Below are 48612 nucleotides of genomic sequence, written 5' to 3' on the forward strand. Positions count from 1 at the left end.
AGCGGTATTCAGGCGAGCTATTTTCGATTTCTCTTGGGCGTTGCTGATTCTGGGGCAAACGATGGAACAAATTCGAAATGCAGGGCGACCCCCGCGGAATCCTCCAACACCGAGTACTCGTATCCAGTTGGATAGCCGAGTACCACTACGCTCCGACCACTGGGGCGAACGCTAACTTTGCATTGCAGCAACAAACTCCATACCCCACGCGCAGCCAATCGTACCGGTTTTGCCACTGTTCGGTTTGCTGCATCATCGTGTTCCATGCGGAATCACTGGAATACAAATTGCACCCCTAAAGGGTGCGGACATCGTAAGGCAATCATCAGCTTAGCTATGGAGCCGGCTATCAGGCCTTGAATCGGTTGAATATTGCCACGTGGCCAACGCGCATGTGAATGCCGACTTCGTGAGGCGGAGATATCTCTGCAAGGGCGTCAGCGATGGGAAGCGGTGGGAGGGATTTCCCGTCAATCTCGATGCGTGTTATGTGTATAGGCCAATCCGATGTCGGTTGAATAGTGTCGAAGGTGATCCGTTCCGATGAATTCTGGCAGTACGCGGGAGTGGAGATCGCCCATAAACAAAGGACGGGAACGATAAGTACGAGACTGATCTTTAAGACTCGAACCAACGTTCTGCTTCGTATGAGAAACATCTTCCCCCCTTGCCTCGGATCTACCAGTAGATCTTCTTGCTGCGCGCCCAGAAGCCAACGAATGCGATGATGCCGAACACGACGACTCCGGTGATGATGTGCGACATGTTCACCTCTCCGGCGGAAGTATACTCCTGAGCACAAAGAACAGCAGTTTGTGCTGATATGCTCATCCCGGAGGATCACGTGGACTCGTCCAACCGTGTGGCTTCATCGAATACGTCCAATCGCGTGATTTGGTCCGAGAATCTCGCCCGCTATCATCTGACGCGGCCGGAGGAAGGCAAGCTGGTCAAAAGATACGTTTGGGTTGGACTAACCGGAGAGGAGTATTGGCTCTGCGATACGACTGTCATTTATGAACCATCGCCCTTTGAGTCGCCACCCGGACAATCTGTGCAGCCTACCTATGTTTCAGAAGATTCGATTCGCTTCCGAGAAGAGTCTTTAGCCAACCATGCTTGTGACCACTTGTACGCGAGGTTGATTTCGGAGGGGTGGGAAATCTACGGCGAGTCACCATCGACGCACAAACAACAGTAGTTTGTGCTTCAGATCAGCTTACTTGGAATTGTCGTTCTGTGGCTTCTTACTGGCCCTTCAGCGTGGCTATCGTATATTCCAAACCTTCGATCCAAGTCATCCGTTTCGATTTTGCCCGCCCCATGCACCGCTCGAGGGCTGAGTTGTCTCCCGAGCTCTGAATAGAAAGCTTGATGGCTCGATCAAGAAGGGAATTGGCGGGAAGTGAACTCTCCTGGGGTCTCGCTCAGGATTGCCAATTTTAGAGTGAATAGAGGCTTCCTACATACCACTTAAGTTCAACGCGTTAGACCGGGTTTCCAGGCTGGCGCTCTGTTTCCCCTGTTGCGAAGTTGTGATGAGAAAAGCGTCAAGGAGGACCAATCGCCCGTCAATGATTGCATTGCCCTGTTGTCACGAGTTGAGAATTTTTGAGCGGTGACCGCGTTGATAGAAATCCGAACGTCATTTGTCGACGTCCTGAGGTCCACCAGGATTGCGAGTTGGTCTGACGACTGCCAGACGCGGCTACGAATCTCCTATGCGAGCATCGCAGTGCAAAAGAAGGTTATGAACTCAGTTCCAAAGGAGAGCTGTAGGAGATGAGGAACCCAAACCTCGAAAGCCAGACACTTTTGCGGGTTATTCCGTGAGCTTTGCGGCTACGGCTTCGACCCAGAAGATGGGGTCGATGCGGTACTCGATCTTGCCGATGTCGGCGTTGGATCTGGCGTCGGGGTTGGTGAGGAAGATATAGCTGTAGTAGTCGGGGGTGACGCGTAGCTCGCCTTGCGCGACGCTGAGGATGAGACCGCAGAGGATGCCGATGGCAGGTGTCTTACCTGCGACGAGATCGATGTGGCCATTGACGGCGGTGTATCCCGAGAGAAGCGGTGGGACCTCGCTGGTGGGCAGGTCTTCGGCGATGGCGAAGGTGGAGCTGGCGGGCTGGGAGAAGTCGATGGGATGGCCTGCGAGGTCGTTGGTTATTGCGACCGTGGCGTAGACGTGTGCGGAGCCGGAGAGGAAGTTCTGCCGATAGAACTCGAGACCGGCCTGGACGTAGAAGCGATAGGCGAGCCTGCCGGGACCCGTTGGTGTGATGGGAAGAGGGATGACGTACTGCCAGGTGTTGACCCACCACTGCTCCTGCGAGCCGCTGTTGGAGATGGCGGCATAAGGAATGATGTAACCGGGGGAGAGCACGCCTCCGGCGTCGCCGCTGGTCTTGGAACTGTTCGGCTTTTCGACGAGGCCGACGTCGGCGGTTGGCACGGCGACGGTCTGCCACGGGCCGAAGATGTCGGCGAGGCGATCGAGCGTAAGGGCGACGCGCGGGGAGATGTCCTTGACGACGGGGGCAGAGGGACGGGGTCGGGAGGCGAGCGCGGCGTATTGCTTGGTGAGTTCGGCGGAGTAGGCCTTCGGATCTTCTCCGTAGGCGTGGAGGAGAGGCTCGGTCGCGGAGAGGGTCTTGAGGCGATTGCCGACGGTCGCGAACTGCGCCTCGGCGCGTGCGATGCGGGCTGCTTCGGTGGCGGAGCTGTTGTTCTTGGATGATTTTGACTTGCTCACGTAGATGCCTCCTGAGACGGACCGACGATGACCTGCGCGTGCTGGAGGATGAGCCCGGGAACGCGGGTAGGCTAGCAGAGTTCCGGGAAGCCTTGCAATGAGTGGTGTGATGGGCGATGTGTAGCTGGGGCCCAAGCCTAGGTGGCGGCGATGGCAAGGAGTTGTTCTATCTCGCCAATGATGAAGCATGATGGCGGCGATGATGGCCGTCACTAACTACATAGACGTCTCGGTACATCGACTCCAATCCGTCTCGCTGATAAATGTAGGCAAGGTGTGAGCCATCCGACGAAAGCACAGGGAATGAAGCGAGCTTCGTGTGCGTCGTAATCGGCTCCGATTTTCCTGTCGTCATATCGAGCGCCTGCGGCGAGGAGTTGCCGCGATCACCCGAGTACGTATTCTCCAGGCGAACATAGATCAGCTTCGCGCCATTGGCCGTAAAGGCAATGGGAGAAGCTGGGGGTCCGGGTGGAAACGCGACGGGTAGGGGCCAGGACCCTGAGGTGAGCCGCTTCGCTTCGCCGCCGTCCGCAGGGATGAGCCAGAGATGGGAGGGGAGCGCCTCTTCTCGATCAAGATAGCTGCCGTTGCCGACTTCGAAGGCATCATCAAACTTGTCGGCGCCCTTCTTCTTCTCCGCTTCATCGGCAGCGACAAAGGCAAACGCGCCACCATCCGGCTTCCAGGCGAATTGCTGGATGGACGTAGGACTCCTGGTCACTTGCCTTGCTTCGCCGCCGGCCATCTCCAGAACAAAGATCTGGTTGTGCTTCTCACTATCATTGGCTAGAAACGCGAGGCGGTCTCCATTGGGCGACCAACGTGGGAACGAAGCTGTCTTGCGTCCATGAGTAAGAGACCGGGCCTTGCACGTGGCCGCGTCAACCACCGCCAGCTCCGACTCATTCAGATCTTCCTCATAATTTGGCCGGATCACAACAACCGCGATGGCTTTGCCATCAGACTTGATCTGCGGGTCGGCGACCTGAGTGATTTTTCCAACCCAGGCCAAATCGAACCTCTTCCCAGGAGCGGCAGGGATCGGCAAGCGCGTTGCAGCCGGAGCGGCGGCTGGGGTTTGAGCAGGGAGACACGGAGAGAGCGGCCGTCACAACGAGAACCACGGGCAACAGAGGCTTCATACGATGCACCTTTGGCTTTGAATTTGGGGGCCGAGAGCCTGGATTCCGAACATCCGATCTCAGAGGCAGCGATCCGAACTGACCGGGATAGACCTCGCTGATCGAAAGCGTTAAGGCGAGGCCCCAACCGAAAGGGAAGAGGCAAGCAACACTACACCCGTTACTTTGAATCAGCAAGGCCGCGTTTCGCGCGGCCCGCGCCCCTCTGCGCCTAGATAGTCGTTTGCGGTAATGAAAGGAATTGAGGTGTGCGCCCCCGGCGAGGCCAAGCTCGAAGCACCTCTCCGGGTCGCGCATGAGGTCGCCGTAGTGAGCCACGGAGATTGCAGCGAGTCCCATCGGGCCGGACTCGTCCATCGCCTCGATGACCAACTCCATGGAAGGACAGCATGGTCGCGGTGAAGTTGTCGGACAGCCCATCTGTTCGATCACCGGAATGAATTGCTGGGGTGAGATCGTTCCTAGTGTCGGGTGTTCCCACCGGACGAGTGCTTCGAATCCGACGATTCTCTCGGTTCGAAGGTCGAGTTCCCTACGCTGCTCGTCCATCAAGCAGTGGTTCGCTGCTCAAATTTGAAAGTCACTTCCGAATGACGGGCTAAACGGAAAACATGGACCGGCGACCATTCCGTTTCGCCATCGTTTGCAGCTCGCATTTCTCAATTATCGCGTACAGCGCAATGCCTTCCCTGGTGCCAGAAACACAAAGTGGCGGTGGTAGGATATAGTCCACTGGGTGATGGAGCATTCCCGGCGCAACACTCGCCGGGCGGGCGAGTCTTGCACGAAATAGCGGAACTGTAGCATGCCCCCCCGCCAGGTGGCGCTCCAGTACCTCATGCATTCCCCCCGGACTCTTTGCCATTCCCAAGGCTTCCACTCCGAGCACGCCGCTGAGAATGCAGGTGCAGGAGATTTCCAGTTGTTTGCAGCAGAAATTGCTCGCATCGACAAGGCATTACCCCTGGTTCCTCGTCCTGCCAGGCTCCCGTTGTTGTAGATCTTGTGAGGCAATTGAAATGAGCGCGTCCAATACACAACATTCGTTTGGGTTGAGGCTTTTTGGCACTCACGGCTCGTCCCCCGCTTACGCCTTGCGTGATTTTCTATATCGCAGCAATGTTCCTTTCGAATGGATCGAGCTGACCACTGATGAGCAGGCGCGGGAGTTGGCCCAGGTCAACGATCTGCACGACTACCGCCTGCCGGTTTGCCTCTTTCCCGATGGCGTTAGGTTGGAGAATCCTACCATTCGCCAGATTGCGGAGAAGTTAGGTTGGTTCCAAAGGCCATCCAGCGCAGAATACGATCTGGCCATCCTGGGCGGGGGCCCTGCCGGCCTCAGTGCTGCAGTCTACGGCGCGTCCGAGGGCCTCAAAACCCTACTCATCGAGCGCTACGCCGTAGGCGGGCAGGCGGGTACCAGTTCCAGGATTGAGAATTACCTGGGATTCCCGGAGGGTATCAGCGGCTCTGACCTCGCGAAACGTGCCCGTGACCAGGCCAACCGCTTTGGAGCGGAGATTCTTCTGCTCCATGAGGGGGTGCGTGCCGAGCTCGTGCCCGGAAAGTCGATCGGCCACCTAGCGGATGGCACCAGCTTTGTGATGCACGCCGCGATCTGTGCCTCCGGTGTGGAGTACCGCCGCCTCAACCTCTGGAACGAAGAACGTCTGCGCGGCGCAGGTGTCTTTTACGGCGCCGGCACCAGCGAGGCGGAGCTTTGCACCAGCCAGGACGTCTATGTGGTCGGAGGCGGCAACTCCGCCGGGCAGGCGGCCATACACTTCTCCCGCTATGCGCGGAGGGTCTACATCCTGATTCGTGGAGATGGCCTGAAGGAAACGCTTTCCCAGTATTTGGTTGATCGCATATCGACTTCGCCTAAGATCGAGGTAAGACCGCATACTGAAGTCGTCGAGTTGCATGGCGACAACCAGTTGGAAGCCATTACTCTCGTTAATAATTTGACCGGCCGGCAGGAAACGGTCCAGACGTGCTGGCTCTTCCTATGCCTCGGCGGCGTTCCCAACACCAACTGGGCTGCAGAAGCGGGCTTGGTGCGCGACGAACAATCTTATCTCGTTACTGGTCCGGATTTACGACAGCACAGGAACTTTGCGGGTACATGGCCGCTCGATCGCGAACCCTACTATCTTGAAACCAGTTTTCCCGGAATGTTCGCCGCCGGCGATGTTCGCCATGGGTCCGTGAAGCGATGCGCCTCGGCCGTTGGGGAAGGCGCAATGGCTGTTACATTTGTTCACCGTTATTTAGCCAGCCACTGAGGGGAGGAAAACCATGTCAGCCTGTTCCCGTGCGCGGGCAAGTCTATAAGTCGACGTGCAGGACGATCTTGCCCACAACGTGTCCTTGTTCGATCCTGTGATGGGCTGCAGCGACGTCTTCAAATGGAAAAACCTGGGTCCTCAGGGGCAGGGTCCGTGCACCGATCGCTGCATTCAGCTTTTCGAAAGCCTCATGCGACATCGCACCATCGAATGCTGATGCCGGATGGCCGTTGAAATGTGGTTCGGGTTCAACGCCATTCGGAAAGGCGATCGGCGCTCTCGGCTTCAGATGCGAAAAGAAGGAAGGCAACGCATCGCTGCTGGCCGTAACCAACGCAGCGTCAAACCCGTCTTTGGCCGCACGCTTGATTACGCTCTCGCGTTCCGGCGAATTTGGATCGATGGTGTGCGCAGCCCCCAGCGAGCGAACATACTCTTGCGCGTCGGGCCGCGCTGTGCCGACAACCGTTGCCCCCTTTTCGCCTCCCAGCCAGACCGCGCAGGAACCGACGCCGCCGCTCGCACCGAACACCAATACGGTTTGACCGTGAGTCACTTTCAGCGTTTGCAAGCCGGATTGAGCTGTCAATGCAATGCACGGCATCCCCCCCGCGATCTTCATCTCCAGGTGTGCGGGAACAGGAGCTACCCTGTCCACCGGAACGCTGACATATTGCGCGTAAAATCCGCCGCTACGGTTGCCGTAGCTGTAAGAGTAAACGCGATCGCCCACGTGGAACGTTGTCACATGGCTTCCAACGGCAGCAATCGTTCCGCTGCCATCCGCACCCAGGATTGTTCCCGGCTTGACCGATCCCCAGGATCCTGCTCGCTCCTCAGCGTCCCATATGCCCACACCCGCATACGCAAGCGCGATCAGTACGTGGTTCGACGCCAGTGCAGGTACAGGCACCTCTTTGATGTGAATGGCTTCGGGAGGCCCCGCCGCATCCACGACCGCAGCTTTCATGACCTTTGGAAGGGTTGATAAGGTGATCATTGCTTAACTCCATTACTGAGTGCCAGGTAGATAGCGCTAAGGTCGTCTGCTCCGAAGCCGGGTTCGGCTTCTGCCCAGATAGCGTCGATCCTGTTGAGGATGGGAAGCATGGCACGCTCTTCTGCTGCCGCTGCGAGTGCAAGCTGAACATCTTTGTGTGCCCAGCGAAGCGGAAATTCCGTCTCCGCGGTGCGCCCTTCTTTTATCTTCTGCAATTTAGCCAGTGCCCACGCCGGAACCAGTGGACCGCCTAAGACTAGTGACGTGAAACGGCCCAGGTCGATGCCGAGTGCATCCCCAAGTATGGACACTTCCGCGACCCCTTCCATGAGGATCGCTATCCAGGCGTTGAACAGGAGTTTCATGCGCGTTCCCTGTCCCACATCGCCGAGCCAATGAGTCTGCGCCCCGATCGCATCGAAGAATGGCTGTGCTGTCGCGCCCGCGCGATCTTGGTCGCCCGATGCAAGGATGACGAGCTTCCCTTGTTCTGCCGCAGCTTTGCTGCCCGAAACCGGCGCATCCAGGAACCTGATCTCGGGTCGCGTGCCGGCCAGGCGCCAGGCGCGTTCCGTGCCTTCGATCCCGATGGTCGACATCTGTATCCAGACCGCGCCCGGCTTCATGGCCGCCAGTACCTCTCGTTCCTTCATGATGCTCAGTACCGCATCGGCGTCCGACACCATGGTGACGACGATGTCCGCATCCTGAACCGCATCCCGAGCGGCATGTGCAATCTGGACCTTGTCCGAAGCAAAACCGGAGGCGCGTTCGGGCGATCGATCCCACGCCGTGGTATTCAAGCCGCCATGAGCGGCGCTACGGGCGATCGCCGCGCCCATAATCCCCAATCCCAAAATAGAAGCCTTTGCGCTCATGTCTATATGGATGCCGATGCTAGCGTCCGGAGCAGCCGAGCACAATTGCTCACAGCGGATAGAGATATCTCCTACTGGGGTACGACCCGCTGGTACGACCTTAGATTTAGAAGAGCCACCGCAGATCCCTTGTATGTGGGCATTCCAAACGCCAAGAACCACAAATGAGGTCGAGTTGTCACCACTTAGTGGGCCGGCGTAAAGGGTCCGAGGCAACGACCGACTCATCTTTCGAGTGGAAGGGAGTCGATTCGTCCATTCTCAGCTGCGCACAGAAGTTGAAGCGCTCCTCCCGCGAGGATGAGCAGTGCGTGCTCTGAGCCGCAGCAGCATCCCGTACCCGGTCTACCTACCTTCGCAATCGATGTGTCTCCACCCGCGGTCCTATCGGTCTCACCCATGGATGCACATAAGGGTGAATGTATCCTGTTCGATTGATCCAGGTTCGGCCCCAGGGACGGTGATCGATGAGGATTGTGTGTGAAGGCCACAGAAATCCTGAGCCAAACCACCATCCCCATCCGGCGAACGCCGAACCAATGGTGATCCCAGGACCGAAGTGGATCGCGCCCGCAATCGCCAAGCCACGCCGCGGTGACGCGAAGACCACGAGAGGATCGTAATAAGGTACGTAAACCACATTTGGATTGACGGGAAGAATCTGGATATACCCTCCGGTTGCGACGACATTGATGTAGCTATTCGGTGCCAGATAGCCGTAGCTCATCGCCTGCTGGCGCATCCGCTGCACTGCATCCATCACTTCGGTTTCCTGCGTCAGAACCGCATTACCGAGTTGCTCTGTCCACGCAGGATCCCGCGCCATCATATCCAGTACCGAAGGGAAGGGCAACAAAGCCAGAATGCTGGGATCCCACTGTAAGTGATCCGCTTGTATGGCCTGTGCCAGCGCGTCCCCTTTCAAATAGCTATGCTGATCTGCCCAGGCCGCAGCTTGAGGAATCTCGCTCCAGTAGGTCGAAGCGGTGAGTATATTTGCCAGCAGTGGGTCGGGATACAGCGCGATGCGCGCCACCAGTTGATCTAGTTGAGTCGGAGTCAGCAGCCCCGGCTGTGCAAATGATACAGGCTGCCCCGCAACCATCTGCATGAGACATGCCACAAGTAGCACGAGTGTGGACCCCGATTTTCTGCGGAGAAGCATGCTGACGAGAGTACCTCTTTCAAGAGCGTTGTTCATCATCACTCCTGCAACGCATCTCCCTCCGGGGGTGCGTAATTACCGACCAGCCAAAATACAACTCCAAGTGCCAAAGAAGCACCGGCCAGGGCTGCTACTACACTCGGAGTGGTTTGATAGAGATCGAGAATGATAAATCTGCGAACCAGCGCAAGCAGCGCGATCAAGACTACGGCTCGTACCTGGACGATGGCGCGGCGATGATGCCTGACCACCAGTAGCGTGTGTTTGAACTCAAGCGCGATCAGCACCGTGAGCACCATGCCAAAGAGCCCCTGAAACGTCTGGGAATCAGCAGGATCTATCATATGGCTTCGGACCATCCTGAGGGTGTGCAGGACTAATTGCCAGGCGGCTAGCGCTATGATGACGGCGATCACCAACGTAAGCGCCGAGACGACCGTCTGCTCGAACCTCTCATAGAGCGACAAGGTTTGCCATTTGACGCGCAGTTCTTTGATTTCGGATTTCAGAGTAAGCATGTTGTTATTCGTCATGCTAGCTTCTGGGAGTTCCAAGGCTGCTTCTTAACCTTTCGATCTCCGTCATGCTCTTCTCGTAATCAACAAGGGAAGAAATCATGGAAGAGAGCTGATGAGCCGTCTCCGCATTCTTCTTCAGATATTGCACATATGCGGGAGAGGTCGGCCTGGTCTTATTCTGATTCAAATAGTTGATCGCCGCCGTGGTATTGGCTGATAACTGCTTCACCAGGGGCAGCATCTGGTCGACTGCCTGTTTCTGCAAATCAGAGCCTGACTTTTCCATATCACTTAACTTCTGGATGATGAGGGCAAGGTTATCCACATGGCCTTTCACCTTGGCAAGCATCAACGCGTGGTTCACCCAATTTTCGTCGCTTCGGATCAGCTCTTGGGTGTCAGCGGCGTCGTTCGCCAATTCAAGTGCTTCATCCTCGGCGTCCGAGAGAAGCAGCGTCAACTGCGGGCTATCCGCTTTGGTTATGTATCCACGGAGGGGTAATGTGCATGTGAATGTCGGCATCACTATGAGAACCGCTATTAGGCCCTGCTTCCAGGCCAGGCCTCTCATTTTCATGTAAGACTCCTTCCATTCCGTTCCAGCCTCATACCGTCGGCCGCAGACGCAGACTCAGCGGCACGGTAATTCTTGCGATGCCGCTCAACAGCAGGCTGATCCCCACCAACGTGCCGACAAACCACAGCGAGCTCCACGGCCAATGAAAGAAGATGAGACCCCCAAGCAGTAACGAAACCAGGCCATCGACCAAAAACCAGACCGTTCCCCGCAACCGTCGCAAGCGAGCGAAAACGGCAAGTTCAAAGATGCCGGAAACCGCGACGTAAAATGCGAGCACCAATGTGAGCGTGACTAGTCCCGCTACCGGCAACACCAGCATGTAAAGAGCGGCAATCACATAGACGACACCGATCAGAATCTGCCAGAGTACGGCTCCGGTTCCGCGCTCCGACCACGCATAGACTAGATGAGCGACACCACCGATCAGAAGCAGCCAACCAAAAAAGATACTGGCGGCAATGCCGGCAATGGGCGGCAATACGATCGCCATCAGTCCTGCAAGAAGGAGCAAGGCGCCCACGAACATGGACCAGAACGTGGAGCGAGAAAAAGAGGCGAGCATATGACGACTCCTCCGTGGAAATGACACTTGCGGTTACATCGACACGGGAGTGAGGCGCCAAACACTTCCAGGCGACGTTCCCGGCAGCACGATGGCTGGCCCGTGGCGATTTGCTCACTACGTGGCTTGTGGCGGAAACTTAGCAAACATCTTATCCACAGCTTTCTCGAGTTTTTTTGTATCCTTATCCGGCTTATCTGAAAGCTGATCGTGTGCCTCACCACGCCAGACCAGGTTCTTGGTGGAGGAGTCGTAGATGTCGAGGACTAACGTTCCTACAGGGATCTTGTCCACCGTTGTCGTCGCCATGCCTGTGCCCCACCCGTGCCATCTCCAGCCCCCACCCAATCCGTCGTAGAAGGTTGTATATTCGGTCTGGTTTCCCTTGATAGCGACAGCCGTCAGCATGACATCGCTCTCGGCCGGCACTAATTGCCATCCCTTAGCCTGAAGGACATGGTCCACTGCCTCGCGAATACGGCTCTCGAATAGAGGATCGGTGGCTTGAACATGCCCCCACGAATAAGTGTGATATCGCGAGAAGTTGACTGAGTGGTCATAGTCGGTCACCACTTTCTGGGCCAACGCTGGAATCGAGAACAAGGCGGCGACTAACGCCGCTGTCACTGAGATTCGTCGAAGAGCATTCACGGTGAAACCTCCATGATCTGAGTTGTGTCGAACGGAAATCCGCTTATTGTTCTCTGATCTCGAGCTTGTTCTTTAATTCCCCCATCTTGTTCATCGTCTTCTCGTATTCAAAAAGCGACGAAACTGCAGACGCGAGTTGGTGAGCAGTATCGGCGTTGTCCTTCAAATATTGGGTATATGGTTCGCCGATCGGGCGAGTCTTGTTCTGGTTCAGGTAATTGATTGCGGCGGTCGTGTTGGCGGCCAGTTCTTTGAGCAGAGGCAGTATGCGGTCGACCGCCTGTTCCTGCAATTCAGAACCGGAAACGCGTGTTGCAGTCAGTTTGTCGACAATGCGACCCATCTTGTTCACATGCTCTTTGACCACGTCGAGCATCTCCGCATGCGTTTGCCAGCTCACATCGCTCCGAATGAGCGCTTCTGTTTCGTCGGCGTCTTTCGCCAGTTCAGCGGCCTCGGCTCGCGCCTCTCCCAGAAGTTGAGTTAGCTGGTTGCTTTCGGGCCGCAACGCAAAAGCACGTGTCGCCAGCGAAAACGAGAGGAGCGTGACGAGAACCCCTACGACTAAATGACTCTTTTCCATGGAAGCGATTCGCATACAGGACCCTTTCTTCGTGAAGCGCTGCCGCAACGACCGGCCGGCTGCATGTCGATCGTCGCTATCATGGTTGTTGTTGTGCATCTTCGGCGCGAAGAACTCCACCGTCGAGAAGCGCTAAAAGAGGGTGATCTGGTTATCGACAGCGGTGATCCCCGGAGCCAGCCACGCTGTTCTTTCCGCTTCTTGCCGCTCGGCCCAGGAACGCACCTTGCCCTTGAGAACTGCTTTGCTTCCCAGCACTTCAACCGTGATCTGTTTTGCGTCGACCTGAGCGCTCCGAACCAGGGCATCCTCGATCTTCTTCTTCAGGTCGTCGGGGGAGGCGAGCGGCTTCACGGTGGTCAGGTTGCTTACGCCCTTTACGCCCCAGAGTCCCCGTACAGCGCGTTCGGCTTCCTGCCTTTGGTATTGCCATTCCACTTCGCCCTTGAGTGTTACCCAGCCTTTGTCGACGGTTACATGAATCTTCTCGGACGGGATAATCGAATTCCACTTAAGCGCGTGCACTGCGGCGGCCGCAATGTCGCTATCCGTGCGCTCCCCGATGGTGCGTACGGTTATGTCGTTGGCTACTGCATAAACGCCGCTCACCCGATGGGAAGCCTGCTCCGCTTTCCACTTATTCAAGTAGCTGTCCACTGTTCCTGTAAGAGTGACGACACCGTCTTTGACTGCTACGCCAATATCTTTTGCTTGGGCGCTGAGCTCCCAGCGTAGTTCGGCGAGTACATCTGTTTGAACCTCTTGATCCGTACGAGCAAGCGTGTTTGTTGTCATGTGAACTGTTCTCCTGGTGATTTGCACCTTTGATTCGCACGCTCCAAAGAGACATGCGGCTTTACGTTTCCGAAGCAGATTAGAGCGCCGCGCTGCTCGAAACAATTCGTCAGAGGAAGGAGGGAAGCATCCCGTTTGATGGCTAGAGCGGCTATCGCCTTTAGCAACACGTCGATGTACGCCAATAGGATTAGATCGAGATCAACGGAGCTCCATATGGCTTCCGCGGGAAGCACTGCAATGTTGTGTTAGGCACCACACAGGCTTGAAAGGTCTACGCTCTCTTAGCGAGCGTAGATACTTAGATATTTATGGGAAATACGACGTTGTGACACTGACCGGGCTTGGCCCTGTAATCAAGGGGGTCACTAGGGCGTGACGTAAACGCCTACCAACAGAGTTGAGCCGCCGCTCTTTCCGGCCAGATAGTTGTCTCTGTAGGTACTGCTGACGAGAATCGACCAATCCTGCAGACCTGAATCTAACACTGGCTTTAGCCTTGAACTTGATCATTTACGCGCCAGTGACAACTGTCTTACCAGCGGATAAGCACACACGAGATCATCCGCGATGTTCTTCTTCCTTTGCTCGCTTAAGGACGCCGGTAATTCTGTCCCGGAGCTGGGCGAACACCGAGCTCGTGTCACTCTTGCCCTTCACCGCTGTTTCCACGCTAGCGATTTCCTGATCCAGAGCTTTGTATTCCGACTCATCGCCCAGGTATCCAAGATGCCGTGACCGATCGGCCTCAGTCTTTGCTGTTTGCAACAGCGTCAGCGCCATTTCCTTATCCTGGCGGTGGGAGTTGGCCGCGTCGATTGCAGCCTGGGCAAGAAGTAACGGCAGTGGTATCACATGATCCACCGTCACCAGGGTGTTGACTGCGGTGAGCAGCACATCTCCTGCATCCTGGTTCTTACCTTGATCCAAAAGACGAGCTGCCTGTTGCAAAGCTGCGGGGTACGTGCCCAAAGGAAGAGATGTGGTACGAATGCGTAGCTCGCTGACAACCGAGGCGAGTAATATGCGAGCAGCTGGCAAATTTCTTTGTTTCACGGCATCCGTGGCCCGTTGAACGATTTGATCGATCGCTTTGACATCGGCCGGTGCTGCGTCGATGACCACGACCTCTGCATGGACCGGAATAAGCGCCGTGGCCGGGTTCCTCGCTAGCAGAATGTTGATCTTCCCCGTGGCACGCTCGATAGAGGCCATGGCGTCGGCCTTGTTGTTTTTCGCAATCGATTTGATTGCGTCGTCGGTCTGCTCGACCGCGACAATCGCGTCCTGGTCGAGTGTCTGCTCCGCCTCCTTCTGATTTTTTTGCCGTTCCGCCTCGACTTGAGGGCGGAGCTGCCCTTCGGCTTGCTCATGCTGCTTCTGGAAGTCGGGAGCCGGAGGCGACGAGGTCTTCGGAGTTTCGGTTGCAGTATTTACACCATTCGGCTTATTGGAACTGCAGCCGCCTGAGACCAGCAGGCATAACACGATGAAAACAATGAACTCCACCTTAGTAGGTGATAGGTTGGAACCCGTCTCGTTGTTCATGGTGATGCTCCTTCATAATGAACTCGCGGTTTTCAGGACCAAACAGAAACTGCACGGGTGCCCACGTTCGCCCCTTCGTACGTGGGGCCGAAAAGCAGGGGCGAAGCTCCTCCGATGATTTTTGCTATACATCCAGGAAATTCTGTCCGGGATACGGAAAACATTAGAAACACGTATCGGTGAAATTAGGGCACCCGTCCATCCAATCTGGTGCTACATGTCATGCGGCGGCCGTTTCAGGCCGCCTGCTTGCTTTGGTCAGAAGCGGACTTGCTGTCGCCCTCTACCGGGATCTGCTTTCGTTCCACCTTAGGGCTCGGAGCCGGCATAATGATTTCGAGCACCCCATCCTGAAACTTCGCCTTTGCCTGTTCCGGATCCACTCCTTGTGGCAGCGGAATGCGTCGGAAAAAGTATCCAAATTGTCTTTCACTCCTGCGAACTCCTCCTTCGGTTGCATCCTGCTCAACCTTCCGTTCCCCCTGGATAACGAGTGCACCGTCGTCTGCTTCCACGCGCACATCCTTCGGCGACAGCCCTGGAAGTTCGGCTAGGACGTGGTACTTTCCGTCGCGTTCGAAGATCTCAACTCTCGGCAGCCAGGCAATCGCGGGGCTTGCCTCGTCCTCTGAAAATGGCTGCAGGACACCTTCCGTCATTCTTCGAAAAAAAGAAAACGGATTCATGAGAAGCATTTCGTACGGAGTGAGCGCCAGGCCAGACCCTGGACGTCTCGCGACGCCGCCGTCCTGAGAATTCCGGATCAAACCGGGCTTTTGCGAAGAACGGTCCTCTTCTTTGCCAGTGGGTTGCGTACTCTGTTCATTTTCGGTTGCCATGGAAACTCCTTTCTCGGGTTATTGCCTGTTGGCGGGCGACGTTGAAGAATCGGCCATCGCCTGATCGGCAGGGGTGGTTTGGAGCGCACGATTTCCGGAAGACTGGTTTCCAATGATTTCTTCAATCTGGGAGAGTAGGGTCTCGAAATCGCAGTCGCCTAAATACCGGCTATCGTTGATGAAGAAGGATGGGGTAGTGCTGACTCCACTTTGGTTGGCGCTCAGAACGTCCTCGCGCACATGAAGAGCAAAGGTCTGCAACGTCATGTCGCGATTGAAGCGCTCCATGTCGAGGCGAACCTGGGTGCCGTATCCCTTGAGATGTTTGTCGGAAAGCGTGCCCTGGCGGTCATAGAGAAGTTCGTGCATCTCCCAGAACTTGTTTTGCGCCCCCGCCGCCTCTGCCGCTTCGGACGCACGATGGGTGTTTGGGTGCAAGCTGGGTATCGGGAAGTGGCGAAACGCATACCGCAGTCGATCCCCCAGGGCCGTCTGAAGCCGCTTCACGACTGAACGGGCTTCCTTGCAACGGGGACACGCGTAGTCTCCATATTCAACCAGGGTCACCACTGCGCTGCCCGATCCCTGAATGTGATCCCGGCCGGTTACAGGAAGAGTGAGCTGAGTCGAGGCAGCAGTTGTCATCGGGAGCTCCTAAATCTCATCGCCGCATGCTAGCGAAACGCCTGCGCAAAAACAATCAAACGTGAGGATAAAGCCACGATCTGCGCTGTGGGCTACCTGGGACTTGGCTCGAGTTCCTACAACGCTCTACTACCTTCGGAGTAGCCGGGAGTCCTGGGTCTGGCGTTCCAAGAAGAGAATCTCTAAGGCTTTTGTGTTTGTATTTTGTATGAGTCGTTTCGCCACTGGCTAAAAACTCGGGCTAAAGAGTGCTGCGTGATTCAGGTCATGTAGCCTTTACGCAGCTGCGAGTGAATCCATATGCACCAGACCACGTCTCACCGCCACGTTAATCGCTTCCGTGCGTCCGGCAACCTTGAGCTTTTCCAAGATATGCGTGATGTGTACCTTGACTGTAGCTTCGCTGATGTCAAGCAGGCTACCGATCTCTTTGTTGCTTTTGCCGCTGCTCAATGCGTGAATCACTTCCAGTTCTCTTGCTGTCAACCCCCTGTCAGCGATTCGCTTTCCCAACTTGGCCGCCACCGCGGGTGAAATCCATCTCCCACCCTCCGCCACCGCACGAATACACTCGACAACTTCGCTCAGCGCTGTGTCCTTTAGCAGGTATCCATAAGCACCGGCTCTCATGGCGCGATAGATGTCCTCCTCTCCCTGGCATGTGGTGAAGATGACAAGGCGCGCAGACGGCACTTGCTTGCAGATGGAAGCAACTGCCTCGACTCCATCCATGAGAGGCAATCTCAGTTCGAGCAGAGCGATGTCAGGGGAATGCGCAATAAATTTGTCCACCGCTTCCTTCCCATTCGACGCCTCAGCGACGACTCGCATGTCCACTCTGCGGTTAATCATCGTTGCCAATCCCGCGCGCACGATGGGAAGGTCATCGGCAATCAACACTGTATACAACTTGAGGAGAGGCTCCGCGCCTCTCAGTTGGTCATTGACGAATATGTTCGTAGTCTGCACGTCATCCTCCGAGGGGATATTGCCGCAACCGCACTCAGCGGCTATGTCGGTGGGACACCCAGCAAAGTGGTGAACGACACTGGAGAAGCAAGAGCCACTGCATCTGCACCGATGCAGATGCGGGCACGACACGTCATGATGTCTTACCTGTTATTGGAGCGCTGAAGAAATTGCATTGAGCAAAGAGTTATCGTCCAACGGCTTGCCCAGGAAAGCGATAGCTCCTGCAAGCGTTGCCCCGTCCCGTACCTCAGGTTCGTCGTGCGCCGAAACAAACACTATCGGCCGCCGGATACAATCTGCTGTCAGGCGGCGCTCCAGCTCAAACCCGCTCATGCCAGGCAACCCTATATCCAAAATGATGCAGCCGGTTCCCTCGTGATTGCCAGCTGCCAGATAGTCCTCCGCCGAAACGAAGGTCTCCGCCCGAAATCCAGCGGATTTGAGGAGCCTTTCGAGTGACCTTCGCATCCAGCGGTCATCCTCCACAATCGCTATCAAAGGTAGTTCATTCATGCTCGTTTTCAGGCTTCGAGCAGCGCGGCACATGTGGTCTGATCAAGTTCAGCGGCCGCCGAGCTAGTGGCCTTCTTTGGGTAACAAAGAATAGGTAACAAAGAATAGTAGAGTCGATTGCTTAACAATGCCTTGCATGAATGAACAATAACTCCGGCACTTCGGGCTGCATATTGGACCTTGGTCCCATAGGACGGGGATCAATTGGAAGATAGCCGCAGTTTTTCGGCCATTTGGATTAGATGAGCCAGCGATTCCGCCTTCATCTTCTGCATCACCTGGCCGCGGTGCACCTTGATCGTTTTCTCGCTGGCTCCAAGCTGTGCGGCAATCTGCTTGTTGAGCAAACCGCCGGTTACGCGAGGAAAGATCTCCCGCTCCCGCGGCGTCAGCGATGCATAGCGCCGTTGCAGTGTGCGTATTTCAGCGTTGTTCTGTCTTGTGATGCGGCTCAGCTCGATCCCACGCTGGATTGCTTCCAGCAGGTCTTGTTCGCGGAAGGGCTTGGTCAGGAATTCAACCGCGCCCGCCTTCATGGCTCGAACCGACATCGGGATGTCGCCATGCCCAGTAACGAAAATGACAGGAAGATTAATTTTCGCCGCCCTAAGTTCTTGCTGAAGATCAAGCCCGCTCAATCCGGGAAGTCGAACATCCAGCACCAGGCATCCCGGCGCGTCCGGGCGCTCGCTGCGCAAAAACTCCTGCGCTGAAGGGTAGGTCTGGGCCTCCAGGCCTACAGATCGTAAGAGCCTCTTAAGCGAGATACACACTGCCGCCTCATCGTCCACGACAAACACGACCGGCGGAATTTCGTTCATGGCTGTGACTACGCGATAGCTGGCAAGGAAAAGTGGAAGGCTGCGCCTTGAATGGCGCGATCAGAGTTTGCCCAAAGGCGGCCGCTGTGTGCCTCAATAATCGATCGGCTGATGGGCAATCCCATGCCCATTCCGCTTTTCTTGGTGGTAAAAAACATATCAAAGATGTGCGGAAGATGCCGCGGATCCAGCCCGCTGCCGGAGTCCTTCACCATGACCTCCAGCTCTGAGTCACGCGCGTCCGATCGGATCATCAGCACGCGCGGGCGATCAAAAGTCACATTCATCGCCTCGATACCGTTCATGATCAAATTCAGTAGAACCTGTTGGAGCTGTACTCGATCCATTAGTACCCGGGGGGGCGTGGGCACTAGTTCCACCTCCAACGAAACGTGTTGCTTTTCCAGCTCATTCGGAATTAGGGCCAGCACCTCGCGAATTACTTGGTTGATATCCAGCGGGTGTCTCTCCGGAGCACTCTTCTTCAGCAACCCGCGGACGCGTGAAACGATTTCCCCTGTCCGTGTACCCGCCTCTGCAATCTCGGTAACCGCCTGTCGCACCTCTGCCATATCCGGTGTCGAGCCGGCCAGGATTCTTATACTGGCGTTGGCATTGTTGATGATCGCGGCCAGCGGCTGGTTGATCTCATGCGCGATCGAAGCTGTGAGTTCCCCCAGAGTCGTCGCTCTGGCTACCCGCGCCAGCTCAGCGTGCGCTGCCTGAACCGCCTCCTCTGCCCGTCGGTTTTCCGTCAGATCCCGGGTAACTTTGGCAAAACCGATCAACTCTCCTTGCTGGTCGTGCAATGAAGTCAGGATCGCATTGGCGCGGAAGCGCGACCCGTCTCTGCGTAGCCGCCATCCCTCGTTTTCGAACCGGCCTTCCGCAGCCGCTTTCCGCAGAGCCATGGCCGGCGCTCCTTTGCGCAGGTCTTCGTCCGTATAGAAACAGGAGAAGTGTTGTCCTATGATCTCCTGGGCCTTATATCCCTTGATACGTTCCGCTCCGATGTTCCAACTGGTGACAAAGCCAGCCGGGTCAAGCGAAAAAATTGCATAGTCCGCGATGCCTTCGATCAGCAGACGAAATCGTTCTTCGCTTCGCCGCAACTCTTCCGCCGTCTGCCTGCGCTCGGTTACATCCAATGTCACACCAATCATCCGGACGGGTTGACCCGTGCTGTCGCAATGAGTCTGCCCCCTGCTCATTACCCAGCGTAGCTGGCCGTCCTGGCGCTGAATTCGGTACTCAGCATTAAATGTCCCGCCGGGTCGAAGAGCCTCGCGCATCGCCAATCGCACATCCGAGCGGTCCTCACGATGTACCAGCGTAACCAGGCTCAGTTTGTCAAACCTCCGCAGGCTAGGTTCGAGGCCAAACATCCGAAAATGCTGAGCGGACCACACTGTCCTGTCGTCACGCAGGTCCCAATCCCACACGCCCAGGCCGGATGCCTCCTGGGCCAGCCGAAGCTGCTCTTCACTGTTCTTTAATGTTTGCTCCAATTGCTTCCGTCGCTCAATTTCGCCCAGCAGATCCTCATTGACTCTCTTTAATCCCGCGGTTCGTTCATTCACGCGTAGTTCCAGTTCCATTTTCGCTAGGTTGAGCGCGTCTTCAGCCCGCCGCCGTTCCGCGATTTCCAGCCGAAGTGCGGCTGGGCTCGGCAGCGCGAGCGCATGCGGAACCAGCTTCACCAGCAATATAGCCGTCAAGACAGAGGCGAAAGCCGTGATCGCCTTGACGGATCCGGAAAGCCAGTAATCTGCATGCCACACGGTCCAGACTTCCATCGCGTGGGTGGCGCAGGCCAGAATGAACATCGCAAAACATACAAACATCCAATGAAATGGAAGATCCCGCCGCTTGCGCACGAAGTAGATCAGAGTGAAGGGTATCGAAAGATAAGATAAAGCTATCAATAAGTCAGAAGTAACATGCAGACTGGTTAGGCCACGGTTCCACAGAAAGCAGTACCCATGAGGCATGTACGGGCTGGGAGAGGAAAGATCCCTCAGGAATTGCATCGCGCACCTCACGGCATTTAACTTGGCCTGCGCAAAGAACACTGAGAACAACTTCGTTAGCAAGAACAAAGCTTTCGCGTGACAGCTGCAAAGGAACGTGGACTGATCAGCCACCTGTTGCGGTCATGACCTACTATCCTGCCGCAGGAAGTTGGATTGCCGTGAAAGGGCGAAAGTTGCCCTAAGCGCGCAAATTTCTTCAATTTGCCGGGTGCCACTCTCTGGTTTGGTAGCGGCAACGGGAACAGGTCCAGCGAGCTACGCGTATGAGGGGAAGTCCTCCGCGAGCGCGAAATCGCCAACTCACTCAAAGACCGGCTTAGTACGTGCGACACTTCCGTGTGCACCAGGTCGCATCGTATTGATTGGAAACGTCGGGCATCGCGGTGGCATTTACATGGGGACCTCTCAAAACGGATTGATCCGGCTGATCGCGGTATTTAAGCCGTTGAAGGCGACTGTCCTGATCGTGGTCGGCATCGGCATACTCAAGCTGATCCACAATGACGTGGCGACGGTCCTGGACCATTGGGTCGCAAAGCTCGGCGTGGATCCAGGCAACCGATACGTCGATCATGCAGTTCGAAAGGCCGCACACATCTCTCCCAACAGAATCAAGAACCTTGGATTGGGTAGCTTTGTCTACGCAGCCCTTTTCCTGACCGAGGGCGTTGGTCTCTGGCTGTTGAAACGTTGGGCTGAGTGGTTCACTGTCGTGATCACGGGTTCACTTATCCCGCTTGAGGTTTGGGAGGTACACCACCATCCAACGACCGTCAAAATCCTTTTGCTCATGATCAATATTGCGGTAGTCGGATACCTTCTCTATCGAATTCGCAAGGAAAGCTCCGACATGCACAAGAGAGGCTAGTTGCAGGCAGCGACACGGAGCGCCATCGGGTTCGCGCCGGACTGCTGTTTATCGGAAATTGCCGCGCCTTTTCACTGAGTGCTAAATCGCCAAACCACTCACTGATGCAGAACCATCCTGAGAACACAAAATGACCCAGGCCTTCAGGCCGGGGTCATTGCTGTTTCACTCGTTCTCGCGGTTCTCAGCCTCTTCAAACTTCTCGTTAACCCGTGCCAGCCACTATCGATATCAAGACAATCACAACAGACGTCAAAATCATGACGATCTGATGAGATCGCCTATTGTCCGCTGGCGAGGATCGGGATGAAGCTTAGCTTTGCCGTCGGGCTTGCGGATCATACAACCTCCAATACCCTTCTACTCTTGACGAGGTCCGTCTTCCAGATCGGTGAGCCCACATACCGCCAGTTAGACGGGAACATCCGCTTACGTTTTGGTCCGGGGTCGGGGGTTATGGTTCGGGATCAGCAAGCCGATTCCCGGGTAGGGACAGCGAGCACCAGCGGCGAAACAAGTTCCACTTCGCAACTCTTCGTTGGGACGAGGAACATGATCGTGTCACGATCCAGCTCTACGCAGCGAGGACCAGTGCTGGTGGTCCATAGGTAGTAGTGGTCTCATGGATAGCGATCCAGGTCATCCAGCAGATTCTGGACACGATATAGAGGATAGCTGCGAGTGTTGCCTAGGGGGGCACCTATTGGTCGGGGGGGCGAGGGTATGCGGATCATGCTGCCTCCTTCATACTTACAACCTCAAGACCTGATGGAGGCGGACAACGACGCCGGAGCTGTCTCGACCTACATGCAGACGAGTGGTCAGTATGGCCTCCATCTGCTTTGGGTCCTCCGCATTCTCCTGTCATCGGTTATTTCGTGCAGGAGATGGTCGCGCGCCTGGGTATCGCGACGGGCAGAGGCCATGCAGCGATGATTTACGAGCGCTTCGGCAAATGGTGCCTCGTGCGCGCGCCAGAGGCACCCTAATCTTCCGCGCTGCGCTTGTGCAGACCGCCTGTGGTGCCCTTCATTTCATTTCGGGTAGGGAACCTATCCTCTTGACACTTGCCGCCTCCGCTGGCGTGGGCCAGGGCCAAGGCGTGTTTGTAAGCAAACACAATAAGGCCATTTCAAGACAGGAGATATTGCCATGCAGAAGCCCACCATCTATCAGACCGTCACCGACCGCATCATTGCCAATCTCAAAAAGCTCCTATCCCTTGGGAGAAGCCGTGGAAGTCGCCGAGGTTCGCAGGCGGAGTCTTCCCGCGCAACTTCCTCCTCCTGCACCTTCCTCTTGCTGCCTGTTGCCCATGAACCTAGGCGTTGTAGGATCAAAGTTCCCCTGCGGTTTCTCAATGACAGGTAGAGCGTTGGCGCAAATGTACCTTGATTCTCTCAAGTAAAACCGTGCTCCTCTCTGCGAGAAGACATTCAAAACGCCAGGCGTTTCCGGGTAATGGTGATGACGAGTAAGAAGCATTGATGCACAAAGAGATTCGCTGGCAGAGCGATCCTTGATTCTGGATCAGAACATAGTGTATTGAGATTGTTAGGCTATGATCAAACTCGACTCGATACCCAGGGTGGCTTGTGAAGCGTGTAACTGATAAACCAGTCGATACTGATCTCGAACTCCCCATGTCTATCGTCCTCACCTCCCCAGACGCCCGGCCGGCATTCGATATTGCTGTCGTTCTCGATGCTTTGCAGCACATGCGGGACGGAGACTTCTCAGTACGGCTTCCAAACCATTGGACCGCAATTGAGGGTAAAGTAGCCGATACCTTTAACGATATCGTTGCAACAAATCAGCAGATGGCGGGTGAGCTGAAACGGATCGGTCAGGCCGTAGGAAAAGAAGGGAAAACTCGCGAACGGACGCGTTTTCAAGCAATTCGCGGATCCTGGGGCGAGATGGAGACCAGCATCAATACCCTGATGGAAGATCTCTTGCGGCCGACTGCCGAGGTTGCCCGGGCGATCGCTGCGGTAGCACAAGGCAATCTGACGCAGACTGTCCGTCTGGACGTAGATGGTCGCCCCCTTGAGGGTGAATTTTTCCGTTCTGCCAATATCGTTAATACGATGATCCAGCAGCTTAGCGTTTTTACCTCAGAGGTAACGCGTGTTGCGCGCGAGGTAGGCACTGACGGCAAGCTGGGGGGACAGGCGCAGGTTCCTGGCGTTGCCGGAACTTGGAAGGATCTTACAGACTCGGTTAATTCGATGGCATCCAACCTGACCGGGCAAGTACGGAATATCGCTGAGGTTGCGACCGCCGTTGCGAGCGGCGACCTTTCCCGCAAGATTACGGTCGATGTTCGGGGTGAGATCCTCCAACTAAAGGAAGCCATCAACACGATGGTGGACCAGTTGAGGTCTTTCGCGTCGGAAGTGACGCGTGTTGCGCGCGAGGTGGGTACGGACGGCAAGCTTGGAGGACAGGCGGTCGTGCCCGGCGTGGCTGGTACATGGAAGGACCTTACAGACTCAGTCAACGCGATGGCCGGAAACCTGACGGCCCAGGTTCGGAACATCGCAGAGGTGACTACTGCGGTCGCCCGCGGCGACCTGTCGCGCAAGATTACAGTAGACGTAAAAGGCGAAATTCTGGAGCTGAAGGACACCATCAATACGATGGTGGACCAGCTCAATGCCTTTGCCGGCGAAGTGACGCGTGTCGCCCGTGAAGTCGGTACAGAAGGCAAGCTGGGAGGACAGGCTCAGGTTCCGGGGGTTGGCGGTACATGGAAAGACCTCACGGATAACGTGAATTTCATGGCCAGCAACCTGACTGGCCAGGTACGTAACATCGCCGAGGTTGCGACGGCCATTGCGAATGGCGATCTCTCACGCAAGATCACGGTGAACGTTCGGGGCGAGATCCTGCAGCTGAAAGAAACCCTGAATACGATGGTGGACCAGCTCAACAGATTTGCCGGCGAGGTGACGCGTGTCGCACGCGAAGTGGGTACAGACGGCAAGCTTGGTGGTCAGGCGGAGGTCCCCGGGGTTGCAGGCACTTGGAAGGATCTCACCGATTCAGTGAATTCCATGGCTGGCAATCTGACGGCACAGGTCCGCAACATCGCCGAGGTGACCACAGCGGTGGCCGGTGGCGATCTTTCGCGCAAAATTACGGTCGATGTAAAGGGCGAGATCCTGGAGCTGAAGGACACGATTAACACAATGGTGGACCAGCTGAATGCCTTTGCCGGCGAAGTAACGCGCGTCGCGCGCGAGGTAGGTACAGAAGGAAACCTGGGAGGACAGGCACAGGTTCCCGGAGTGGCCGGTACCTGGAAGGACCTGACGGACAACGTGAATTTCATGGCCAGCAACCTCACTGGCCAGGTGCGTAACATTGCCGAAGTGGCGACTGCCGTTGCCCGCGGGGATCTTTCTCGCAAGATCACGGTAGATGTTCGGGGCGAGATCTTGCAGCTGAAAGAGACCTTGAACACCATGGTGGACCAGCTTCGCGCGTTTGCATCCGAAGTGACGCGCGTCGCCCGCGAAGTGGGTACGGACGGGAAGCTGGGTGGCCAGGCGGAGGTTCCGGGAGTAGCTGGTACCTGGAAGGATCTTACCGATTCGGTCAACTCCATGGCGTCGAACCTGACCGGACAGGTGCGCAATATCGCTGAGGTTTCCACCGCGATCGCGAATGGTGACCTTTCGAAGAAGATCACGGTAGATGTTCGGGGCGAGATTCTCCTGTTGAAAGACACCATCAACACCATGGTGGACCAGCTCAATGCCTTCGCCGGTGAGGTGACGCGCGTTGCGCGTGAGGTTGGTACCGAAGGACGTTTGGGCGGTCAGGCGAGCGTTCCGGGTGTTGCGGGCACCTGGAAGGACCTCACGGATTCGGTGAATTCGATGGCCGGTAATCTGACCGGCCAGGTGCGCAACATAGCCGAAGTGACGACGGCAGTGGCACGTGGCGACCTTTCACGCAAGATCACTGTGGATGTGAAGGGCGAGATCCTCGAGCTGAAGAACACGATTAATACCATGGTGGACCAGCTCAACGGCTTTGCTGCTGAGGTGACGCGCGTCGCTCGAGAGGTGGGTACCGACGGCAAACTCGGTGGCCAGGCAGAAGTGCTTGGAGTCGCCGGTATCTGGAAAGATCTCACTGACAACGTGAACTTCATGGCCAGTAATCTTACTGGCCAGGTGCGAAACATCGCAGAGGTCGCCACGGCCATCGCAAATGGCGACCTTTCGAAGAAGATCACCGTCGATGTGCGTGGCGAGATTCTGCAGCTGAAAGAGACCCTGAACACGATGGTCGATCAGCTCAATGCTTTTGCCGGCGAAGTAACACGTGTTGCGCGCGAGGTTGGCACGGAAGGTCGTCTTGGCGGACAGGCTAGCGTTCCCGGAGTCGCCGGTACATGGAAGGATCTGACAGATTCGGTAAATGCCATGGCGGGCAATCTGACCGGCCAAGTGCGTAACATCGCCGAAGTGACCACAGCCGTGGCGCGCGGCGATCTTTCGCGCAAGATCACAGTAGATGTGAAGGGCGAAATTCTGGAGCTGAAGAACACCATCAATACGATGGTGGACCAGCTTAACGCCTTCGCTGGCGAGGTAACGCGTGTGGCGCGCGAAGTAGGTACCGACGGCAAGCTGGGTGGTCAGGCTGAGGTGCCTGGCGTCGACGGTACCTGGAAAGATCTCACTGATAACGTTAACGTGATGGCCTTCAATCTGACCGGGCAGGTTCGCGGCATTGTGAAGGTCGTAACAGCGGTTGCTGATGGTGATCTGACGCAGAAACTGACGGTGAATGCAAAAGGCGAAGTAGCCGCGCTGGCTGAAACCATCAATAACATGACGGATACACTGGCTATCTTTGCTGATCAGGTGACTACAGTTGCCCGTGAAGTCGGAGTGGAAGGCCGTCTCGGTGGTCAGGCAAATGTGCCGGGCGCTTCCGGAACGTGGAAGGACCTCACCGGCAATGTGAACCTGCTGGCCGATAACCTTACGAATCAGGTACGTGCAATCGCTGAGGTTGCTACGGCCGTGACGAAGGGCGATCTGACGCGTTCCATTCAGGTGGAGGCACTCGGAGAGGTAGCTGAGCTGAAGGACAACATCAATACGATGATTGATAACCTTCGACTCACTACAGACCGAAACAACGAGCAGGACTGGCTGAAGACAAATCTCGCGCGATTCAACGGGATGCTGCAGGGCCAGCGCGATCTGGCGACCGTGGGTCGAATGCTGCTCTCAGAACTTGTGCCTCTGGTGAATGCACAGCAGGGGCTCATCTATCGGATGAATGAGGAAGACGCTCACACGCTGGTGCTGCTTTCGGCTTACTCCGGCGCTCCGGATATGCAGCAGGAGCGCATCGCTCTGGGCGAAGGGCTGATCGGCCAGTGCGCACTTGAGAAGCGGCGGCTGCTGATTCACGATCTCCCTTCGGGCACGTTGCCTATCCGGTCCGGTTTGTTTGAGGCCGTGCCGCGGAATGTCATCGTATTGCCGGTGCTCTTCGAAGATCGTGTGAAGGCTGTCATCGAGCTTGGCACGTTGCACTCTTTTACTGTGTCTCACATGGCTTTTCTTGAACAGCTCACATCCAGCATCGGGATCGTACTGAACAGTATCGGAGTGACGATGCAGACTGAAGCGCTGTTGTCGCAGTCGCAGCAGCTCGCGGCTGAGCTGCAGACGCAACAGACGGAGCTGCAAACCACGAACGAGCAGCTGGCCCAGAAAGCCCAACAGCTTGCTGAGCAGAATGCGGAAGTGGAGCGCAAGAATCAGGAGATCGAGCAGGCACGCCGAGCTCTCGAAGAGAAGGCTAAAGAGCTGGCGCTTACCTCCAAATACAAGTCCGAGTTCCTGGCGAATATGTCGCACGAACTGAGGACGCCTCTGAACAGTATTCTTGTGCTGGGTCAGCAACTGACCGACAATCCGGACGGCAACCTCACACCGAGGCAGGTCGAGTTCGCACGTACGATCCACGGTGCGGGCACTGATCTGCTGAACCTCATAAGCGATATCCTAGATCTTTCGAAGATCGAATCCGGCACTGTCTCGGTCGAAGCAGAAGAGATTTTCTTTACATCGATGCTGGAGATGCTGGCACGTCCCTTCCGGCATGATGCCGAGAACCGCAAACTGAGTTTCGAGATTGAAGTGGACCGCGGGTTGCCGCGCAGTTTGGTCACGGATTCCAAGCGCCTGCAGCAGGTGCTGAAAAATCTTCTTTCGAACGCCTTCAAGTTTACGGAGAAGGGCAGCGTAAAACTGAAGGTTTCCTCCGTCAGTTCCGGGTGGAGTAATGATCACCCCATCCTGAGTGGTGCCGGGAACGTGATTGCTTTCGAGGTGACAGACACAGGTATCGGTATTCCCCAGGAGAAACAAAGAATCATCTTCGAGGCGTTTCAGCAGGCCGATGCCGGCACGAGCCGCAAATATGGGGGCACCGGCCTTGGTCTGGCTATCAGTCGCGAGCTAGCTAGTCTGCTGGGGGGAGAGATTCAGCTTCGCAGTACCCCTGGCGAGGGCAGCACGTTTACGCTGTACATACCGCAGACCTATGTCGGTCCTGCGGCCGGATTTGTTTTGCCTGCACGTGCAGAAGCGATGCCCCACGCTGTCCGTCTGAGTCTGCCACCTTCTGCGACAGAGCAAATCATCGATCACGTAACCGATGACCGTGAGAGTATTCAGCCTGGCGACGACACATTGCTCATCGTCGAAGATGACCCGCATTTTGCCCGATTGTTGAGAGATATGGCCCGGGAGAAGGGCTTCAAGGTACTGGTGGCGATGCGAGGATCGGAGGCGCTTGCTTTCGCTCGCGAATTTCGTCCGATTGCCGTATCGCTGGATGTTTTCCTACCGGACATGTTGGGATGGGCCGTCCTGAATCATCTCAAGCAGGATCCGACAACACGTCACATCCCTGTGCAGATGCTCACGATGGATGGCGGCTGGCACCATGGCCTGTCGCGCGGAGCGTTTGCTTATGTAGTTAAACCCACAACCACGGAGGAACTGAGCAGGGCAATCAATCGCCTCAAAGAGTTCTCCGCACCGCGCAGGAAGAAGCTGCTCATTGTAGAAGACAATCCAGCCGAGCAGATCAGTATTTGCGCTCTCTTGGGTCATAACGACATCGATGTTGAAGTGGTAGATAGCGGGGGCGCAGCTCTTGCCGCACTCGAGCGCGAAAGTTTCGACTGCGCTGTGCTCGATCTGCGTTTGCCCGACATGACCGGCTTCCAAGTTCTCGAGAAGATTCATCGAAGCGAGAAGTTTCCCGAGTTGCCGATTGTCGTCTTTACGGGGAAAGACCTTTCGCCGGAGGAGGATGCACGGCTCCGAACGCTGGCCCGCAGCGTTGTGGTAAAAGACGTCGAATCTCCCGAGCGTTTACTCGATGAGACTGCGCTGTTTCTCCATCGACTTGTGAGCGATCTGCCACCAGAAAAGCAGAAAATGCTCGATCAACTGCATCGATCCGATGAAGCACTCGTGGGTGCGAAGGTGCTCGTGGTAGATGATGATGTCCGTAATATCTTTGCTCTCAGCAGCGTTCTGGAACGGCGTGGCATGGAGGTACTTACAGCAGGAACAGGACGCGAAGCGATTGATACGTTATCAAAGACGCCCGGTGTCTCGATCGTTCTCATGGACATTATGATGCCGGAGATGGACGGATACGAAACCATGCAGGTCATTCGCCAGAATCCTCAGTTCCACCGGCTGCCCATTATTGCGCTGACAGCGAAGGCAATGACGGGAGACAGGGAGAAGTGTTTAGAGGCCGGAGCCTCTGATTACATGGCAAAACCTGTGAATACAGATCAACTTCTCTCGGGGCTGCGAACGTGGCTCCATCGCTAATCTGAATTCGAAAGGCCAATTCGTTAGTTCGTATCCTATGCCTGAACTTCCCATTACGCCCGCGATGCGGAATCATAAGTCTTCTGAACAGCAAAAGAGTCCGGTCACCATTCTCATGGTGGATGATCAGCCGGGTAAGCTGCTCAGTTATGACGTCATATTACAAGAGTTAGGTGAGACCCTGGTCAAGGCAACGTCAGCTCGTGACGCTCTTGAGCATCTGCTGAAACTCGATGTTGCCATGGTTTTGCTGGACGTCAGTATGCCGGAGATAGACGGCTTCGAACTGGCAGATATGATGCGGCAGCATCCGCGATTTCAGAATACGCCCATCATTTTTGTATCTGCCGTTCATCTTACGGATGTAGATCGCATCCGCGCTTATCGCAGCGGAGCAGTGGACTACATTTCGGTGCCGGTCGTTCCCGATGTGCTGCGCGCGAAGGTCTCGGTATTCGCGGAGCTGCACCGGACCACGCGGGAATTGCAGGAACTGAACCGCGAACTCGAATCGCGCGTCGCCGAACGCAGTGAAGCGCTGCGAGTGTTGAACGCACAGCTCCATGAGCGCGTTGCCGAATTGGAAACAATCATGAAGGTGTTGCCGGTTGGAGTCGCCGTAGCTCACGATGCCAGTTGCGAGACGCTTACTGGCAACGCAGCTCTGAGGGAGATACTTGATTTCGATATCAGCCAGGGGCTCAACGATCAGGCACTCGACAGAGCCGGGTGGAAGGTATTCAAGCGTGGAAGCCAAGTGGATTCTGGCGAGATGCCGATACAGGCCTCGCTACGGACCATGCGACCAACAGGTCTGATTGAGTTGGAATTGCGTCGTAAGGATGCGGTGGTAAAGTCGGTGCTGGCGAGCGCATCTCCTCTCTTCGACGAGGCTGGCGGGATTCGCGGTGCAGTTGGCGCTTTCTTTGATCTTACAGAGCAGAAGCAGATGGAGGAGAGGCTCCGCGAACGCGCTGAACTACTGGAACTCGCTTCCGAAGCGATCATGGTGCGTGATTGGTCCGGTATCGTCCACTTCTGGAATGCAGGTGCAGAAGCACTCTACGGATGGACACGGGAAGAGGTTATGGGCAAGAATGCACATGCCTTGCTCGCCACCAAGTGGCCGGTCAGTGTGGAAGCGATGCGGGAGACACTCTCTTTTGCAGGCCGCTGGGATGGAAATCTGGTTCACCAATGCAAAGACGGTCGTGAGGTGGTCGTCGCCAGCCGGCAAGCGATTACGCCGAATGGGGCGATGGTATTTGAGATCAATCGCGATATTACGACCCAGTTGCAGGCGGAAGAAGCACTCCGCCGCAATGAGCGCCTGGCTGCTATGGGAAAACTGGCAGGCATCGTAGCCCATGAGATCAATAATCCGCTCGAAGCGATTACCAACACGTTCTATTTATTGCGCGAGCATCCGTCACTCAGCGATGAAGCGCGCCATTATGCGCAACTCGCTGATCAGGAACTTGCGAGGGTTGGCCATATAACAAAGCAGACGTTGAGCTTTTACCGCGAGTCTCAGAAGGCCGTCGTGGTTTATCTGACCGACCTCCTCGAAGATGTTCTTGAATTGCATCAGACGAACCTGCTTCGCAGTGGGATTGAGGTAGAGACCATCTATAAGACCAGAGGAGAGTCTCATGGCTTTCCTGGTGAACTGAAACAGGCTCTCATGAATCTGGTCTCTAATTCAATTCAAGCCATGCCACAAGGCGGACGACTTCGTGTTCGCGTAAGGAACACGTCCGAGAAAGAAAGTTACCTTTCAGGACTTATTGTTAGCATCACTGACAGTGGCTGCGGCATCAGTCCTGAAGCTTCGAAGCGCCTGTTTGAGCCCTTCTTCACGACGAAGGAAGCCAAGGGGACAGGTCTGGGATTGTGGATCAGTCGCGGAATTATCGAAAAGCATGAAGGAACTCTCACATTCCGAAGCCATTTCGGCAAACAGGTGACGACGTGTTTTCAGATATTTCTTCCTACGCATAGGACGATACGAAGCCCCAATGCAAATCGTCCCACGGAGACTCTCTCCGTCCACACGGGGATGCAAAATGCGAGAGAGAGAGTCACGTAAACCATGGAATCCTCGGAGTTCTCATTCCATCGGAAAAGCAACTTGGCAGCGCGTTTGAAGTCAGCCGCCTGACCGTAAGGCAGGCCCTCTACGAGCTCCGTGTGGAAGGCTACGTCATTCGCGAGAAGGGGCGCGGCACCTTGTCAAATGATCTGCCGTCTAGCTACACGTTGTCTGACAAGAGCTTGAACCGATCGAATCCGATCGAACCGATTGCTATCGGTTAAAGAGGGAACTCAATCAGAGGCACATTCGTGGTCCCGCGTAAAACGGGCGATAGAGCACGCTAAGACGGTTTTCGGGTGCGAGGCCCATTTGGAATCTTGCTGAGAAGATGTCGAGCCCCAAGGGTTCGGACGGGTTAGTTACTGAGCGAAGTCTCAATATCTCTGGCACCATGCATCACATGGACGATCTCAACGCCGTAAAGCTTTGGCTGATAGAAAATAAGCCAGTTCTCGAAGCCCTTCACCGGCCACCTTCGTAACCTACGTGTAGCTGGCCTGGCAAAACCACATCGAACTCCCATCTGGGATGTCTGGGCCAACAGCTTGAAACTGGAAATGAGACTATCCAGAAATCGCTCTGCTGTTTCGAGGCCCGCCTGTTCTTCCAGGTAATCGAGCTGCTTGTTGATTTCTCGCCAAGCATACGGACGCACCGTAAAACGAGCCACTTATCCTTTGACCGATTTGCGCTGTTCAGCACGGGCCCGAAGCCTATTGCGGACTTGCTCTATCATTTCAGGCGTCACGTCCATGGGATCACCTGAATTGATGGCACCAATAAGCATCTGCTCGAGTTCTTCCTTCGCTTGGCGCTTCTGGTCGGCACGCACCAGGTCGCGCACGTACTCGCTTGCGCTGCTGTAGCCGCCGGCCATCACCTGATCCTCTACATACTGCTTCATGGGATCGGGAAGAGATATATTCATGGTCTGCATGGCAAGGTCCTCAATAGCCACTATGGGCGTTCTGGCAGGATTTGTCAATTCTTGCCATGTCTCTCTTGATTGCCGGGTTGCTGATGATGTGACTTTTGTTGGTCATTGTTGTGATAACGGACCCCGGCCTCCACGCCATCCCCAGCTGCCGCCAATATTGTCATACATGGTCTGCGCCTGCTGCTGGTCATGAATTGTAGCTTTGATCAGAGATATTTGGCGTACTTTGATCAAAGCTGTGAGCAGTGGCTCATTTCGATATCTAGCCGGTCGCGGCGAAACCCAAGGAACTCTCTGATTCTGCTGGAGTGCATAGACGAAGTGGCTAACCGCCGTCGAAGTCGTCCGGCTGCTCGCCCGGGTCTCGAAAAGAGTGGCGGCAAGTGCCGGGAGCCGTGGGATAAAAGTACACTGGAGCGGTTATGACTTCCACCCAAACGACCACACCTCGCCGACATGCCTATACGGGACCCGACGTACCGCAACTGCCCGAGCCCTCTTTTGCTGAACGGGTCCGGACGTTGGCAACGCTGACTCCGGTCGCAACTTTGTCAACGATGTCCCGCAAGTGCCCTGGTTACCCGTTCGGTTCTCTGATGCCGTATGCGCTCGACCTCGAAGGCCGTCCGCTCTTTCTAATCAGTAACATGGCAATGCATACGCAGAATCTCAAGGTGGAACCTAAAGCTAGCCTTTTTGTCGGCCAGATCGCCGAAGGGGATCCACTAGGCGCGCCCCGGGTAACCATAGTCGGAGATGTCGAGCCAGTCCCTGCATCCGATCTGGTTTCAGTCCGGGAGGTGTATCTCGCACGCCACGAAGCCAGCCGATCCTGGGTCGACTTCAACGACTTCGAGTTCTATCGACTTCAACCCTTGGACATTTACTACGTCGGCGGCTTTGGTGTGATGGGATGGGTCGCTGTTGAAGATTACAGTAGGGCTCTGCCGGATCCACTCGCCGAAGCTGCGCCCGGGATCATTGCCCACATGAACGCCGACCACGTGCCGGCCATGATTCTGCTGGCGCGCACGCATTTGGGCTATGAAGCGACAGAGGCCGCGATGACGGCCGTTGACCGTCTTGGATTCTTCCTTAGGTTGAAGACCGCGGAAGGGATGAAGGGCGTTCGCATCAACTTTCTTCGTGAAGTGATGACTGCGGTGGATACTCGCAAAGTGCTGGTGGAGATGGTACGTTCCGCCGAAGCGATGTCCTGAAATTCGCCCTCTGCTTTGTACTAAAGCTCTAATTGGAGAGCATACTGCTCTGAGGTGGCGGCCGAGTTCAAGGCGGGATCAAGACGCCCAAGTGCCTTTGGAGAACAGGAAGTAGATATTTGGGCGTACTTGCCGCTAGCGGAAAACCGCTGACGCTGTCTGTTCCACGGCCTCTGCCAATTACATCCATCCATAGGGAACTACGGGTGCCGTCACGAACAAATAGAGCAGCTAGAGGATGATTCCGCTCGAACCCACCTCAGCGAGGAGGGTTCGGGCTTGTTCATAGGGAGTCGTTTGACGAAGCCAATCGGCCGTACCGGGGGAGATCCACGTCACGCACTCAAGCACATTGACCAAGTCGATCATGGGTTGTGTTGAATGGCCGGTGTAGACGGCATTCTGACTGCTCAGAATTGGTTCGTGATGAGCGATGCGATTGCGAAGTCTTTGCATGGTCTCAAGGCGCGTATGCACATGTGAGCGGGGAACATGTGCATGAGGAAATCCTTGGTGCGAGCTGGCTGACCAGAGATCTTGAAACTGGCCTGAGATCAAAAAGAGCCAGAAACCGAAGGTCAGCTCGGCAATCAGCTTTCCTACGGGCGCGGGAGTGCCGACGCTGCGCCCGGGCCTTGTCGATCATCTTTTGCATGGGTCTGGTGAAATTCAATGTAGGCACCGTGGGAAACGGGAGAGAGGCTCCCGTTCTTATTTGGCACTATACATAATCCCACTATCAGGCGTAAGTGGCTGATATAAAAACGTTTGCTACTGCATTATACGAATAATGTCGGACAAAAGCACGTCTAGCTGCTGTCCGCAATTGACCTGTTGAGCCGTGGGCAATGATTCGCTCTTGCGTATAACCGTGTGGAGATGGGCATCTCCAATTTTGGGAGAGGCGTTGTCCAGATAGTGCATCGCATCTTTGAACGAACTTCCGCCTCCTGCATAGTTATTTGTTACCTCGCTGAACGTTCTAAATCCGAAGACTGGAGCAACGTGATCGAGGATGCTGCGGGTGAGCATTGCGGTGGCGTAATAGCACTGCAAGGCGCAAGCGGAATTGACTTCTTCGCAGAGCCGGACCAGTTTCTTGAAGTCATATTCGGCAGCGGAGAGGGAGCGGAGCTCGACCAAACGACTCCCAGCTACAAGAACTGATTCATCCACTAAGCCGGAATGTGTGCCGTCCAGGTTTTCTAAGGCCGCTTCGATCTCGGGGAGGAGCGCATCGAGTTCCGCTCGTCCGTCGTAGGCAGAATAAAGATCATTGATTTCCACGTCGATGCTGTTGAGTCGCGAGGCGTACGTTGAGGGAAGGATGGGACTGGCGATCCTCTTGAACTGAATCACTAGATGGCGATATCCCGATGTGACGGCCGTCTGTTGGTCGGGATAATCAGAAGGGCCGCGCAGAATCGGAACGCTAGTGCCGACTCGATTAGGTCCGCGAGCAGCTCTTTTCGCTTTTCGTTAGTCAGCATTACTGAATCGTTTCACAGTGGCGTTTCAACTTCACCGATGAATCAACGGGCCATGGAAATGCCGGAGCTGCGCAAAGCATAGAACGGTGGAACTATTCCACCCTTCGCACCGCTCCTTATAGACGCCGATGTTTCCGGCGTCTTCCAGATTCCCCAGCCCTCGACGGCGGGTCGTATCGGGGGTGACTACACCAACCGTCAAAAACTGTACCCTAAGGGCGGGTCCTGTGACTAGTCGCTACTTTGGCCGGCCAAAGAACAAGACATAGCCGTCAGGGTCGCAAATCTCAAAGCCGCGTAGACCGTGATCAGTATCTTTGAGCGGTTCGCTAAACACGGCTCCATGATCAGAAAAGCCGACGGCGAGCGCATCGGGATCTGGCGTATAGACGTACACATCCCACCTCATGGATGGATTACGCTTGGAGTTTGGCAAGGGTGATGTGCCTTCATAGGACTCAGAGGTGGATCACCTCGACAAAGAACAGCGAAGAGTTTTCTCTGCAAAGGGAGCGGTGAGATGGCTGAAATCGGGACTGGATGCAGACGCGGTAAGTACAACCAGGAAGAACTTGCGAAACGCCCGTTAGTTCTGATGGGAACTAACCTCTACTGTTTGCGCCTTGACCGTTTCATTCGAAAGAGTATCTAGTGCTAACGAGTACAACATTCTATTAGTCGATATGTTCTTTCGGTCTAGTTCATTAGAGAACTAATCTCGGAGTTATGACGACGTTGCGGAGGGTTCCAGCTGCAAGAAAGGCCACGTCCTCGCAATCTGAACAGGCTCACCCCTCAATCTGCAGAAGTTTCGCCGTGATTCGCAACGAAGAGGGGAACTGCGACCGAGGATGCAAGTGTCGGACTGCACATGGATCCACGAACGACAGGTAGCAGGAGGGAAAGCGAATGAGTGGTAATGGATCAGATATCCGGAAGGCAGCGGAACTTCCTATCGAGCCGGACCGAAGAGAGTTTTTCAAGTTAGCCGCTGGTGCATTGGGCACGGCTGCTCTTATGCCCTCGTTGGCAGGTACTGCTGCGGGTGTTGTGAAAAAGAACGCGTCAGGCATAAAGCTGTGCGCTCAGGCCACGGCCAAACCGACAGATGACGACTTACTTTTTTTGAAGCAGATGGGGGCGGAGTATGTCAGCGTCGGTTCTACTCCCGATCTTCGAACCGCAGAGGGTTTCATGCAAATCAAGAAACGATATGCGGATGCAGGCATCACGGTATGGAACATCGGAAATACGGATGTTCACAATATGCCGGAGGTCACGCTGAACCTTCCCGGTCGCGACAAGAAGATCGAAGAGTACAAGCAATATCTACGCAATCTGGGACAGGCGGGGATCTACTACACGACCTATGCGCACATGGCCAACGGCATCTGGAACAGCGGGAGAGCAGAGATAAGAGGCGCCTCCGGCAGAGAGTTCGATAGGGCAAGCCCAAACAAGGTCGGTATCTGGGCGGGCCAGAAGTTTTACGAGCCGCTATCCCACGGACGCGAATATTCGAAAGAGGAGATCTGGGAGAACTTCACCTATTTCATCAAGCAAGTGGCGCCTGTGGCGGAGGAGAATAGCGTCCGAATCGGAATTCACCCGGATGATCCTCCAGAGCCTATTCTCGCGGGCGTGCCACGCTGCATTTTCTCGAATTTCGAAGGATACAAACGGGCGATGGAGATCGCCAACAGCCCGAATGTGGGGATCTGTTTGTGTTGTGGGTGCTGGAACGAAGGGGGCCGGCAACTGATGCAGAAGGATCCGGCGGAGATGATTCGCTACTTTGGCGCAGCGAAGATATGGAAGCTGCATTTCCGAAATGTAAGCGCTCCGTTACCGCATTTTGTAGAGACTTTTATGGATAACGGGTACTACGATATGTACCAAATTATGAAGGCCGCTCGCGAGGTCAATTTCGATGGGATCATCATTCTCGATCACACTCCGACGGTTGTAGGTGGGCATTTCACGGAACAGGCATATGGCTTCGCGTATATGAAGGCACTCAAGAATCGAGCGGAAGCCGAAGCTAGATCATAGTGACGCGCGATTATCACGAATCTATTTCAGAGGATTGAGATTGGAATGGGGAGATTTGGGGCAGCTTTAGTGACAGTTCTAGGGCTGAGCCTGTGTCTCGGGCAATACGGAATAGCCCAGCAGGTCGGGAAGCGTCAGGTCGATAAAGATTGGCCAGTCTATGGTGGTGGCAACGAGCAAGACCACTATTCGACTCTTTCACAGATCAATCGTGGCAACGTGAAGCAGCTTACGACCGCGTGGACTTACGATACGGGTGAGACCGGCTGGCTCGAAGTAAATCCTATTATTGTCGGTCGTGTCCTGTACGCGTGTACGCCAACGCATCACGTGATTGCTCTCGACGCAGCGACCGGAAAGCTGCTTTGGAAGTTCGATTCCGGACTCACAGGTATCGCACGGTCACGAGGAGTCTCCTTCTGGTCGGATGGCGACGACAGCCGTATCTTCGCGGGTTTCCGCAACTTTCTCTACGCAATTGATGCGAAGACTGGTGAGCCCATCCTGAGCTTCGGAGAGAACGGTAAGGTCGATCTGAGGAAGGGCCTTCGTGGAGAAGACTACCTCTCGCAATCGGTCCAACTCACGAGTCCCGGAGCGATTTATAAGGATCTCATCATCGTCGGAGGCCAGAATCCTGAGACTTACCCGTCACCTCCTGGCGACATACGAGCCTTCGATGTGCACACCGGCATCGTTCGCTGGACCTTTCATACGATCCCCCATCCGGGGGAGTTCGGTTATGAGAGTTGGCCAGCGGATGCCTGGAAGAAAGCGGGCGCGGCTAACAACTGGGCCGGGATGGCAGTCGATACAAAACGCGGAATCGTCTATGTACCCACGGGTTCGGCTGTCTTCGATTTCTATGGAAAGAACCGGATTGGCAACGACCTATTCGCGGATACCTTACTTGCTCTCGATGCTTCTACGGGAAAGCGCCTATGGCATTTCCAGGGAGTGCACCATGACTTGTGGGATCGCGATTTTCCGGCTCCTCCAGCGTTATTGACTGTGCGGCGCAATGGGAAGTCGGTCGACGCGATCGCGCAAACCACGAAGTCTGGTTTCGTGTTCCTGTTCGACAGGGACACGGGTGCTCCGCTTTTCCCCATTCACGAAAGCAGCTATCCGTCGAGTACGGTGTCAGGAGAAGTGACTTCACCGACTCAGCCCTTACCGTTGCTTCCGGCTCCATTCACTCATCAAGAGGTGAACGAGGCGACTCTGACTGAGCGTACTCCTGAAGCCCACGCGTGGGCGTTAAAACAGTTCCGTAGTTTCCTGCCCGGTGGGCAATTTACGCCTCCCAGCGTTGACCGGCTAACTATAGATATGCCCGGCTTTGCAGGGGGAGGGGAGTGGGGCGGCCCGGCGGTGGACCGGGCAAACGGTGTGCTCTATGTCAACGCAAATGATACGGCCTGGCTGGTTGGATTGACTGTTCCGACGCCCCCAGGGAGTGCGGGTGAGCGCATCTACCAGAGCCAATGCAGTGTGTGCCATGGGATCGATCGTACTGGAAGTCCGCCTTCCGTGCCGGCTCTCCAGGGGATTGAAGGTCTCCTGACGGAGGAAGAACTTTCCGCCACTATCCGTCAAGGTAAAGGCAGAATGCCGCCGTTCAACAGCCTGGACGATAAAGAGGTTGTCGAGCTTGTCCATTACTTGATGCGGGCGCCACAACAACAAAGACGGAACCCCGTGGGCCATGAACCGGCAAGAGTTGAAGCCAACCACAATTCCACTCCAGTAGTGGATGATGACATGCCATACAAGACAATCGGATTTCGCCGCTTTCTTGATCCTGATGATTATCCGGCGACCTCCACGCCCTGGGGAACACTGAGCGCGATAGATATGAACAGCGGCAAATATCTTTGGAAGATTCCGTTCGGAGAGTATCCAGAGCTTGTCGCGAAGGGGATGACGAAGACCGGTTCTGATAACTATGGTGGGCCGATCGTGACAGCCGGGGGGCTTGTCTTCATAGGAGCAACGGTCTTCGATCAGAAATTCCATGCTTACGACAGCCACACCGGAGAGCTGTTGTGGGAGACGACGCTGCCTTTCTCCGGGCTGGCTACACCGGCAACCTACATGATCGATGGCCGCCAATACATCGTGATCGCAGCAGGGGGCGGCCAGACCAGCAAGAAGCCTTTGGGTGGCCTGTACATTGCATTTGCTCTGCGATGAACGGGAGGAACAAAGAATCATCGAGGCATGTCTAAGGAATTAGCTGGTCTAGGAAACAACCGCTCCCTGAATCGGAATGCATTTCAAGCTGTGTGCCTGCGGCAGTCACAGCTCAGCGGGAAATGGGGATGAAGTTCAGAACTATTCAGAATGCTTAGTTCCTGTATGAACTTATTCCAAAAAAGATGTACCCAATGATCCAGCGAAACTGTTATAAGGCTGCGAGAAGGAATTAGGGGTGCGATTGCGCCGGAATTCTTTTCGAAATAGAAGTCAGAAATTCTTGCTCCGACGGAGAGAGTGATGATCGCCAAGGCGAAGACAGCAGTAGCGTTTGCGCTACTTCTGGGGTGTGGATTGGCAATAACCTCTGCAGCGGTAACATCTCTTATCGCACAAAGTCCTCAGCCGGCTGAAACAGCCGCCCCCGATTCTGAGGCTGTTGCGCGGGGGCAAGCGAGCTTTGGATCCAGTTGTGGATTCTGTCATGGATCGAAGGCAACCGGCACCGAGCAGGCGCCTAACCTAACCCGCAGTCCGCTTGTCACCCAGGACCACGAGGGAGATAAACTCGGACCTTTTCTGAAAGAAGGACGCCCGAGCCTGGGAATGCCATCCTTTGCCTCTCTGCAACCAACACAGGTCTCAGACATCGCGGCGTTCCTGCATAACCAGCTCCGTACAACAAGACGCAACCGCCTGCCGGAGACTGCATTGTTGGTGGGCAATGCCGAAGCAGGGAAGGCCTACTATAACGGATCCGGGAAATGTAACAGCTGTCACTCGGTTACAGGTGATCTGGCAGGCATTGGAGGCAAGCTCCAGCCATTAGCACTTACGACCTCGTTTCTGACGCCCCCTGCTCAGCCGATCAAAGTGTCGGCAACCGTTCCCTCGGGGAAGGTCGTTACCGGGACCCTGGAGTACATTGATGAGTTCACAATCTCAATGAACGATACATCTGGGCTTTACCATACTTGGCCAAGAAAGTATCTGAAAGATCTCTCCCTTGTGGATCCGCTGGCGACCCACAAGAAACAGCTATTGAACTACACGGATAAAAATATTCACGATCTACTGGCCTATCTGGTGACAATCAAATGACCGTCAAGTCTTTCCGGCTGTGGGCTTTAGTTTTGCTTTTCCCTATTCGGCTGCCAGCGCAAAGTCTCGACCCTCAGGCGTATCAGCATCCTGCCATCGAGACCTGGCCCACCTACAATGGTGATTACACGGGACAGCGCTACAGCACGCTTTCTGAGATAAACGCCTCAAACGTCAACACGCTCGGTCTTGCGTGGACCCATAAGGTGGATTTTGGAAGTGGTTCGTATGCGCAACAAGCCAGTGAGGGTCGCCGGATAAAGTCAACGCCCCTGTTGCTTGATGGCGTTCTGTACTTCACAATTACCGACAATGTCTGGGCGATGGATGCATTGACAGGGCGGGAGCTATGGCATTATTCCTGGCCAAATAATCGTGCCATCCACGTGGCAAATCGTGGAGTCGCTATTTATAAGTCCTGGCTGTATTTCATGACACCCGATAACTACCTGGTGTCCTTGAATCTCAAGGACGGCAAAGAACATTGGCGTCAGCAAATCGCAGATGTGAAGGATGATTATTTCTCAGCGGCATCGCCGCTCGTCATTGGAAACCATGTCATTGTCGGGCCGGGCAACAACGATAACGTCCGTGCCTGGCTTGAGTCCAGGGACCCGGAGACGGGTGCACAGCAATGGAAATGGTGGGTCGATCCGGCACCCGGCGAACCGGGTTCCGACACATGGCCCGATGATGCAACGATGGCGAAGGGTGGAGGGTTTCCTTGGCTCACCGGGACTTATGATCCACAATTGAACCTCTATTACTTCGGCACCGGAAATGGAGTGCCGGAGGATCGAAAACCGCACCCGACCGATCATGGAGATAGTCTCTACACGGCCTCTGTCGTTGCACTAAATCCGGACACGGGAAAACTCGTTTGGGCCTATCAGATAACACCGCATGATACGCACGATTACGACGCAGGCCAGACCCCGATTCTTTTTGATGGCGAGTTCAAAGGTAAGCAGAGGAAGCTTCTGGTCCAAGTGTCGCGCAATGGATATTACTTCCTCCTGGACCGGGTGACGGGCGAGCATCTTGTGACTACTAAGTACATGCCTCAAACGAACTGGGCCACAGGAATCGACAAACAGGGCCGGCCGGTCCCGGACTACGAGAAGGACGCCTCGCCTGCAGGCGCTCTGGTATCGCCGTATCCCATCGGCGCCACAAACTGGTGGGCTCCTGCCTTTGACCCTAAACGTGGTCTGGTCTTTGCGAATGTCTCTCGAACGTGGGCCTATTTCACGACCTCTGGCTATGGTCGATTTCGCTCTCCTCCCGAATATGCAACCTATGCTATCGACTATAAGACCGGAATAGTGGTTTGGAGTCACGAACTGGGAGATAAGAGCGCCGTCCTCATTTCAGGTCTATTGAACACGGCGGGTGGTGTTCTATTCGGGGGAGACTCGGTAGGGAACTTCATCGCCATGGATCCCGGAAGTGGTCGAACGCTCTGGCACACAAATTTGGGGCAGTTCGTAACTAATGCTGCAATGACCTATCGACTCTATGGGCGCCAATATGTGCTTGTCGCGGCCAATGACTGTTGGTTTGCATTTGCACTGCCCGAGCCTCGAGTGGTAGTTTCCGCTTCCTTAAAGAAGTAGAACTTGTGCGCTAGCAATCCTTTGCTACCTCCCTGAATTTCAACCGCTTTGCGAAGGAGTCCATGATGGACCGGCGTCAATTGTTAAGAGGAATTGCAGCAGGTGCACTTGCTGCTGAAGCCTTCCCCACCGAAAAGCTCTTCGCACAGTCGCAGACTACGCCGGCCCCTTCGACTCCAACTCCAACATACCGACGTGAGAACACCTGGCCCGGGAAGAAGCTAATTTTGGCGATTGCAGATCCGCAAGAATGGTATTCCTCTGCTGGATACCATCACGACTCGGCTTCCCATACTCTTGCAACAGTAGAGCGGCTGGGACGGGAGTCGGGTCTGTGGACAACCATAATTCGTACCGATATGCATCTCCTGACCAAGGAGGAGATACCAGGAGCAAATGTCAGAACACTGAATCACTTCGACGCAGTGTTTTACATGGGGGAAGGTCCATGGAATATCACGGATCGGCAGAAAGCCGATCTTTTGTCCTTCGTGCATGATGACGGCAAAGGCTTCATTGCGGGCCACGCGGGCAATGGTGGACATCTTCTTCTATGGCCTGAATATGCAGCGATGATCGGAGGGAATCTAATCGGCGAGTTTCCTACTGCCGATATGCCGATCATACTTGAGGACCCGAATTTTCCTGGTGTTCAGGGATTCCCAAGAGACTTCAAATTCAAGGACCAATACACGATCGTTGGTCCGAACTACTCAAGGGACGTAGACCACGTCATCATGAGAATGGATCCTTCAAAATTCAAGGAAACCTTCGACGCAGTTCGTCCTGATCCAAACTCACGCGCTACCGCGGAACAGGTTCGGCAGCGATTCGAGAAGCTAGCGGCATTGAGATCGGACGGAGATTATCCCATTGTCTGGGCGAAGAAGTACGGCAAGGGCCGTGTGTGGTATTCGACTTTCGGACATTTGGAACAAACGCTCGATGATGCTCGCGTACAACAGATGTACGTGGGTGCAATCAAGTGGGCTCTCGGGTTGGTTGACGCGGATATTACGCCTCATCCGCTGCCTGTAAAGCTGTAAGCAGGCCTGCACGGGGGCTACTACACTGCTCTCCCGTGTGAACAGCTATCGTCCTGAGTTAGAGATCAAACTCCGACAAGTGCCGGAAAAGTGCTTTTAACTCGGGGCCGCAGGACACGATACTAGATCAAGTTCTTTGGACCCTCAATAGCCATCTCCTGCCAAAGCCCTTTCTGAGCTAATTCTTAAGTTCCCATAGGAAATCTATGGTGTGTGGACCTGAGCTCTTCCACGGCCTGAGGTGGGAATTTAGGGTGGTTGAAGTTGCGACGAAATCGAATAAACAGCACCACACGCCCTGTGTGATCCCCTGTGAAGTTCCAACAGGCAAACGTCATGGTCAACCATCTCTCAGCACCGATGGGAGGCGAAAAGAAAGGGGATCGTTGCTATTAGTGACATATGCGGTCGGATCCTTGACCATCATGCGATGGTTGTCTCGTTCCGATGGAAGATACTTTGATTGCTGCCAGTAAGAGCGTTGGCGCTGACGGAAAGTAATGGGCGTGCCAATATTCATCATGAAGTTCTTATGGGAACTAACGAGATTTAAATCTGTTGACTTCGTTAGAGGACCGGGAATATACCCTTGTGTGCGCAGAAGATGCGTTCACCTCTGAAATGTCACTGAGTTACTTAGGCAATAAGGTCGCGCCTCGATTTTGTGAAGCTAGTTGCCTCAATAGACCGGAGTACCGGCTAGGAAGATAAGTTTCTGAAGAATTTGCAAGATATCGAGGAAGCAGCTTCCTCATGGAGAGCAGATCGATGAAATCCCAGTTTACGATGCTCCTGATGCTAGCGTTCATTGTCATGGTGGCGCTGACTTCAACAATGGCCGCTCAATCTTCGGGGGGCGGTGTTGCGGGAACGATTTACGATTCAGCGGGGGCGGTAGTTCCGAATGCCTCAGTGACACTTGTAAATATCGCGACGAACGTCAGCTCTGTAGCTATCTCAACTGATGCAGGCCGGTATACCTTTCCGCAATTGAACCCTGGTGTTTACAAGATAATCGTGATCGTCAGTGGCTTCAAAGAATCCGTGCAGACAGGCGTGACAGTTTCTGTTGGAGCGACCGCGACGCAGGACATCACTCTGCAGGTGGGCGAATCGACACAATCCGTGGTTGTGACGGCCGATGCCCAACAGATTCAGACTGAATCCTCAGATATTGGAACGACGGTCACGGGGCAGCTGATTAACCAGCTCCCCTTGAACTTCAGCGGCCTGGTTCGGAGCCCACTCGCCTTCCTGACTCTTACTCCCGGCTTTCAGGGGAGCGCTTCTGGGAATCCGGTCTCCCAAGCAAGCTTCAAGCTGAATGGAGGAGGTACCGGCAGTGCTGACATCATTCTGGATGGCTCGTCGATCTCGCTTGCATCGCCGAACTATCAAATGCCCTTCGGCATCAGCGTCGATGCCGTCGCGGAGTTCAAGGTAGAGACTAGTACATTTCCCGCGGAGTATGGGCGAACGGGTGGTGGCTTCGTCACGATTGCATCGAAATCAGGAACCAATGAGATTCATGGCGGCGTCTATGAGCAGCTGAAGAATCGTGTATTGGATGCAAACAGCTGGCAGAACAATCACACGGGACTTCCCAGAGCAAACGATACACAGCATGACTTTGGTGCATTTGCAGGAGGGCCCGTCTGGATTCCTAAGATATACAACGGACGTTCGAAGACATTTTGGTTTACGGCCTATGAAGGCTTTCGGTTTAAGGCTGGTGGAGGGGCGCTCACTTCTGTTCCTACGCCGGCAATGTGGAATGGAGATTTTTCTGCCATTCTGCAGACCCAAGTCATCAATGGAGTGACTTACCCGGGCAAGAAGATCTACGATTACACCACCTGCTCAGGGGCGAATCAGGGTAAGCCGTGCCAGCCTTTCCCCAATAATCAAATCCCTCTCTCCAGGTTGGATCCATTTTCGAAGAACATGATCGCTCTTCTTCCCCAAGCGACCTCGCCTGGGCAACCATATCAAAACCTTCGCTATACAAGTGTTTCACCGGTCAACCAAGATCTTTGGTTTCTCAGAATCGATCACACAATAAGCAGTAAGCATAAGTTATACGGAACCTATTCTCAATCGCTTCAGCCTGTACAGACGACGTATTCCTATGGCGACTTGTACCAAACGGGACAAGGAAGCACAAAAACACGTTATGTCCGACTAGCAGAAGATTGGAGTATCACGTCGAGCCTCTTGAACCACGTGAACTTTGGCTACACGCGCCGATATCGTCTCGAACAATCAATCAATACTGTGGGACAGTGGGGTTCGAAGCTAGGGTTCAAGGGGTATCTCGAAGACACACTCATCCCCGGTGTCGGAGTTCACTACGATCCTTCAGGGAGTGGCAATATGCCAGCTCCTCCGCATAGCAATAGCCATTTTGCCGACAATAGCTATCAGATAAGCGATAACCTGCTGTGGTCGCATGGAGCGCATAACTTCAAGTTCGGGATGGATTATCGCCGTCAGGGTTTCAACGCCTACTTCGGAACAGCTGCCGGTCCGAACTTCTCCTATCAGGACGCCTTGACATCTGCCGGGACAAGCGCAGCAGGGACGCCCGTGGATCCGAACTCAGGCTCAGGTGCTGCCTCGTTTTTCCTGGGAGCGGCAACAACAGGCAGCATCGGCGGAAGTCAGATCGCGAGCATGAGGACCCGTTATTGGGGGATGTACGTTCAGGACGACTGGAAGGTGGATCCTAAACTCACTTTGAATCTCGGCCTTCGCTATGAGATTCCAGAACCGGTTTTCGAGTCTGAATGCAGGACATCTCAGGTGAATCCAACCCTGCCGAATCCGAAGGCAGGTGGCTTGCCCGGAGCGCTCGAATTTCAAGGAGATGGGCCGGGACGAGACGGCCGATGCTCCCCCATGAACCAATACTGGGGTTCGTGGGGTCCGAGAGCCGGAATGTCCTATCAACTTGACAAAGATACAGTAGTCCGGGCGGCATACGGGATCTACTACACTCCGTTGAAAGTTTCTAACTTTGCCAACACTGACAGCAAGGGGTTCTTTGCTGTCGGCTATAACTATACGGCCAATGTGAATCAACAGACGCCGTCTGTTATTCCAAGCCAGATCCAGTCCTATCCCGGAGTCGTTCCGCCCAACCTTGATCCTTCTGCTTCGAATGGTCTCAATGGTGCGGCGACCAACGGTACCGGTGGCCCCGTATTCCTGCCGAGCAGACTTGCTAGACCCGGCCAGGTGCAGAACTGGACTGCGGATATTCAACGCCAGTTACCGGGACAATGGCTTCTTGATGTCGCTTATGTGGGAAACCACGGAGCTCACCTCCAGAAGCTTCTGAAGGATCCAAACGTTGGTCCGCTTTCTGCTCTGGCGTATGGTCCTTGTCTCGCTGTGCAACTTGTCAATCAGGCTACCAGTGCAGCTTGTGACGGGAAGCCACGCGTTCAATCCCCCTATCCGGCGTTCATCTCAGATTTTGGTGTTGGAGCCACGGTATCTCAGGCGTTGAGACCTTTCCCTCAATTCCAAGATGCGAACCTGGATACAGCCTTCTCCGCTAATCCTTGGGGAAACTATACTTACCATGCTGTGCAAGCACAGATCACCAAGAGATACGGCTCGGGCTTCACCGTGCTGGCTAACTATACCTGGTCGAAGAATCTGACCGATTCGGATGCCGATTACGCCGTGCAGTCGGGCTGGAATGGCGGAAGCGGCGGTGTTTTGAATCCTTACAACCCCCGGGCTGAGAAATCGTACAGCCAGTTCGATCAGCCCCAGAGTGTCAAAGTCTCCTACACCTATGAGCTTCCGTTTGGTAAAGGTAAAAAGTACATGTCGCATGCTAATGCGGTGACTGAGGTTCTCGCGGGTGGTTGGATGGTCGGCGGCGTAGATACCTACTCCAGCGGATTTCCTATGTTTGCCACACAAACCGGCTGGACCTCTGGTATTTTTGCCGGAGAAGCGACTGGAGGAAATCCTCGACCGAACGTTGTTCCCGGACAAAATGTTTCCGGGTTCAAGGGAGGGCCATATATATTCGGTGTTTCGAGGAAGCTGAATCCTAATGCGTTCACCATCGCACCGAACTATACCTTCGGGAATGCGCCAAGATTACTTGGGGGAGCCAGATATTTCGCACATAAGAGCGAAGATCTACAGGCCTCCAAGAGAATCCCGCTGTTCCATGAAGGTGTCGCTCTAACATTCAGATTTGATATCTTCAACATCTTCAACCGGCATGGATGGGGTTGTCCAAATCAAGTCGTCGGTACTCCAACGTTCGGACAGTTCACTTGCGGAACTGGACCGAGCGCGGAGATCAACAATAATGTAAGTTCACCATCGAGTAGAACAATGCAGGCTAACTTCAGGCTAACATTCTGATCGGGCTATGGTGATTTCCGCTTCAACACGAAACCTGGCTTATGGGATCCGAAGGAGGAATCCCATAGGCCAGATTTTGCGATCGAGTGCTAATCTGCGCAAAAGTTGCAAGCTACACAAGCTAGGGCTGCTCACTTTATTGGTCACTGTAAGCAGCTCATTTACCCACTCCCAAGGCGTGGATGATGAAGCGCTCCGACATTTCAAGGCCGCTCAGACAGCCCAGAACTCGGGATCCCTCGATGTAGCGGCCGATGAATACTTGCAGGTAATTCGTCTACGGCCAGAAACTGCAGAGGCCTACGCAAGTCTAGGCCTGGTTTACAGTGCCCAAGAAAGCTATGAGCAATCGGCTCGAACTCTTCTGAAGGCAGAGAAACTGAAGCCAGGTCTTCCGGGAGTTAGCTTTTTTATCGGCATTGACTATGCGCGGCTGCAACGGCCTGCCCTTGCAATTCCGTATCTCACCGAGGCAGTCCGCATTGAGCCTAAGAACCGAGAGGCACATACCTGGCTTTGCAGGGCGCTCTGGGAGGACGGCCAGATCTCCAGGGCACTCGTAAAGCTTGAGGAGACAAGCAATATCTTTCCATCCGATGCGCCTCTCCTGCTGGACCTAGGCGAAGCCTATCGCAAAGCAGCCGATCGAATTGTTCAATCTGTTCTCTCAGCTTCAAAGGGAAAGCCGCTTCTCCACCAGATTTACGGAGATATCTACAAAGACGAACACTCATGGGATAAGGCGATGGCGCATTACGAGCGGGCCCTGTCGGAAGATCCTCTTTGGCCCGGTGCACACTTTGGTCTGGGGGAGATAGCTCTTGCTACGCAAAGACTGGACGATGCGACCCGAGAGTATCATCTCGAACTTCAGATGAATCCAAACTCAGCGGCGTCGCTTGCAAGACTGGCGGAAGTTCAGTTGCTAAAGGGGGATGTAGACGAGGCTATCTCCCTGCTCCACTCGGCGAACCATCTCTCGCCGGAAGCAACTTGGAACGCTCTTGGCTTGCCACGAACATACCCAGACGCAAATATCTCGCTCGATGAGCAGCTGCAGAATAAGCTCCGAGAATCTATGGTGCTTCTCGAAGGGAAACAAGCGAGCGCAGAGAAAAACCTTGCTCTCACTGTCGCACAGGTACTTCTCAGTAAGGACGGGGACGCCCCATCTGCGCCGGAATGGGCGACATCTGGAAGTTCTGTAAAGCTACAGAAGCCAACGGATCTATTTAAGAGAAGTGTTGCGAGCTACAACCGGCATGATTTCAAAGCCGCAGCATCCGATCTCAACAAGTTGCACAAGCTGCGTCCTATGGATTTGGACGCCGACTACTTGTTGGCCCGATCCTATCGGAACCTGTCTTACGCAACTCTGGAGAGGCTATTGGCTATCGCGCCCACCTC

The 48612-nt window shown here is 54.9% G+C and carries 36 protein-coding genes and 2 pseudogenes; 14 read left to right on the forward strand and 24 right to left on the reverse strand.

Going from position 1 to position 48612, the window contains the following annotated elements; all coding sequences use genetic code 11:
• Positions 1-1822: 1822 nt before the first annotated feature.
• The 4 genes and pseudogenes from JAO29_RS21365 to JAO29_RS21375 all read right to left on the reverse strand — a co-directional run.
• Positions 1823-2755: a hypothetical protein gene (locus JAO29_RS21365; protein ID WP_334270307.1), complete on the reverse strand. Its 933-nt coding sequence runs from the start codon at positions 2753-2755 to the stop codon at positions 1823-1825.
• Between the two features lie 166 nt (positions 2756-2921).
• Positions 2922-3770 (reverse strand): TolB family protein, encoded by an 849-nt coding sequence (locus JAO29_RS21370; protein WP_334270308.1) that lies wholly within the window; start codon positions 3768-3770, stop codon positions 2922-2924.
• 333 nt (positions 3771-4103) lie between these two features.
• Positions 4104-4284, reverse strand: a pseudogene (locus JAO29_RS23680) (DUF6908 domain-containing protein); the annotation flags it as partial.
• A 42-nt stretch (positions 4285-4326) separates the two neighbouring features.
• Positions 4327-4449: pseudogene (locus tag JAO29_RS21375) on the reverse strand (EAL domain-containing protein); the annotation flags it as partial.
• 356 nt (positions 4450-4805) lie between these two features.
• Here JAO29_RS21375 and JAO29_RS21380 point away from each other — a divergent pair.
• Positions 4806-6188, forward strand: coding sequence for an NAD(P)/FAD-dependent oxidoreductase (locus tag JAO29_RS21380; protein ID WP_334270309.1), 1383 nt, complete (start codon positions 4806-4808; stop codon positions 6186-6188).
• 43 nt (positions 6189-6231) lie between these two features.
• Here the strand turns inward: JAO29_RS21380 and JAO29_RS21385 are convergent, their stop codons facing one another.
• The 16 genes from JAO29_RS21385 to JAO29_RS21460 form a co-directional block, all read right to left on the reverse strand.
• Complete coding sequence (locus JAO29_RS21385; protein WP_334270310.1) at positions 6232-7191, reverse strand: quinone oxidoreductase family protein; 960 nt, start codon at positions 7189-7191, stop codon at positions 6232-6234.
• Positions 7188-8069: an NAD(P)-dependent oxidoreductase gene (locus JAO29_RS21390; protein WP_334270311.1), complete on the reverse strand. Its 882-nt coding sequence runs from the start codon at positions 8067-8069 to the stop codon at positions 7188-7190. Before JAO29_RS21390 ends, JAO29_RS21385 begins: the two co-directional genes overlap by 4 nt.
• A gap of 349 nt (positions 8070-8418) precedes the next feature.
• A complete protein-coding gene (locus JAO29_RS21395) occupies positions 8419-9180 on the reverse strand; it encodes a DUF3300 domain-containing protein (protein ID WP_334270312.1) in 762 nt (253 codons plus the stop codon).
• Between the two features lie 92 nt (positions 9181-9272).
• Positions 9273-9767 (reverse strand): phosphate-starvation-inducible PsiE family protein, encoded by a 495-nt coding sequence (locus JAO29_RS21400; protein WP_334270313.1) that lies wholly within the window; start codon positions 9765-9767, stop codon positions 9273-9275.
• Position 9768: 1 nt separating this feature from the next.
• Positions 9769-10170 carry a hypothetical protein gene (locus tag JAO29_RS21405; protein ID WP_334270314.1) on the reverse strand — a complete coding sequence of 134 codons (402 nt, stop codon included), beginning with the start codon at positions 10168-10170 and terminating at the stop codon, positions 9769-9771.
• Between the two features lie 187 nt (positions 10171-10357).
• The gene (locus JAO29_RS21410; RefSeq protein ID WP_334270315.1) at positions 10358-10894 is read right to left on the reverse strand and encodes an HdeD family acid-resistance protein; all 537 of its coding nucleotides are present in this window, start codon (positions 10892-10894) and stop codon (positions 10358-10360) included.
• 117 nt (positions 10895-11011) lie between these two features.
• A complete protein-coding gene (locus JAO29_RS21415; protein ID WP_334270316.1) occupies positions 11012-11545 on the reverse strand; it encodes a DUF4136 domain-containing protein in 534 nt (177 codons plus the stop codon).
• A gap of 43 nt (positions 11546-11588) precedes the next feature.
• Positions 11589-12227: a hypothetical protein gene (locus JAO29_RS21420; RefSeq protein WP_334270317.1), complete on the reverse strand. Its 639-nt coding sequence runs from the start codon at positions 12225-12227 to the stop codon at positions 11589-11591.
• Between the two features lie 33 nt (positions 12228-12260).
• Positions 12261-12923 (reverse strand): BON domain-containing protein, encoded by a 663-nt coding sequence (locus JAO29_RS21425; RefSeq protein WP_334270318.1) that lies wholly within the window; start codon positions 12921-12923, stop codon positions 12261-12263.
• A gap of 561 nt (positions 12924-13484) precedes the next feature.
• Entirely contained in the window at positions 13485-14471 is a 987-nt protein-coding gene (locus JAO29_RS21430) for a YfdX family protein (RefSeq protein ID WP_334270319.1), read from the reverse strand.
• Positions 14472-14707: 236 nt separating this feature from the next.
• The gene (locus tag JAO29_RS21435) at positions 14708-15310 is read right to left on the reverse strand and encodes an Hsp20/alpha crystallin family protein (RefSeq protein ID WP_334270320.1); all 603 of its coding nucleotides are present in this window, start codon (positions 15308-15310) and stop codon (positions 14708-14710) included.
• Positions 15311-15328: 18 nt separating this feature from the next.
• A complete protein-coding gene (locus tag JAO29_RS21440) occupies positions 15329-15955 on the reverse strand; it encodes a DsbA family protein (protein ID WP_334270321.1) in 627 nt (208 codons plus the stop codon).
• A gap of 276 nt (positions 15956-16231) precedes the next feature.
• The gene (locus JAO29_RS21445) at positions 16232-16924 is read right to left on the reverse strand and encodes a response regulator transcription factor (RefSeq protein WP_334270322.1); all 693 of its coding nucleotides are present in this window, start codon (positions 16922-16924) and stop codon (positions 16232-16234) included.
• Positions 16925-17074: 150 nt separating this feature from the next.
• Complete coding sequence (locus JAO29_RS21450) at positions 17075-17440, reverse strand: response regulator transcription factor (protein WP_334270323.1); 366 nt, start codon at positions 17438-17440, stop codon at positions 17075-17077.
• Between the two features lie 200 nt (positions 17441-17640).
• Positions 17641-18261 carry a response regulator transcription factor gene (locus JAO29_RS21455; RefSeq protein WP_334270324.1) on the reverse strand — a complete coding sequence of 207 codons (621 nt, stop codon included), beginning with the start codon at positions 18259-18261 and terminating at the stop codon, positions 17641-17643.
• 8 nt (positions 18262-18269) lie between these two features.
• A complete protein-coding gene (locus tag JAO29_RS21460; RefSeq protein WP_442886460.1) occupies positions 18270-20291 on the reverse strand; it encodes a PAS domain-containing sensor histidine kinase in 2022 nt (673 codons plus the stop codon).
• Positions 20292-20688: 397 nt separating this feature from the next.
• Between JAO29_RS21460 and JAO29_RS21465 the strand changes: the two genes are divergently transcribed.
• The 5 genes from JAO29_RS21465 to JAO29_RS23690 all read left to right on the forward strand — a co-directional run bounded on the left by JAO29_RS21465 (position 20689) and on the right by JAO29_RS23690 (position 31373).
• Positions 20689-21162 carry a DUF2127 domain-containing protein gene (locus tag JAO29_RS21465; protein WP_334270326.1) on the forward strand — a complete coding sequence of 158 codons (474 nt, stop codon included), beginning with the start codon at positions 20689-20691 and terminating at the stop codon, positions 21160-21162.
• Positions 21163-22049: 887 nt separating this feature from the next.
• Positions 22050-22151, forward strand: a complete 102-nt coding sequence (locus tag JAO29_RS23685; RefSeq protein ID WP_442886461.1) for a hypothetical protein — start codon at positions 22050-22052, stop codon at positions 22149-22151.
• 654 nt (positions 22152-22805) lie between these two features.
• Complete coding sequence (locus JAO29_RS21470) at positions 22806-29057, forward strand: HAMP domain-containing protein (protein WP_442886462.1); 6252 nt, start codon at positions 22806-22808, stop codon at positions 29055-29057.
• A gap of 37 nt (positions 29058-29094) precedes the next feature.
• Positions 29095-31146, forward strand: a complete 2052-nt coding sequence (locus JAO29_RS21475) for an ATP-binding protein (RefSeq protein ID WP_334270328.1) — start codon at positions 29095-29097, stop codon at positions 31144-31146.
• 23 nt (positions 31147-31169) lie between these two features.
• The gene (locus JAO29_RS23690; protein WP_442886463.1) at positions 31170-31373 is read left to right on the forward strand and encodes a GntR family transcriptional regulator; all 204 of its coding nucleotides are present in this window, start codon (positions 31170-31172) and stop codon (positions 31371-31373) included.
• 134 nt (positions 31374-31507) lie between these two features.
• On the opposite strand, the gene JAO29_RS21480 is transcribed toward JAO29_RS23690, so the two are convergent.
• Both JAO29_RS21480 and JAO29_RS21485 read right to left on the reverse strand, forming a co-directional pair.
• Positions 31508-31822: a type II toxin-antitoxin system RelE/ParE family toxin gene (locus JAO29_RS21480; protein WP_334270329.1), complete on the reverse strand. Its 315-nt coding sequence runs from the start codon at positions 31820-31822 to the stop codon at positions 31508-31510.
• Positions 31823-32089: a type II toxin-antitoxin system ParD family antitoxin gene (locus tag JAO29_RS21485; RefSeq protein ID WP_334270330.1), complete on the reverse strand. Its 267-nt coding sequence runs from the start codon at positions 32087-32089 to the stop codon at positions 31823-31825.
• A 422-nt stretch (positions 32090-32511) separates the two neighbouring features.
• Between JAO29_RS21485 and JAO29_RS21490 the strand changes: the two genes are divergently transcribed.
• The gene (locus JAO29_RS21490) at positions 32512-33309 is read left to right on the forward strand and encodes a HugZ family pyridoxamine 5'-phosphate oxidase (RefSeq protein ID WP_334270331.1); all 798 of its coding nucleotides are present in this window, start codon (positions 32512-32514) and stop codon (positions 33307-33309) included.
• Between the two features lie 231 nt (positions 33310-33540).
• On the opposite strand, the gene JAO29_RS21495 is transcribed toward JAO29_RS21490, so the two are convergent.
• Both JAO29_RS21495 and JAO29_RS21500 read right to left on the reverse strand, forming a co-directional pair.
• Complete coding sequence (locus JAO29_RS21495) at positions 33541-33765, reverse strand: hypothetical protein (RefSeq protein WP_334270332.1); 225 nt, start codon at positions 33763-33765, stop codon at positions 33541-33543.
• Positions 33766-34080: 315 nt separating this feature from the next.
• The gene (locus JAO29_RS21500; protein WP_334270333.1) at positions 34081-34668 is read right to left on the reverse strand and encodes a hypothetical protein; all 588 of its coding nucleotides are present in this window, start codon (positions 34666-34668) and stop codon (positions 34081-34083) included.
• A 1040-nt stretch (positions 34669-35708) separates the two neighbouring features.
• On the opposite strand from JAO29_RS21500, the gene JAO29_RS21505 reads away from it, so the two are divergent.
• The 7 genes from JAO29_RS21505 to JAO29_RS21535 all read left to right on the forward strand — a co-directional run.
• Entirely contained in the window at positions 35709-36851 is a 1143-nt protein-coding gene (locus JAO29_RS21505) for a mannonate dehydratase (RefSeq protein WP_334270334.1), read from the forward strand.
• Positions 36852-36920: 69 nt separating this feature from the next.
• Positions 36921-39047, forward strand: a complete 2127-nt coding sequence (locus JAO29_RS21510) for an outer membrane protein assembly factor BamB family protein (protein ID WP_334270335.1) — start codon at positions 36921-36923, stop codon at positions 39045-39047.
• Positions 39048-39350: 303 nt separating this feature from the next.
• Positions 39351-40151 (forward strand): c-type cytochrome, encoded by an 801-nt coding sequence (locus JAO29_RS21515; protein ID WP_334270336.1) that lies wholly within the window; start codon positions 39351-39353, stop codon positions 40149-40151.
• Positions 40148-41767, forward strand: a complete 1620-nt coding sequence (locus tag JAO29_RS21520; RefSeq protein WP_334270337.1) for an outer membrane protein assembly factor BamB family protein — start codon at positions 40148-40150, stop codon at positions 41765-41767. Before JAO29_RS21515 ends, JAO29_RS21520 begins: the two co-directional genes overlap by 4 nt.
• A gap of 62 nt (positions 41768-41829) precedes the next feature.
• Positions 41830-42813 carry a ThuA domain-containing protein gene (locus tag JAO29_RS21525; protein WP_334270338.1) on the forward strand — a complete coding sequence of 328 codons (984 nt, stop codon included), beginning with the start codon at positions 41830-41832 and terminating at the stop codon, positions 42811-42813.
• Positions 42814-43581: 768 nt separating this feature from the next.
• On the forward strand, positions 43582-47205 hold the full coding sequence (locus JAO29_RS21530) for a TonB-dependent receptor (protein ID WP_334270339.1): 3624 nt from the start codon (positions 43582-43584) through the stop codon (positions 47203-47205).
• Between the two features lie 178 nt (positions 47206-47383).
• Positions 47384-48612 (forward strand): tetratricopeptide repeat protein (locus JAO29_RS21535; RefSeq protein ID WP_334270340.1); only part of this gene is annotated, 1229 nt, incomplete at its 3' end.

It is taken from the genome of Edaphobacter sp. HDX4 (assembly GCF_036877565.1).
Taxonomy (GTDB): Bacteria; Acidobacteriota; Terriglobia; order Terriglobales; family Acidobacteriaceae; genus Edaphobacter.

What these genes read in the sequence shown, in the direction of transcription:
- JAO29_RS21525 (WP_334270338.1), top strand. Translation starts at nt 41,830, where the DNA reads ATGATGGACCGGCGTCAATTGTTAAGAGGAATTGCAGCAGGTGCACTT.
- JAO29_RS21530 (WP_334270339.1), top strand. Translation starts at nt 43,582, where the DNA reads ATGAAATCCCAGTTTACGATGCTCCTGATGCTAGCGTTCATTGTCATG.
- JAO29_RS21385 (WP_334270310.1), bottom strand. Translation starts at nt 7,191, where the DNA reads ATGATCACCTTATCAACCCTTCCAAAGGTCATGAAAGCTGCGGTCGTG.
- JAO29_RS21410 (WP_334270315.1), bottom strand. Translation starts at nt 10,894, where the DNA reads ATGCTCGCCTCTTTTTCTCGCTCCACGTTCTGGTCCATGTTCGTGGGC.
- JAO29_RS21435 (WP_334270320.1), bottom strand. Translation starts at nt 15,310, where the DNA reads ATGGCAACCGAAAATGAACAGAGTACGCAACCCACTGGCAAAGAAGAG.
- JAO29_RS21420 (WP_334270317.1), bottom strand. Translation starts at nt 12,227, where the DNA reads ATGCACAACAACAACCATGATAGCGACGATCGACATGCAGCCGGCCGG.
- JAO29_RS21515 (WP_334270336.1), top strand. Translation starts at nt 39,351, where the DNA reads ATGATCGCCAAGGCGAAGACAGCAGTAGCGTTTGCGCTACTTCTGGGG.
- JAO29_RS21440 (WP_334270321.1), bottom strand. Translation starts at nt 15,955, where the DNA reads ATGACAACTGCTGCCTCGACTCAGCTCACTCTTCCTGTAACCGGCCGG.
- JAO29_RS21425 (WP_334270318.1), bottom strand. Translation starts at nt 12,923, where the DNA reads ATGACAACAAACACGCTTGCTCGTACGGATCAAGAGGTTCAAACAGAT.
- JAO29_RS21460 (WP_442886460.1), bottom strand. Translation starts at nt 20,291, where the DNA reads ATGCAATTCCTGAGGGATCTTTCCTCTCCCAGCCCGTACATGCCTCAT.
- JAO29_RS21505 (WP_334270334.1), top strand. Translation starts at nt 35,709, where the DNA reads ATGAGTGGTAATGGATCAGATATCCGGAAGGCAGCGGAACTTCCTATC.
- JAO29_RS21475 (WP_334270328.1), top strand. Translation starts at nt 29,095, where the DNA reads ATGCCTGAACTTCCCATTACGCCCGCGATGCGGAATCATAAGTCTTCT.
- JAO29_RS21490 (WP_334270331.1), top strand. Translation starts at nt 32,512, where the DNA reads ATGACTTCCACCCAAACGACCACACCTCGCCGACATGCCTATACGGGA.
- JAO29_RS21455 (WP_334270324.1), bottom strand. Translation starts at nt 18,261, where the DNA reads ATGAACGAAATTCCGCCGGTCGTGTTTGTCGTGGACGATGAGGCGGCA.
- JAO29_RS23685 (WP_442886461.1), top strand. Translation starts at nt 22,050, where the DNA reads ATGGTCGCGCGCCTGGGTATCGCGACGGGCAGAGGCCATGCAGCGATG.
- JAO29_RS21495 (WP_334270332.1), bottom strand. Translation starts at nt 33,765, where the DNA reads ATGCAAAGACTTCGCAATCGCATCGCTCATCACGAACCAATTCTGAGC.
- JAO29_RS21395 (WP_334270312.1), bottom strand. Translation starts at nt 9,180, where the DNA reads ATGCAGATGGTTGCGGGGCAGCCTGTATCATTTGCACAGCCGGGGCTG.
- JAO29_RS21400 (WP_334270313.1), bottom strand. Translation starts at nt 9,767, where the DNA reads ATGACGAATAACAACATGCTTACTCTGAAATCCGAAATCAAAGAACTG.
- JAO29_RS21390 (WP_334270311.1), bottom strand. Translation starts at nt 8,069, where the DNA reads ATGAGCGCAAAGGCTTCTATTTTGGGATTGGGGATTATGGGCGCGGCG.
- JAO29_RS21430 (WP_334270319.1), bottom strand. Translation starts at nt 14,471, where the DNA reads ATGAACAACGAGACGGGTTCCAACCTATCACCTACTAAGGTGGAGTTC.
- JAO29_RS21520 (WP_334270337.1), top strand. Translation starts at nt 40,148, where the DNA reads ATGACCGTCAAGTCTTTCCGGCTGTGGGCTTTAGTTTTGCTTTTCCCT.
- JAO29_RS21465 (WP_334270326.1), top strand. Translation starts at nt 20,689, where the DNA reads ATGGGGACCTCTCAAAACGGATTGATCCGGCTGATCGCGGTATTTAAG.
- JAO29_RS21485 (WP_334270330.1), bottom strand. Translation starts at nt 32,089, where the DNA reads ATGCAGACCATGAATATATCTCTTCCCGATCCCATGAAGCAGTATGTA.
- JAO29_RS21470 (WP_442886462.1), top strand. Translation starts at nt 22,806, where the DNA reads ATGTCTATCGTCCTCACCTCCCCAGACGCCCGGCCGGCATTCGATATT.
- JAO29_RS21450 (WP_334270323.1), bottom strand. Translation starts at nt 17,440, where the DNA reads ATGAATGAACTACCTTTGATAGCGATTGTGGAGGATGACCGCTGGATG.